Annotated in this window: 54 protein-coding genes and 1 tRNA gene (2 of these 55 cut by a window edge); 26 read left to right on the plus strand and 29 right to left on the minus strand. The window is 36.9% G+C overall.

The window, feature by feature from the left end; all coding sequences use genetic code 11:
• The 7 genes in view from L1I30_RS00345 to L1I30_RS00375 are tightly spaced (at most 33 nt apart) and all read left to right on the plus strand, a layout consistent with a single transcriptional unit that may run on beyond the window.
• A protein-coding gene (locus L1I30_RS00345) for a TraG family conjugative transposon ATPase (protein WP_236132262.1) crosses the window boundary here: on the plus strand, positions 1-1,227 show its 3' portion. It extends 1,176 nt beyond the left edge of the window; 1,227 of the gene's 2,403 nt are visible here — the last part of the coding sequence; its start codon lies beyond the left edge, outside the window; its stop codon occupies positions 1,225-1,227.
• 4 nt (positions 1,228-1,231) lie between these two features.
• On the plus strand, positions 1,232-1,807 hold the full coding sequence (locus L1I30_RS00350; RefSeq protein ID WP_008610935.1) for a hypothetical protein: 576 nt from the start codon (positions 1,232-1,234) through the stop codon (positions 1,805-1,807).
• Between the two features lie 2 nt (positions 1,808-1,809).
• Positions 1,810-2,652, plus strand: a complete 843-nt coding sequence (locus L1I30_RS00355) for a hypothetical protein (protein WP_236132263.1) — start codon at positions 1,810-1,812, stop codon at positions 2,650-2,652.
• 11 nt (positions 2,653-2,663) lie between these two features.
• Positions 2,664-3,278: a conjugal transfer protein TraK gene (locus L1I30_RS00360; protein WP_236132264.1), complete on the plus strand. Its 615-nt coding sequence runs from the start codon at positions 2,664-2,666 to the stop codon at positions 3,276-3,278.
• Between the two features lie 33 nt (positions 3,279-3,311).
• Entirely contained in the window at positions 3,312-4,241 is a 930-nt protein-coding gene (traM, locus tag L1I30_RS00365) for a conjugative transposon protein TraM (RefSeq protein WP_225597568.1), read from the plus strand.
• Entirely contained in the window at positions 4,238-5,095 is an 858-nt protein-coding gene (locus tag L1I30_RS00370; protein ID WP_236132265.1) for a DUF4138 domain-containing protein, read from the plus strand. The genes traM and L1I30_RS00370 overlap by 4 nt, the downstream gene beginning before the upstream one ends.
• Positions 5,096-5,102: 7 nt before the next feature.
• Entirely contained in the window at positions 5,103-5,465 is a 363-nt protein-coding gene (locus tag L1I30_RS00375) for a hypothetical protein (protein ID WP_236132266.1), read from the plus strand.
• Between the two features lie 10 nt (positions 5,466-5,475).
• Here L1I30_RS00375 and L1I30_RS00380 read toward each other — a convergent pair whose 3' ends face one another.
• The 12 genes from L1I30_RS00380 to L1I30_RS00435 form a co-directional block, all read right to left on the minus strand.
• Positions 5,476-6,801, minus strand: a complete 1,326-nt coding sequence (locus L1I30_RS00380) for an RNA-binding domain-containing protein (RefSeq protein ID WP_236133034.1) — start codon at positions 6,799-6,801, stop codon at positions 5,476-5,478.
• A 92-nt stretch (positions 6,802-6,893) separates the two neighbouring features.
• Positions 6,894-9,551 carry a TrlF family AAA-like ATPase gene (locus L1I30_RS00385; protein WP_236132267.1) on the minus strand — a complete coding sequence of 886 codons (2,658 nt, stop codon included), beginning with the start codon at positions 9,549-9,551 and terminating at the stop codon, positions 6,894-6,896.
• A gap of 111 nt (positions 9,552-9,662) precedes the next feature.
• Positions 9,663-11,243 (minus strand): type IV secretory system conjugative DNA transfer family protein, encoded by a 1,581-nt coding sequence (locus tag L1I30_RS00390; protein ID WP_236132268.1) that lies wholly within the window; start codon positions 11,241-11,243, stop codon positions 9,663-9,665.
• A 3-nt stretch (positions 11,244-11,246) separates the two neighbouring features.
• Positions 11,247-12,278 carry a MobB family relaxase gene (gene mobB, locus L1I30_RS00395; protein ID WP_236132269.1) on the minus strand — a complete coding sequence of 344 codons (1,032 nt, stop codon included), beginning with the start codon at positions 12,276-12,278 and terminating at the stop codon, positions 11,247-11,249.
• 11 nt (positions 12,279-12,289) lie between these two features.
• Positions 12,290-12,670, minus strand: coding sequence for a BfmA/BtgA family mobilization protein (locus L1I30_RS00400; protein WP_236132270.1), 381 nt, complete (start codon positions 12,668-12,670; stop codon positions 12,290-12,292).
• Positions 12,671-13,100: 430 nt separating this feature from the next.
• Positions 13,101-13,298, minus strand: coding sequence for a hypothetical protein (locus tag L1I30_RS00405; RefSeq protein ID WP_153267900.1), 198 nt, complete (start codon positions 13,296-13,298; stop codon positions 13,101-13,103).
• Between the two features lie 12 nt (positions 13,299-13,310).
• The gene (locus L1I30_RS00410) at positions 13,311-13,691 is read right to left on the minus strand and encodes a DUF6876 family protein (RefSeq protein WP_236132271.1); all 381 of its coding nucleotides are present in this window, start codon (positions 13,689-13,691) and stop codon (positions 13,311-13,313) included.
• Positions 13,692-13,769: 78 nt separating this feature from the next.
• The gene (locus L1I30_RS00415) at positions 13,770-14,114 is read right to left on the minus strand and encodes a single-stranded DNA-binding protein (protein ID WP_236132272.1); all 345 of its coding nucleotides are present in this window, start codon (positions 14,112-14,114) and stop codon (positions 13,770-13,772) included.
• A 1,303-nt stretch (positions 14,115-15,417) separates the two neighbouring features.
• Positions 15,418-15,490: transfer RNA gene (locus L1I30_RS00420), tRNA-Met, on the minus strand.
• A gap of 122 nt (positions 15,491-15,612) precedes the next feature.
• Positions 15,613-15,966, minus strand: coding sequence for a SpoIIAA family protein (locus tag L1I30_RS00425; protein ID WP_236132273.1), 354 nt, complete (start codon positions 15,964-15,966; stop codon positions 15,613-15,615).
• Between the two features lie 66 nt (positions 15,967-16,032).
• A complete protein-coding gene (locus L1I30_RS00430) occupies positions 16,033-16,215 on the minus strand; it encodes a CPXCG motif-containing cysteine-rich protein (protein ID WP_236132274.1) in 183 nt (60 codons plus the stop codon).
• 12 nt (positions 16,216-16,227) lie between these two features.
• Positions 16,228-18,141, minus strand: coding sequence for an ABC-F family ATP-binding cassette domain-containing protein (locus L1I30_RS00435; protein ID WP_236132275.1), 1,914 nt, complete (start codon positions 18,139-18,141; stop codon positions 16,228-16,230).
• Between the two features lie 58 nt (positions 18,142-18,199).
• Here L1I30_RS00435 and L1I30_RS00440 point away from each other — a divergent pair, with 58 nt between their 5' ends.
• Complete coding sequence (locus tag L1I30_RS00440; protein ID WP_236132276.1) at positions 18,200-18,574, plus strand: DUF983 domain-containing protein; 375 nt, start codon at positions 18,200-18,202, stop codon at positions 18,572-18,574.
• On the opposite strand, the gene L1I30_RS00445 is transcribed toward L1I30_RS00440, so the two are convergent.
• The 7 genes from L1I30_RS00445 to topA all read right to left on the minus strand — a co-directional run bounded on the left by L1I30_RS00445 (position 18,559) and on the right by topA (position 28,081).
• The gene (locus L1I30_RS00445; protein WP_236132277.1) at positions 18,559-19,617 is read right to left on the minus strand and encodes an NAD(P)/FAD-dependent oxidoreductase; all 1,059 of its coding nucleotides are present in this window, start codon (positions 19,615-19,617) and stop codon (positions 18,559-18,561) included. The genes L1I30_RS00440 and L1I30_RS00445 overlap by 16 nt on opposite strands.
• Before the next feature lie 68 nt (positions 19,618-19,685).
• Complete coding sequence (porN, locus tag L1I30_RS00450) at positions 19,686-20,579, minus strand: type IX secretion system ring subunit PorN/GldN (protein ID WP_236132278.1); 894 nt, start codon at positions 20,577-20,579, stop codon at positions 19,686-19,688.
• A gap of 13 nt (positions 20,580-20,592) precedes the next feature.
• Positions 20,593-22,134 carry a type IX secretion system motor protein PorM/GldM gene (gene porM, locus L1I30_RS00455; protein ID WP_236132279.1) on the minus strand — a complete coding sequence of 514 codons (1,542 nt, stop codon included), beginning with the start codon at positions 22,132-22,134 and terminating at the stop codon, positions 20,593-20,595.
• 53 nt (positions 22,135-22,187) lie between these two features.
• A complete protein-coding gene (gene porL / locus L1I30_RS00460) occupies positions 22,188-22,832 on the minus strand; it encodes a type IX secretion system motor protein PorL/GldL (protein WP_236132280.1) in 645 nt (214 codons plus the stop codon).
• A 56-nt stretch (positions 22,833-22,888) separates the two neighbouring features.
• Positions 22,889-24,250 carry a T9SS ring complex lipoprotein PorK/GldK gene (gene porK, locus L1I30_RS00465; RefSeq protein WP_236132281.1) on the minus strand — a complete coding sequence of 454 codons (1,362 nt, stop codon included), beginning with the start codon at positions 24,248-24,250 and terminating at the stop codon, positions 22,889-22,891.
• Positions 24,251-24,364: 114 nt separating this feature from the next.
• Positions 24,365-25,528 carry a formimidoylglutamase gene (locus L1I30_RS00470; RefSeq protein WP_236132282.1) on the minus strand — a complete coding sequence of 388 codons (1,164 nt, stop codon included), beginning with the start codon at positions 25,526-25,528 and terminating at the stop codon, positions 24,365-24,367.
• A gap of 3 nt (positions 25,529-25,531) precedes the next feature.
• Positions 25,532-28,081, minus strand: coding sequence for a type I DNA topoisomerase (gene topA, locus L1I30_RS00475; protein ID WP_236132283.1), 2,550 nt, complete (start codon positions 28,079-28,081; stop codon positions 25,532-25,534).
• 174 nt (positions 28,082-28,255) lie between these two features.
• On the opposite strand from topA, the gene miaB reads away from it, so the two are divergent.
• From miaB to groL, 7 genes are all read left to right on the plus strand, one after another.
• Complete coding sequence (miaB, locus tag L1I30_RS00480) at positions 28,256-29,701, plus strand: tRNA (N6-isopentenyl adenosine(37)-C2)-methylthiotransferase MiaB (RefSeq protein ID WP_236132284.1); 1,446 nt, start codon at positions 28,256-28,258, stop codon at positions 29,699-29,701.
• A 23-nt stretch (positions 29,702-29,724) separates the two neighbouring features.
• Positions 29,725-30,975 (plus strand): sigma-54 interaction domain-containing protein, encoded by a 1,251-nt coding sequence (locus tag L1I30_RS00485; RefSeq protein WP_236132285.1) that lies wholly within the window; start codon positions 29,725-29,727, stop codon positions 30,973-30,975.
• Between the two features lie 35 nt (positions 30,976-31,010).
• Complete coding sequence (locus L1I30_RS00490) at positions 31,011-31,514, plus strand: LptE family protein (protein ID WP_236132286.1); 504 nt, start codon at positions 31,011-31,013, stop codon at positions 31,512-31,514.
• The gene (locus L1I30_RS00495; protein ID WP_236132287.1) at positions 31,514-32,401 is read left to right on the plus strand and encodes a DUF8458 domain-containing protein; all 888 of its coding nucleotides are present in this window, start codon (positions 31,514-31,516) and stop codon (positions 32,399-32,401) included. Before L1I30_RS00490 ends, L1I30_RS00495 begins: the two co-directional genes overlap by 1 nt.
• Positions 32,398-32,742 carry a preprotein translocase subunit SecG gene (secG, locus tag L1I30_RS00500; protein WP_236132288.1) on the plus strand — a complete coding sequence of 115 codons (345 nt, stop codon included), beginning with the start codon at positions 32,398-32,400 and terminating at the stop codon, positions 32,740-32,742. The genes L1I30_RS00495 and secG overlap by 4 nt, the downstream gene beginning before the upstream one ends.
• A gap of 144 nt (positions 32,743-32,886) precedes the next feature.
• Positions 32,887-33,162, plus strand: a complete 276-nt coding sequence (locus L1I30_RS00505) for a co-chaperone GroES (RefSeq protein WP_236132289.1) — start codon at positions 32,887-32,889, stop codon at positions 33,160-33,162.
• A 102-nt stretch (positions 33,163-33,264) separates the two neighbouring features.
• Positions 33,265-34,902 (plus strand): chaperonin GroEL, encoded by a 1,638-nt coding sequence (gene groL / locus L1I30_RS00510; RefSeq protein ID WP_236132290.1) that lies wholly within the window; start codon positions 33,265-33,267, stop codon positions 34,900-34,902.
• Positions 34,903-35,208: 306 nt separating this feature from the next.
• Here groL and clpX read toward each other — a convergent pair whose 3' ends face one another.
• The 8 genes from clpX to L1I30_RS00550 form a co-directional block, all read right to left on the minus strand.
• Entirely contained in the window at positions 35,209-36,441 is a 1,233-nt protein-coding gene (gene clpX / locus L1I30_RS00515; protein ID WP_236132291.1) for an ATP-dependent Clp protease ATP-binding subunit ClpX, read from the minus strand.
• Between the two features lie 68 nt (positions 36,442-36,509).
• The gene (gene clpP, locus L1I30_RS00520; RefSeq protein WP_236132292.1) at positions 36,510-37,190 is read right to left on the minus strand and encodes an ATP-dependent Clp endopeptidase proteolytic subunit ClpP; all 681 of its coding nucleotides are present in this window, start codon (positions 37,188-37,190) and stop codon (positions 36,510-36,512) included.
• An 87-nt stretch (positions 37,191-37,277) separates the two neighbouring features.
• On the minus strand, positions 37,278-38,600 hold the full coding sequence (gene tig / locus L1I30_RS00525) for a trigger factor (protein ID WP_236132293.1): 1,323 nt from the start codon (positions 38,598-38,600) through the stop codon (positions 37,278-37,280).
• 86 nt (positions 38,601-38,686) lie between these two features.
• On the minus strand, positions 38,687-39,028 hold the full coding sequence (locus L1I30_RS00530; RefSeq protein ID WP_236132294.1) for a phage holin family protein: 342 nt from the start codon (positions 39,026-39,028) through the stop codon (positions 38,687-38,689).
• 129 nt (positions 39,029-39,157) lie between these two features.
• Positions 39,158-40,723 (minus strand): SGNH/GDSL hydrolase family protein, encoded by a 1,566-nt coding sequence (locus L1I30_RS00535; protein ID WP_236132295.1) that lies wholly within the window; start codon positions 40,721-40,723, stop codon positions 39,158-39,160.
• Positions 40,724-40,741: 18 nt separating this feature from the next.
• A complete protein-coding gene (locus L1I30_RS00540; RefSeq protein WP_236132296.1) occupies positions 40,742-41,992 on the minus strand; it encodes an OmpP1/FadL family transporter in 1,251 nt (416 codons plus the stop codon).
• A gap of 119 nt (positions 41,993-42,111) precedes the next feature.
• A complete protein-coding gene (locus L1I30_RS00545) occupies positions 42,112-42,876 on the minus strand; it encodes an alpha/beta fold hydrolase (protein ID WP_236132297.1) in 765 nt (254 codons plus the stop codon).
• Positions 42,873-43,589, minus strand: coding sequence for a pyridoxine 5'-phosphate synthase (locus L1I30_RS00550; protein WP_236132298.1), 717 nt, complete (start codon positions 43,587-43,589; stop codon positions 42,873-42,875). The genes L1I30_RS00545 and L1I30_RS00550 overlap by 4 nt, the downstream gene beginning before the upstream one ends.
• A gap of 92 nt (positions 43,590-43,681) precedes the next feature.
• Here L1I30_RS00550 and L1I30_RS00555 point away from each other — a divergent pair, with 92 nt between their 5' ends.
• The 8 genes from L1I30_RS00555 (at position 43,682) to murI (ending at position 51,678) form a co-directional block, all read left to right on the plus strand.
• Positions 43,682-44,338 carry a CBS domain-containing protein gene (locus tag L1I30_RS00555; RefSeq protein ID WP_236132299.1) on the plus strand — a complete coding sequence of 219 codons (657 nt, stop codon included), beginning with the start codon at positions 43,682-43,684 and terminating at the stop codon, positions 44,336-44,338.
• Positions 44,339-44,340: 2 nt separating this feature from the next.
• Positions 44,341-45,225, plus strand: coding sequence for an NAD kinase (locus tag L1I30_RS00560; RefSeq protein ID WP_236132300.1), 885 nt, complete (start codon positions 44,341-44,343; stop codon positions 45,223-45,225).
• Between the two features lie 100 nt (positions 45,226-45,325).
• Positions 45,326-46,033 (plus strand): type IX secretion system protein PorG, encoded by a 708-nt coding sequence (gene porG, locus L1I30_RS00565; RefSeq protein ID WP_236132301.1) that lies wholly within the window; start codon positions 45,326-45,328, stop codon positions 46,031-46,033.
• Between the two features lie 4 nt (positions 46,034-46,037).
• A complete protein-coding gene (gene uppS / locus L1I30_RS00570; protein ID WP_236132302.1) occupies positions 46,038-46,775 on the plus strand; it encodes an undecaprenyl pyrophosphate synthase in 738 nt (245 codons plus the stop codon).
• Positions 46,708-49,419, plus strand: a complete 2,712-nt coding sequence (bamA, locus tag L1I30_RS00575) for an outer membrane protein assembly factor BamA (RefSeq protein ID WP_236132303.1) — start codon at positions 46,708-46,710, stop codon at positions 49,417-49,419. The genes uppS and bamA overlap by 68 nt, the downstream gene beginning before the upstream one ends.
• Before the next feature lie 31 nt (positions 49,420-49,450).
• Positions 49,451-50,269: an OmpH/Skp family outer membrane protein gene (locus L1I30_RS00580; RefSeq protein ID WP_236132304.1), complete on the plus strand. Its 819-nt coding sequence runs from the start codon at positions 49,451-49,453 to the stop codon at positions 50,267-50,269.
• 44 nt (positions 50,270-50,313) lie between these two features.
• The gene (locus L1I30_RS00585) at positions 50,314-50,823 is read left to right on the plus strand and encodes an OmpH/Skp family outer membrane protein (protein ID WP_236132305.1); all 510 of its coding nucleotides are present in this window, start codon (positions 50,314-50,316) and stop codon (positions 50,821-50,823) included.
• A 66-nt stretch (positions 50,824-50,889) separates the two neighbouring features.
• The gene (gene murI / locus L1I30_RS00590) at positions 50,890-51,678 is read left to right on the plus strand and encodes a glutamate racemase (RefSeq protein WP_236132306.1); all 789 of its coding nucleotides are present in this window, start codon (positions 50,890-50,892) and stop codon (positions 51,676-51,678) included.
• Here the strand turns inward: murI and L1I30_RS00595 are convergent.
• Positions 51,675-52,673, minus strand: coding sequence for a PorP/SprF family type IX secretion system membrane protein (locus L1I30_RS00595; RefSeq protein ID WP_236132307.1), 999 nt, complete (start codon positions 52,671-52,673; stop codon positions 51,675-51,677). The two genes, murI and L1I30_RS00595, sit on opposite strands and share 4 nt — an antisense overlap.
• 154 nt (positions 52,674-52,827) lie before the next feature.
• Here L1I30_RS00595 and L1I30_RS00600 point away from each other — a divergent pair, with 154 nt between their 5' ends.
• Positions 52,828-53,754 carry a NifU family protein gene (locus L1I30_RS00600; RefSeq protein ID WP_236132308.1) on the plus strand — a complete coding sequence of 309 codons (927 nt, stop codon included), beginning with the start codon at positions 52,828-52,830 and terminating at the stop codon, positions 53,752-53,754.
• Between the two features lie 80 nt (positions 53,755-53,834).
• Here the strand turns inward: L1I30_RS00600 and L1I30_RS00605 are convergent, their stop codons facing one another.
• Positions 53,835-56,099, minus strand: a complete 2,265-nt coding sequence (locus L1I30_RS00605; RefSeq protein ID WP_236132309.1) for an inorganic phosphate transporter — start codon at positions 56,097-56,099, stop codon at positions 53,835-53,837.
• Between the two features lie 171 nt (positions 56,100-56,270).
• Here L1I30_RS00605 and L1I30_RS00610 point away from each other — a divergent pair, with 171 nt between their 5' ends.
• Both L1I30_RS00610 and L1I30_RS00615 read left to right on the plus strand, forming a co-directional pair.
• Entirely contained in the window at positions 56,271-56,471 is a 201-nt protein-coding gene (locus L1I30_RS00610; protein ID WP_236132310.1) for a dodecin family protein, read from the plus strand.
• A gap of 101 nt (positions 56,472-56,572) precedes the next feature.
• On the plus strand, positions 56,573-57,671 hold the 5' portion of the coding sequence (locus L1I30_RS00615) for a thioredoxin domain-containing protein (protein ID WP_236132311.1). Its footprint extends 950 nt past the window's final position; only the first 1,099 of its 2,049 coding nucleotides appear in the window; its start codon is at positions 56,573-56,575; its stop codon lies off the right edge, out of view.

Consider the following 57,671-nt stretch of genomic DNA (forward strand, 5'->3'; position numbering starts at 1 on the left):
GATCCTACCGGAATCATCTTCAACGACCGTGAGCATAACATTCCTGTTTTAAAGGATGTTTGGGATGAAAAAAAGAAACGAATTAAAGCAAGGAACTTTGCCATTTTTGCACCAACGGGCGAAGGCAAATCGTTTTTGGCCAATAACATATTACGTCAGTATTTTGAAAGTGGCGTTCGCTTGGTCATCATAGACCTCGGTGGATCCTACACCAAGTTTGCCAAACTCTACCCTGAAAAATATACGGTGCTTCGCTATGAAAGCGGAAAGAACTTGGGCATCAATCCTTTTTATATAAGTGATACAAATGACCTCACACCTGAGCGACTGGAAGACCTATCCGTCTTTCTGTTTGAATTGTTTGCTTCAGACTTAAAGGTTACCAAAGCACAATCGGTATCGGTCAAAAAGATACTGCGCCACTATTATGATAGTACTTCAGAAAATCACTCTTTAGATGGATTTTACAGTTTTATAGAAAGGAATCAGAAGGATCTTCTGGACACCTTAAAAATCCATCCCGACTACTTCAATGTCACGAGCTTCTTGCACGTAATGTCAGAATATGTCGGCGATGGTCTATATAGCTTTCTTTTTGAAGTAAGCGAAGACCAGACTTATAAAATCGAAGACAAACGCTTGATTGTCTTTGAACTCGATGAAGTTAAGGACAATAAGGAAATCCTGTCTGTGATGCTCAAGCTCATCAAGTCTGCCATTCAAAGAACTATTTGGAAGAACAGAGCTGAAAAGGGAATCATCCTTTTTGATGAGTTTGCCAAGCAATTGAAGTTTGAAAACGTGTTGGAAAGTGTAGAATTCTACTATCAAGCCATACGTAAACAAAACGGTGCTATTGGGATTATTCTTCAGTCGATAAATCAGCTTCCTAACAATTCAACATCGGCAAGCATACTGGAAAACACACAGGTCATTTATAGTCTGAACAATGAAAAAGGATATGACGAAGTGGTCAAAAGACTCAACCTATCCAGCCACGACCTTAACCAACTGAAATCCATCAAGAACAATCTTTCAGGACCACGGAAGTACACCGAAATGTTTATCAAGATAGGTAGGGAAAGTAACATCTTTCGGCTCGAAGTTCCGAAGGAAGTATATGCCGCTTATTTGACCGATGGACAGGAAAATGAAGAAATAATGAAGCTCTACAACGAGCATCACGATATGCAAAAAGCAATAATTCAATTCACATCTAAAACATAATATTATGAAGACAAAAATTTTAATTCTCGCAACGGCATTCATCTTTTTATTGCCCGCACGCGCTGCGTGCCAGGGAATGCCCACTTATGACAATACCAATTTTATCAGCTTGGTAAAACAGCTGATAGAATCTGGAAAACAGACAGCACAAATGATTAAGTCTGTAAAATTCCTAAAAGATGCAAAAGAGGCAATAGAGAAAGTATCAAGCGTTGTTGAGCAACTGAGAGCAGTTGAGGAAATTGGACAGAATAATCAGCGCCTTATCAACGTAATGCAAAATGATTTACAGGATATTTTGAATTCGCCCTACATCAAACCAGATGAAGTTTCAAGGGTTGTAGAATCATTTGACGCCATAGTACAAAACTCGTTGGACACAGTAGATTTTATTGATGAAGTCCTATCCAGCGATTACCTAAAAATGAGTGATGCCGAACGTGCTGAAATCCTGAAAGCAAAAGAACAGGAATCCAAGCAAATGGTTTCCAACATCACTACAAAAACAAAACGCTATCGTGACATTATTTCTTTTAGAAAAATGCAGGATAAAGTCAATAATAGAGAAACCGAATACTAAAAATGACTGCGACCATTCTCTTAGGAATTGGACTGGAATACATCGATACCGTCTTCCAGACCATACAGGCCAGCGACTTTTCGCAATACACGATTGCGGGAATGAAAACGCTCGCTGTCCTGTTCTTTCTGGTCAACATCCTCAAAAAATACAATGAAGGCATTGCAGATAAGGATGGCTACACTTGGGGATTGAGTCCAGGCGAACTCGCCAAGAATTTTGCCATTGTCATTTTGGTCATTTTCTCAACGCAAGTATTAGGCTTTTTCGATGGCATCTTAGTAGCCATTGAAGGACAATATCGAGGAACTGCACCAGCCTTATTGCCATTGCAAATGCAGGACATTCCCATTGAAGAGGACGTGAGTATCATCGAGGTTGCCCAAGCTGCTATGACGCTTTTATATGAAGCTTTGGTTACACCGCTTTACGGATTCAAAATATTTGCATTCATCATTAGCTTGTTCCTCTGGATATTAGATTTATTCATTTATCCATTGTTTTTGGCAGAACGCTTTTTTCTACTCGGAATAATGCAAACTTTTTTTCCCTTGGTCATTAGCCTTGCAGTCTTTGAAAAGTTCCGTTCGTTAGCTTACACATTCTTCAAGCTTTATGCTGCGGTCTATATGTTAGTACCTGCTTTCTTTTTAGTAAACGTCTTTGTGAATGCACTCTACACGGAAATCAACACCAATTTTTGGGTCAATTTGTTTGGAATCGATACAGGTCAAGCCTTTTTTGCACCTGTGGTTCAATTAGGTTCGGTAGGGTTTATTGTTTTCTTGAAGTTCAAACTGTATAAACGCGCCACATCTTTTACACTCAGACTATTTACCAACTAAATCCATTCAGAATGAAAACACCATATAAAAATATTTACAACGTCCTAAAGCTGAATCGATTTATCGTTTTGGCGGTTGTTGCCTGTGCCTTACTATCCAGCACATTTTCGGTTTGGATGGTATTCAACACCAATCAAAAAGCGCTCAATAGTGCTTTTGCCATCAATACCGATGGCAGTATCATTCCGTTAAAGCTCGTGACGCAAAAAGAGAATTTTAGAGTGGAAGCTTTGGCTCATTTGGATCTGTTCCATAATTACTTTTATAACATCGATGCCAGTAATTACGAACGAAACTTGGAAAAGGCATTGTGGTTGGGCAATAGTTCCGTGGACAATCTCTACCGCCAGAAAAAAGCAGATGGTGTTTACAATAGATTGCTTCAGTATTCCTTGGTTCAAAAAGTACTGAGTATCGATTCGCGGATAACCGAAAATAACGGCTCGTACAGTTTTACAACGACGACCATTTTTGAAATCAATAGAGGTTCGATTATCGACACTTACGAATTGGTTTCCACCGGAAACTTGATTATGGTTGACCGAAACTTTCCCAACAATCCACACGGACTTTTGATTACCAACTATTTCGAGAACACTCTAAAAAAACTAAACGATGAAAGTTGAAAGCCGATAATCGGCACTTAAAAACTCACTCTTATGAAAGTAGAAAAAAACAAGATAGTATTTGCAGCGGTATTGGCCGTGATTTTCATATTCCTTATTTCCTATTCGGGAATGGTAATGGGCGATGATGAAAGTGAAACTGAAAATCTTAAGCAGACCTTAGTGCCAGATTTGGAAGAAGACCAAAAAGAGTACGATTCCAAACTGGATGCGATTAACGATTTGAAAAAAGTACGTGAAAACAATGCGCCCAGCATCTATGATGAAAAGTTGATTGATTCCTTGGGATTTTACGACCCAGATCTTCCGGAACGCGAAAAAGAGCGTATCGTAGATAGCATCTATGAAGCGGGTAAGATTCAATATTCAGAAAAGCGATACCAAAATTTGGGACAGAGAAGAACAGTTCGCCAAGTGGCATCAACAATCGATTCTGCTGAAGTAAAAAGGGAACAAAAAATCCAAGCGAAAGAACTGGGCCTGGAACATCAACTGTTCTTCGCTGCTGCGCCTAAACCCAATGAGGTATCCATCATCGGCAATACAGATGAAACAATTTACGTGGTGGTAGATGGCGACCAAGTAGTAAAAGCGAATACCAGATTGCGAATGCGCCTGACCAAAACTGCTACAATCAACGGTAAAGAAATGCCTAAGAACACACCCATTTTCGGTTTTATAAGTTTTCAGCCTAATCGAGCTTTAATTGAAATTGAAAACATAAAGCACCATCCTACAAAACTTAAAGCTTTTGATTTATCTGATGGCAGCGAAGGTATCTACGTACAGAACAATTTTCGGGCAGAAGCCACTACTGAAGTGTTGGACGATATTATTGGCGATATCAACATACCTACAGTTCCGCAAGTTGGTGGTGTAACCAAAGTGCTAAGACGTAGTAACCGAAACGTGAAAGTTACGGTATTGAACAATTACAGATTAATTCTAAAACCTAAATTATGAGAACATTTATCCTAATATTGGCGGTGTTGATTTCCGCTTTCGCACCTCGACTTTGCTCGGCACAGGCTACAGAACAACAGCAACCCATACCACTCGACACCATTTATGCCAACGACACCAAAAACGTTGCGCTATTCTTCCCAGAACCCATACGGCAAGGCATAACCGGTTCAGATAATTTTATATTTACCTACAACCGTGAAAAAGAACAGTATTTTGGACTGCTTCAGGCAAAGCCTGGGAAGGAAAGTAATTTGCTGGTAATCAACAGAAATGGTTCAATTTTTTCGTATATTGTAAGGTATAAAAAACAGCTTTCTAAGCTCAATTATTTCATTCCGCTATCCAATAGTATCGGTAATGAAAAACCGATTGTAAAGGATTCGGTTCTTGTTGAATCTTCTGAAGAACTTGTAGATAACAGCACTTATTATTACCAAAAATTCTGCTCATATCTTCTCAATAGAAAACAGCGCATAGGGCGCATCAAGAAACGAAGCGAAGGTATTATCTTGAATGTAGAGAATATTGTTTTTGATAAAGATAAGCTCTATTTTGTTATCGAGATTGAAAATAATTCTACGTTGGATTACGATTTGAATTTCTTGAACCTTTCGATTGAAACTCGGCAAAAAGGGAAAAGGAAATCGTTGCAACGACTCTATAAAGAACCGATATACAAACATAATCTACCGTCTAAAATCAAGGAAAGTGAAACGGTACGATTTGTTTATGTGATGCCTAAAATTTCATTGTCCAACGACCGCAGGGCAATTTTAGAATTGAATGAAAAGAATGGCGAGCGAAACATAGAACTGAAATTATCACATAGATATATCAATAACCCAAATTAATACTGTTATGAAAAGATTAGTCATTTGCTCGCTTGTATTGTTGTTCCTTTCTTGTTCAGGAAGCACAACAAAATCCCCTTCTGAAACTGCCAAAGTTGTTGCGTCAAGCTTTTTTTCAAAAGATGAATCAGCCTTAAAAAAGCACACCACTTCTGAAGGCTATGCCAGTTTGATTACCGTACAGAATATGATGCCAGATTCTGATAAAGATATCAAGGTAGAAATTTTAGACGAATCTATTGATGGCGAACTTGCCTGGGTAAAATACAGCACGACCTACGATGGAAAAACAGGCATTTTTAAACTGACTAAGGAAAACGGTCAATGGAAAGTGACCAGTAAAGGACCAAGAGAAAAAGGGCCTTTTTAAAAGTTTTTTTTTAATTTTTATCGAGATTGATTTCCCAATAACCTCTCGTACCACCTACACGCTCTATAAAACCAGCATTCTTTAAATTGTTTAGATGCTTTTGGATTGCAGATTCGTTTATGTGTAAAACCTCTGCAATTCCTGAACGGCTTATTCGGTTATCTGAAGTAATTAATTTTAGAACCTCCTTTTGTCTATGCGTTAATTTTTTAATATCATCAATTTCAGCATCCTTTTGACCACCTATTTGACCACCTATTTGACCACCTTCTTCAACAGCAGTTTCTTTAGCGTTAAAAGTCATTCTAAGGAAGTTATCTGAAAAGCCAAAACTCTCTTTGCCATAGTGTTCCAAAATACGAGGGATGCCAGAACCCAACTGTTCCACAAGTTCCAAATCCTTAAAAATCCGCATCAGTTCTTTATTCCGTGGAACTGAAAAGCCCTCGAAAAATTCCTGTTTGCTCAATCCTTCCGGAAGACCGCCTGCCGATGTGATTTCAATTCTATCCGCAAAGATTTCAAACTTTGGGGTAATTTCATTGGTATAATCGTTATGCACAAAGGCATTGATAATGGCCTCGCGCAATGCGATGGGATTCCAAAGGTTGGCTTGCTGTCTTTCTTTGGCGGTTATTTTTGTGTTGGTTCTGTTTTCAACTGCAATTTTATCAATCACTTGCTTGGTGGCTTTCAAAAGGCATTCGTAACCATACTCGTTGCTTTCTATCAAGTCTGTTCGGGTTTTGCCCGAATACTTGGCTACTTTAATAGAAGTATTGTTCTTATCTGCCAAAAGATAGCCAGCGTAATTGAATGTGCCATCTTCGGTCAATAGTTCCAAGTTCTTTGCAAAAGCTTTTCCGAGGGTATGTCCTGATTCTTCGTAGTATATTTTCAGCTGTCCGAAGCTTAAATCCTGCCGACCGGCTTTAATTTTGCTGATGGAATTTCGGGTACGTTTGGCAAAGAGCTCGTCAATCATTTTTTGTGGCATCGGTTCAGCTGCAGAACCCAGACGGATAAAACAACCCTTTTCGCTCATCCCATATTTTTTGAAATGATATGGTTTTTCAGGACCACTCGCCACAATGATTTTCAGGATATTCTTGCCATCTCGTTCTTCACTTACAATATCAAATAATCCCAAAGCTGAAGGGCGGATATTGTTCTTTAACCTGTCTTTAATTTTTAGTTGGTCGCCATCCGCATCAGCCAGACCGTAAGTGTTCCCTTCCTTATTAATACCAATATAAATAATGCCGCCTTCACGATAGTTTAAAAAAGCAATGACCTCTTTTTCAAGTCCATCGGACAGTTCTCGTTTGTATTCTATGCGGTTTGTTTAGGTCATTATTTAAATAAAAAAATCTGGTAGTAAAGATAATGATATTAAATTGTGGGAATAGATTTGGTTTCTCACTACGCCTACTTAATGCCATATATTAATTGTCGTTGTTTAAATGCAGATTTACCACCTTCGAGAATTTCGCAACTAATTTCCCTTGTTCCTTTCCTGTCAATAGAACCTGCTTCCAAAACGTGTGATTTTACGCTTGTGCTTTTTAATGGAATTATTAATTCTGCATCGCCAAGTACGGCAATGTTAGGGTTATGGGTAACAATGATTACCTGTCTTGATTCTTTGATTTTACGTAAATTCTTAACAATCGTTTTAAATATGAATTCACTATCTAAATTATCCTCTGGTTGGTCAATTATAAGCGGCGTAGTACTTTTTGAAAGCATTAAAATTCCAAGTAAAACCGACTGTTGTTGACCTAACGACAATTGCGATATCGACTTTGTATTTCTTAATGTTTTACCCGTTACATCATCTTTATATAATCGTGTAACGGAAATTGAAGGTCTATCTTCAAATGGCAAGGCTTCAAAATCTTCATAAGTATGGTCTTTAAGAAGTTTTTCCACGATAGTTTGAGCTTCATAATCCCCAATAAATCTTTTACCTTCATCATCTGTCAATGCTTTTAATGCATCATTGTTTTTGCGCATACAAATATCGACGAACTCAAATGGCGATAAATTTTTAGTGATTAAATATGCTCTTGGAACTTGGGATGTTCGCCAATCCATAGTCGTTTTTAATAACTGCTCAAATTCGTCAGAATAGTTTCCCTGGTCATATTTTACATTTATAAATAATCCATCGAGCGTATTCTTAAGATTGTCATTTATAGTTTGTCCAAATGCATTTCTGTAGTAGAAAATTCGTTGTTTTATGTCCTTTCTTTTTCCAATCAATTCTTTACGCACAGTTTGTAATTCATTTAAAAGTTTTTTGCTGTTTTCAAGTTTTTTTACCCTATTGGTTAAATCGATAATATCTTTCGATATTTGGTTGATTTTACCCAAATCAAAAGGAATACCTTGAGCTGCCAACTCTTGCTTTTTGGCGTCCATCTGTACCTGAATCGCTTTTTCCTTGGAAGCCCAATTTTTAAGTTCTGTTCTAAGCTCTTCTACTTTTGTTCCGAGGGCTTCATTTAATTCCCCTGCCTTGGATTTGACAATAGCTGAAAAATCACTAACAATATTCTTTACTTTCTGAAAATAATCCTTACCAACGACTATTTCTTCATCTGATAATTTTTCGAAATTTTCAAAGGTTTCTTCATCATTTAAAATATCCTTATAAGTCTGAATTAGTAGCTTAAGGTCGGCAATTAGATCTTGACGTATCTGTCTTTCCTTTATTAATGCGTTTTGGTATTTTACCAATTCCCCTGCTTTTTGCTTTTTTAAATTCTCTAATTTTTTCTGCTCGTTTTTAAGAGCTTTTCTTGTTTCATCAAGACTTAGTAATTCGAGTCTTAATTTTCTGGCATCGCTTTGGTTTTCGAGCAGATCTGTGATGATTTCTTTATCTTCGGAAATGAGGGGTTTTAAGTCTAAAAACCCATCAAGAAAATCTATCAAAACCGTTGGGTTTTCATCGCTGTGCTGTATAGTATCAGCTGTTTCGCCTTGACCATAACTTTCAATTTCAACACGTGATATTCCATTTATAGGGTCTGTTATATTCTGAGTACCATTATTCTTTTCTCTTGAAAATTCAATAGTTTGCCCAGCTTCATCAGTATATTGAAGTGTTATTTTCTGAGGCCACACATCGGAATCAACAACCTTTGAAGAAGATTGATTCCCTGATGTTTCTCGTAAAGTTTCTAATAAGGTTGACTTTCCCGCACCTCTACTGCCAATTATACAGGTTAAATTAGGACTTAGGTCTATATCCATTTCATCTAATAATCCACCTTCTATAAAAATCTTATTAAATACCGGTCGTTGCTCAGGTATAAAATCTTCCAGTCGAATTCTTGATTCGTGGCTCAACAGCGCAACCTTAAAGGCGTGGAAATTTAGTTCATCAACTTTTATCCTGGTCAACTTTTCATTTCCTTCGGCATTGGTTCCCAACTTATTTAAATTATGGGAATCTGAACCCATCAATTTAGGAAGGATTTGGTCATCATCCATTAATAAATTGTCGCGCCTCAGCCCCACAAGCCTCTTCCTATTCGCATCTTCATCGCTATTGGAATAAAAATGGAAATTTTCTTTTTTGGATATCTCAAGTCCTAAAAGGTTTGGGTGGCTAAAAATTTCTTCAATAGGCGGACCAAACCGCCCAATAGTTTTTTCAAAACCTGAATCAAGTTCGATGTGAGCTAATATGCCAACACCACTACATTGATGGGCAAAATCCAAACACTCTACGATTCCTTGTGTAGTGGTTTTCTTATCCTCACTTATATTTAATTTACCAGCGAATGACCTTAAATTTTGAAAAGTGTCGAAGTACAATAGCAAATGACCTTGCGTAGTGGTTACTTCAATTCCGGGAATGACCAAAATATCCTTATCTGCAGCGTAATTTATCGCTGTATTTGAATTAAATATCTCATTATGGTCAGTAATACTAATAATCTTCAATCCTTTCGCGATGGCGGTATCAACAATCGCCTCTGGTGTCATTGCGGTATCTTTAACATCGTAAGATCCAAATTCCCCGTATGAATGTATGTGTAAATCTGCTCTAAGAAATCTTGCCCCTTTAGTCATAAATTGCCGAATTTTTAAACTCTAATAATGCAATAAAATTAGCTTGATGCCAAAAGAAATCATTGTTTATTCTTAACAGATAAAATATTCTTTGAAAATTCACATCAAATTTCAATTAAATATCGACTTCGCCTCATCATAAATTCTATCAAAATTAGTAGATAAATCTGCCTGAGAATATTGCTTGGATTCTTCAGGAAGCTGCCGCTGTATTCTTGACAATTTAAACTGCACTTTCTTATCCTTACCATCAGCATAGGTTATAAATTCGCCCTGTTTTAATCGAAAGAAAACGTCTGCTCTTATCTTCGGTATCTCTTTTTCGCCCGTTGTGATTCGGGTATCAAAATCGAGATTATGGCCACGGCTTATGCTTTTAGTTGGGTCTTTGATGATTTCAAAAAAGCGTTCGTAATATTTGGCAGTATCTGGGTCGTTGACCTTGCCGAAAAATTGATAGGATAAATTGCTTAATATTGCTTTGCTTGCTTTGTCGCCATACATCATATCGTTCTGGATTTTGTCCTGCATTACGTAGATGGTAGCAATATCATAACTTCTTAAAGTTGCTGGAATACGATGCATATTTAATAGCCGAATTGTCGGCGCTTCTTCCATTAGTAAAAACGAGGGTCTGGAATTCCTAACGCTCATTTGCTTGGTAATGGTGTGAATGATTGTGGCAATTACTGGCGAATAGGATGTCTCATATTTTGGATTGTTCACTACAGAAATGATTGCAGGGTTTTCTTCGCTATTGATATTCAAGGGCACTTCGTCTGCGGACAATGCCATAAAAATGCGTTGTGTGCTAATTCGTTTCAGGGCGTTTGCCAATGTGCTTTTTACACCAGCGGTCTGTCTATCGGAATCCTTACCACTAATAAAAGCGTCTGCCATCGCTCTCGATGTGGTATTTGTTTCCAAAAACTGGATAAGGCTGTCGGTATCGAGTATTTGATAAATGGCTATTAGATGCGGTAACGTACAGTATTTGGGATAGTCCGTTTTCAGTTTCCAAATCAATCCTCCAATCAAGCCTTCAGCTGCATCGTTAAAGAATTTTGTCGTTCCGGTTGTTCCACTTTCCCTTTGTTCCAAAAGGTTTTCGATTAATACTCGTGACACCTCATTTACGCTTTCCTCGTTCTCTAAATAGCGTGGTGCAATAGGATTTACCCTATGGATGATTTTATCGAAGGAAATGACCTTAAACGGGATATCGCTATCCTTGAAAAGCGGATACGCCATTTCGGTTAATTCAAAATCCTTGTAGTCGTGAATGATTCCACAGAAGTGCTCTTTCCGGAAATGTTTTAAAAATCCATACACTACACTTTCGGTCTTTCCACTTCCTGCAGATCCGATGATGGATGCGCCACGTTTAATATTATCTAACTTGAAATTTCCTTTAGTCGTAGCAAAATTGACTTGATACTTTTTATCGCCATTTTGCAAGCTTTCAGTTTTATGCAAAAAAACATACAGTCCTATATTAATTAACATTAGAGGACACACCAGATAAAGTAATAGCGATACTAATTCGTTCTGTTCAGTTAAATAGAAAATTAAGCAGGAAAGCATTAAGAAATTCAAGAAAAGTGCATACTTGCTCACTCTAAATATCGCATAGAAAACAGTACTGGCCACACCAATAATTGAGAGTATCGTTATGAGATTGTCTATTTCCATACGCTAAATTCCTATTGAACTTGATTTAATGGCCACTTCAGCACCACGTCTTAATCGTTTGAAAACACGAAGTGCGATTTGTGCTTGACTGACTGGAATACTTGGAACAATTGGCAAGCCACTTTTGGTAATCATTTTGAAAGCCAAAGCTTTTTCATTGGCTGGTAATTTCATCAAGGCGGCGAAATACAGGTTGGGATTCTTTACAAAATCTTTTTTTGCTTTGTAGGTCTCGGCAAAGTTGCGTTTGTAGCCAAAAGTTTTGTCAAACGTTTTTTCCGCTTTGGCGAAAAAGGCATCCCTATCAAAACCACGCTTTACCTTTTTGCCGTGCATTTCAACTTCAGAAGCTTTGTGTTTACTTCCAGGCGAAAGACTGACCGTATTAGAAGCATCCTTTCTGCTCACGATGATATGGATATGACTTTGGTTTCCATCTTTCGCCATTCCCTGGACAATTCGTTTTCCATTTTGCTGATGTGGTGCTTGGCGTTCCAATTTGGCAATTTCCTTTCCCATCCTTTTAATATTCCCTTCAGCTCGTCCTTCTTTAATGTTTCTGATTTCGGTTTTCAGCTGAAGTATTTTTGTTGCGAACGGTTGGTTCTCTTTTATCTGAAAATCTGTTCCCTTGAATGTTCTTTGGTGTTCAATTTTCGCATAGTATTTTATGTCATCGATGGTTATAGGTCGCCCGTTTATTTCCCTATTGAAGCTGGCAACATAATCTTTCATCAGCTCACGGGTGTAGGTTTTTAAATCTTGACTATTGTTTTGAAGTTTTCGCAATTCATATTTTGAAGGACTAACCGTAATCGAATAAAACTTGGGTTCTTTCTTTTTTAATTTTGCGGTGTTTCCATCAATTTCTTTGACCACTTCTTCAGCGGAAATCTCATCGCCATATTGATTGAAAAAATGTTCCATTTCGTGCTGTTCCAAACCTTGATTTTCCTTTTCCAAATAGCCTACAAAATCTGCTGAACTTTGTGAATAATTGTTGCCTAATTTTTGAGGTGTTATCGTAATGTACATAGCTCTAAAATTTAGAGTTGGTTGCTTTGATTTTTCTTTTCTCGAAAACGGATTTCCTTCTTTTCTTCGGCATATTTCTTTTCTACAATCAGCGGTTTTTTGGTTGGCTCTTCGGTCTCAAAAAGGGACTGAATCATAGCCACCGTAGGTTTGGTTTGTGTCTTTTCTACGTCTCGCATTATTGCAATAACCGCATTGATTCTTTTGAGTAATTTAGCCTCAATAGTTCGTCCTGTTGGTCCTAATTTTTCCTTTGGCGATATTTCGTTGTAAAAGAAAAAATCGAGCATTGTGGACATTGCTTCAGTGTGCGATTTGAAGTAAGTACGCGAGAATGTTTGGAAACGTTTTGCGGTTTCCTTTTTAAATCTAATTCCAGTATATGAGTCCATATTTCGCCGATTTGTCGCAAAATCATCCCTAAAAGTGGGCGTTCTTAGCCCGTTTGTCGCAAATCGTTGATTGTTAAAAAATTAAAAGATATTTAAATTTTTGATAATCAGCTATTTAAAAACGAAAAGGAATCCAAAACATCGCGCAGCGTGTTACCCTCTTGCTATTCCTTTTCGTCCCGCTCGCGGGACAAAAATCCATACAATCCGGCTAAAAAGCCGATTGCCATTTTCAAGGAAAATGATTTTCCAGTATGTTATTTTTCGATGTGTAAGGGTATCGGCGAAAGTCGAAAAGTGGATAACCCTACGTAAATTTGAATGCTGAATTCTAGCGACATAAAGATACGCTTTTTTATTGACTTGGATTTGTTTCAAAATAAAAACACCCCTGGAATTTCAGAGGTGTTCCACATATAATCTTAATGAGTCAGATATTGAAAACATAATCGTAGGTGTATAGATTTTTAATCATTTCTTCATCTATTAACTTTTCATAATCTGCACCAGTTTCGTCAACATATTTTTGAATAGATTCCCCAAAAAGATGTGTAACGTGTTCTCTCGAAACCTGTAAGAGTTCCTCTTGTTTTTCCTCGCTCAAATCTTGAAATTTAATGTAAATCATAACTTCAAAATTTTAGTATTCGCTTGGTAACATCAGCGTATCATTTACAAAAAATAACCGCAGTTCATCGAGTGGAAAATCGGTTGATCGATAATCGTGTTTTTCTAAAATATTATCGTTGCCATCGCTGTAAATTATCTCGGCTTCATATCCCGAATAATCTTGTTTTTCTTCGGGCAATCTTTTAAAATCGATTGTGATAAATTCGCTTCGGTTCATCAGACTTTTTGCAATTACGGACGTGTCTGTAATGAGCCAAAAACATTCTGCTGCTTCCGATAAATATTTCAATCCGTCCGTAAAACGGGTTCGCAATAATGGGATTTGATAGAACATTTCCGTTCCCGTAAAATATTGCAATCGCTCTTTTATTTCGTTAACTTGTGCTTTCATTGTGAATATATTTAAATGTGTGAATAATGAAAAAGAGGGCGCAACTTTCGAGAGGAACGTCCTCTATAATTTTGAAGTTTACTTGTCGTTTTTGCTTCCAAGTAAAAGGATTTCATCGGCTACAACTTCCGTTACATAGCGTTGGTTGCCATCATCGGTGGTGTAGGTTCGGGTCTTTAGTTTCCCTGTAATTCCTACTTCTTTGCCTTTTTCAACAAATTTCTCAACGATTTCAGCAGTTTTACCCCAAGCTACTACGGTATGCCAATTAGTGTCCGTTTGCTTTTCGCCTTTGCTGTCTTTGTAATACTCGTTTGTGGCTAATGAAAAACGAGCTACTTTCTTACCGCTTTCAAGGTTCGTGATTGTTGGCTCTTGTCCAACGTTTCCAATCAATTGTACGTGATTTCTAATAGTAGTCATAATAAAATATTTAAGTGATTTGTATTTCCCCTATTGATTTAAAACAGATTAAATTTTAAGGGGTGTTTGTTCTTTTCTTCTGTGCATCGCACAATGGATAGAGTGGGTTTTGTCAAGACTTTTAGGGAATAAATCAGGTGTGTTTGCGACGTAGAAAAATCCTTGGATTTTCAAGGAAGTAGAAACCTTATTTTTCACTAAAACTTGTATAGTCTTGACAAGTTCCATAAGGGCATTAGCAATTCTTTTAAACGCAGTTGCGTTTGAGCGTACCGACAGTTAAGCGAAATAAGAGGCTGTGGTTAAATTAGAACTGGTTATGTCGTGCCTGTTTTTCGATGACCCGAAAAACAACAAAGGCTTTATCCATTATAAACCCCTTAAAATGTGTAAGACAGCGGTTTGGTTTTTAAGGACTTTCGAGTGAGGGCTCAAGAAGGCCGCGCCGAAAATCCTGTCAAGAAAATCAAGCCGATGGCTTTCCGATGTAAAAGCGGACTTAATACACAATTTTGGCTCTGGAATGAAGTGTTCCTTCCCAGAGAAGCGGGAAGGGTTAGCGGAATGGAAAGCTGAAATTGGGAATTGTGTCCAAGACTTGTGTAGTGAAGCTCTTTGCCCGAAGTGTAGTGGTTGCCTGCTTTTTCAGCAGGCGAGCGTGGAATGTAGGGGAATGTGCTGAGGGGATTTATTATTGCGATTTATTATGATTATGCAGGATTTAAAGCGGACTTGACTTTAAAGGTGTAGGTTGGAATGCAGTTTGCCCGCTTCCCGACTTTTCTCGGGAAGCGGGCAAGTGGAATGGAAAACGGAAGCTTTAGAGTTGTGTCCAAGATTATTATAGGGAAGCGCTATTCCCGAAATGAAGCTTTTTCGCGTAATGCAGGGGAATGTGCTTACCGAGTTATGAAACTATATTATCCATCAGAAGTATGATTTAAGGCGGACTTGACTTTAAAATTGTAGATTGAAATGGAGTTTGACCGCTTCCCGACTTTTTCGGGAATAAGCGGACAAGTGGAATGGGAATAGGAAGTTTTGGGGGTCGTGTCCAAGACCTCTATAATCAAGCGCTTTCCCCCCGTAATACAGTTTTTCACGGATCATAGGGGAATGGGCTGAGTGTTTACGAATACCAAATTTTATGAAAACAAAGCAAGGAAAATAGAATATATAGGCATTTGAGACCAAAATATAACAAACTAAAAGTATTCAAGAAAAACAGCAAAATGTTGTACCTATGTTGTACCTAGTCCATAAAAAAAGGCTTCACATTTCTGTGAAGCCTTGGTTTTACTAGTAGCGGGAACTGGACTCGAACCAGTGACCTTCGGGTTATGAGCCCGACGAGCTACCTACTGCTCTATCCCGCGATATATTGTTAATTCAAGATGTCAAATTTTGCGATTTCGCTGCTTTCAAATCAAGCTTACTGCGCTATCGGGTGGCAAATATACAACTGTTTTTTACTTCTCCAAAACATTTTTTAAAAAAATTATTGAATGATCCAGTTCATGGCATCCAGTCGTTTTTCTGAAGAAAATGGCTTCACTTCTGCCTTCATAAACAAGTCCTTGATAATCATTGCATTTCGCATGATAAGGTGATCAGAAACCACCGCTATTTTATAAAACTGTCCAGCATGATCAAATTTAAAAATTAGATCTTTCACCATCGCTGAGAGATGAATTCGACTTTCTTTTTTAATTTCAACTATCAAGCTGATCTTATCATGCTCCTGCAACCTTTCAAGAATCACTTCATGAACTTCATCTACCAACGCATTATCTACATCAGAACTTATTATAATTCCTACAACGTGATCGGCAAATTCGAATGTTGATACCATAATTCAAGTAATTATTCAACTAAATTTAGAAAGAATAATACTTAAACGTGTTAAACTCAACCTAAATTATTGCTCTATATTATTGGCTATAAACGAAATAAGTTCATTTTCTTCAAAAACTACAGTCAATTCTATAGGGTTACAACATATTTCACAATCCTCAATATAGGTTTGCTTACCTATAGAACTATCTAGGAGCATAGAGATATCTTCCCAACAATAAGGACATTGAAAATGATGTTCGTACATTTTTAAAAGGCTTTATGAAATTGCTTCTAACTCTTCCTGCAATTGCTCCCAAGTCTTCATAAGTGTTTCAAGCTCTTTCCTTTTCTTCTGATACGTTTCCATGAAGTTAGGTTTAGCAAAAGTCTTTACATAATTTAGAGCTAGCTCTTCGTCTTTTTGCTTCAACTCCTTCTCCAACTTACTTATTTTAGATTCGGTATTGCTAAGCTTATTATTTAGGGTTTTAAATTTCTTCTGATCGTTATAGCTTTGTTTGCTGTCGGTGTTCTTAGAAACGTCCTTTTGTACCTTATCTCTCTTTTCTATAGCCCTCATGTTCTCAACATTTCGTTGCTCTAGATAAAAATCGATATCGCCTAAGTATTCTTTTATATTCCTATTTTTGAATTCGTATACAGTATTTGTAAGTGTTTGTAAGAAATCTCTATCGTGAGAAACAATAATTAACGTTCCCTCAAAACTCTTCAAAGCTTCTTTTAAGACATTCTTAGATTTAATATCAAGGTGGTTGGTAGGCTCATCCATTATAAGAACGTTGAAAGGCTGGAGCATCAGCTTACATAAAGCAAGCCTGTTTCTTTCTCCCCCCGAAAGTACCTTTACCTTTTTACTCACTTCATCCCCACGAAAAAGGAATGACCCCAACATATCTCGTACCTTACTTCTGGTATTTTCATTGGCAGCATCTATCATGGTATCTAATACTGTCTTTTCCCCGTCCAACTCATCAGCTTGATTTTGGGCAAAATAACCTAACTGTACATTATGACCTAGTTTAAAATCTCCTTCATGAGAGATCTCACCTACAATTATCTTAGCCAAAGTTGTTTTCCCCTGACCGTTCTGACCCACAAAAGCAATTTTACTTCCACGTTCAATAAGAAGATCGATATCTTCTAAAATTTGAGAACTTCCATAAGCCTTACCTATCCTGTCGGTTTCAACAACAACTTTCCCCGGCTGTTGTGATATAGGAAAACGAAGATTCATTACAGCATTATCATCTTCATCTACTTCGATTCTGTCTATCTTATCAAGCTTTTTGATAAGCGATTGTGCCATGGAAGCTTTAGAGGCTTTAGCTCTAAATTTTTCGATTAACTTCTCTGTTTGCTCAATCTGCTTTTCCTGGTTTTTTTGAGATGCCATTTGCTGCTCTCTCAATTCCTTTCTAAGTACCAAGTATTCAGAATATGGTTTTTTATAATCGTATATCTTACCAAGAGAGATTTCAATGGTTCTGTTAGTTACATTATCAAGGAACATCTTATCGTGAGAAACAATAATCACACAACCTGAATAGTTATTCAAAAAGGATTCTAACCAAATAATGGACTCTATATCCAAGTGGTTGGTAGGTTCATCCAGCAACAGAATGTCGTTATCCTGAAGTAACAATTTAGCAAGCTCTATACGCATTCTCCATCCTCCGGAAAAAGTATCTGTAAGCTTGTCGAATTTATCTCTTTCAAACCCGAGCCCTATCAACACCTTTTCGGTATCACCTTGATAGTTATATCCTCCAATAATTTCATATTGATGGGTATATTCGCTCAAATCCTGAATTAACTGTGTATACGCCTCACTTTCATAATCGGTACGAGTGGCTAGCTGTTCATTAATAAAGTCTATCTTCTTTTCAATAGCTTTTATTTCCTCAAAGGCCTGTTGAGCCTCCTCTATAACGGTTCGTCCCTGAATAAAATCGATGTCCTGCTTTAAAAATCCAATCCTTAGCTCCTTGTCTTTTGCAATTTGCCCGGTATCAGCCTCCTGTTCACCAGATAAAATTTTAAGCATAGTAGATTTTCCCGCACCGTTCTTACCTATAAGTCCTACGCGGTCTCCCGCTCCAAGCCTGAAAGTAATTTCATCAAACAAGGTCTCCCCGCCAAATGATATCGATAAATTATGAATGTTAAGCATTAGTCTTGTCTATTATTTTTGCAAAGATGCCTATTTTTGTATTGCTAAAAAAATAGAAATGAAATTCCTCAAAGGCAAGAAGTTATATAGCATACTAACGGGTACTTGTCCCGTATGTCAAGAAGAAAGTATGTATGTAGAATCTAACCCCTATAAGCTGGGTAGAATTTTCGATATGCACGAGCGTTGCTCCCATTGCCAAACCAAATATAAAATAGAACCTTCCTTCTTCTTTGGTGCAATGTATGTTAGTTATGCCGTTGGAATTGCATTTGCCGTAGCTGCATTTATTATTTCTTATTTCTTTTTAGGAGGCGGGCTTGTAACCACTTTTATAGCAATTATTGGAACATTGATAATTTTTATGCCCATTATAATGCGTCTCTCCAGAAATATATGGATTAACATGTTTCTTCACTATAAACCCAAATAATGTTTTTTTTCAAATCTTTTTAAATTGATATCGCTGGGCAACGGAACTCCCCTTTCGATAAATTGGATTAGCTGTTTGGCTACAGTTGGACCAATAAGGACTCCCCTGCTGCCAAAGCCATTACAACAATAAAGCTGTGTATGTTTAGGATGCATTCCTACTAATGGTTTTCTATCATTAGTAGAGGGCCTTATTCCCGCAATTTGATCGACCACTTCAAATTTACAAGTTATCATGGTTTCTAATTTTTGTAACAGTTGTTCTCGGGCTTCTTGAGATGGCACAGATGATTTATCAAAATTATTATAAGTGGCTCCAACCTTATAAAGATCATCACCAAGAGGTAATATGAATACCGATGACTTTACAGCAACATTCAGCTTAAGCTCTTTAGAACGAATAACAAGATATTCTCCTTTGTTACCATTCATCGGCAAATAATTGAAAAAAGGATTATCCTTCAACCCGAAACCATCGCAAAAAATAATTTTCCCCGCACTAGTGCCTTTAAATTCAACTTTACCTTCCAGAAGTCTTACTTCCTCATATTTAAAATCGTGCTCATCCAATAAATTAACATTACGTAAATATTCACGATAGGCTTCTAATAGTAATTTCGTATTTACTGCTCCGGTACCCATCACCTGCCCGAATGAAAAATTGGAAGGCAGATTTTCATTTAGATCATTGTAAAGCTTAGGATTCAAAAAATTAACCAAATTCGTCTTATCCATAGCTGCGAACCAATTATTTTGCTCTTCAATAGAACTGAACTTTCTGAAGATAGGGAGATCATGTATAAGTTTTTCATTCAACTTATTTTCCAATGCCTTATAGAAAGGAAGCGCTATCTTCATTTGTTCATCGGCCTGCCATGCCAGTGTAAACCGTTTAAGGATAACAGGATTAAAAACACCCCCGGCAACTGTCGACGAAGATTGTGAGTTATTTTCAAATACTCTTACAGTTTTCCCCATGCTTAATAATTCCTCTGTAACAGCTATACCGCTAAGCCCGGCACCAACAATAATATAATCCACCATAAATAATCATAATTAAAAAACGCTCCCAAAGTAGGAGCGTTTTAATTTTATATTTTAAGAAGTGAGAATTAGTAATTCCACATATCTTGTTCAAAATTCCTGATACGCTCTTTAATACGCTCTGATTCCAATAGCTGCATAAAGGCATTTTCATTAATATAATCGTTAACCTCTCTATCGCCCTGCACGTTATCTTCTTTATAGATTACTGCATTAAATCTTCTGGAATTCAACAAATGATCAAAAGTGATAGATTGTGAGGTGTTTCCTCCGTTAAATGCTTCAGCCTCGTAAAGCACTTCCCTTGCATCTGGGAACCACACCCAAAACAATTCAACCATATCAGGATTCTCATCATCGATAAAGTTAACATCGGGAGCCACAGGAGCAATTCCTAATAATCTGTACTTAAGTTCTGCCTGACGTTTATCAAAATACCACATTCCACGAATATGATATTCAGCTATATCAGCCGAGGTAAGATCTCTTCTATCTATAAATTGCTGATCGATCTCTTCTCCGGCATTGTACTGTTCAATCCCCAAATCGGTAGTATCAACCTTAGAAATAGCTGCACTAATGTCATTTAAAGTACGCTTACCATTAAAGTAAGAATCTGCATAAATATTTTTAATCTTCCCACTTTTAATACCGTTCATAAGAACATCATATAAAGATCTTCTATTAGAACCAATATTATTAGTATCTATTGGATAGTACATTGGAAAATTAACTCTTTCATCAAGATCAACTATCTCCCACGTATTTTTAGACCACAATATATCCCTTTCATCCACATAGCCATATGCTAATGGCTTGCTTTCCTTTTTTACTTTTAACTCGGCATCAGATAATTTACCTATATCCTCTGGCGACTTAGCGTTCAATACGTTAGATTGCCCATAAGATGAGATAGTTAAAAGAAATCCGAATACACCGGTTAAAAATTGATTCCACTTCATTGTATTGAATTTATTAGTTTGTTAACTCCACAAATACAGGAGAAACTTTTTTAAGCTTATATCCTGAGTTTGTAGCTAATTGTGCTTCTATGTCATAAATTTGAACAGTTTCACCTCTTCCTGCACGCCTTAATGCTGCTTTAGCTGAAGCGTCAAGTCTTCTTCCATTAACTTTTACAGTTGGCTGTCCTGAAACTTTAAAGCTAAATCCAGTTACAGTTAAAGCCAAATCAAAATCAAAGTCTGGGAGTGCCGCACCTATATCAGAAACCTCAAGGCTATTACGTTGCATTTTAACTGCTCCATCTTCCCCACGAACCGTACCAACCGGTCTTGGAATATCTTTAACTCTAAAGGTTTTTCTATCTGAAACTGTTTCACCTCCCGGTAAATTTCCGCTTACATTAATAGTAACTTCACGTGCTTGCAAAGTTGTTACATCCATAACATATGCACCGGCACCACCAGCAGGAGAAAGTCCAGGAGCATTAGCTGAAACAGCTCCAACTCCGGGAATCGATATTGTCATCGGGTTTTTAACACCACGATACACTACGTTCATTTTATCTGCAGAAATTACAGCAGAATTAGGTTTAGGAATCACAGCGAAAGAACTTGCAATCGGGATTTTCACGATTGAATCCCCTTCTTTGAATTGGATCTCTCCGTTTATTTTTTGTTCTCCAACATTTCCTGCCGGGAAGTCCAATACAACCTGACCAGCCTCATTGCTTTCAACTTTTTTACCATTTACAACAACATTGTCAAATTTCAATGTCTTATCTACACGTCCTAAAACAACTTTTCCTTTGAAATTCTCTCCACTGAAGAAAGCCGTCTTATCCGGCACAACAATAGCTTCATAGTTAGTAAGTGAAACCTCACTTTGTAACTGACCTGATAACATTGCAGAAAGTATTTCACTCTCTGTAGTTTTAACATCTGCTTGAGTTTGTGTCAGTTTGGTTATAGAAGCTACTAAAGGATATCCTTCATAATGATATTTAAGCCATTCTATGTTAGCACCTTCTCTTTTAACCGGCTCAGTAGCAAATTCGCTCTTTACCTTATCAGAGATTGATTTAAAGTTAGGAGCATCACCCAAAACAGTAACTACACCGTCTCTATAGGCAGCCATCTTTCCTAAAAACTCTTCCCCCTTAGGACTTACTCTTCCACTCTGAAAAAACATTTCATCCAACTGGTTGGACTTATCCATCTCTTCATATTCTTCTTTATCCGAAACATCAGCTAATAATTCAGATTTAATACTTTCAAGATAAGCATTAAAATCAGAAGAAAGTTTGTCTATTTTTTCAGCTTTTTCCTTTAAAGGCGCATATTTAGCAGGCTGTTCACCTACTTTCTCATCCAAACCAGCCATAAAAGCCAAATTTCTTTGAGTAGTAGTTGCATTAGATTCGGTTAATTTTTCATTCATTAATCCAAAGGCAGTAAGTACTTCCTTGGACATATTTAAAGCCAACATTGCAATGAAAACCAAGTACATCAGGTTTATCATCTTCTGTCTTGGTGATTGTTTTCCAGACGCCATGTATAATTAGTTTAAGTTATATTAGTAAGTTCAATAGTCATTACAACTAATTATTATAGGGCTCTACCATTCATAGCAGTTAACATACCACCGTAAACTCCATTTAAAGATGAAAGATTAGCAGCAAGTGATCCCATTTGCTGGTTTAAACGACCGGCATTTTCAGCAACTTCACTATTGATCTCTGCCTGTTTTGCTGCAGATTCTACCTGAACTTTATATAAATTATTCAATGTTTCCATTTGAGCAGCAGCCATTGTAAGTTCTTCACTGTATTTTCTTTGTGAAGCCATTGCATCAACCGTAGGAGCAATTCCTTTTGCCGCCCCTTCGAAATTACGAATGCTGGTCCCTAAACTTTCCATCAAGTTAGCGTCTATCTTCGCTTCTTTCAACATAGTATCCAATTTCTTAGATAATGAGGCTTCTGTTTCCTTTGACTCCTCTAATACAGCTTGTCTCTGTGCTGCAGTGCCTCCTGCAAGTTCTGGGTATACTAAAGACCAATCCAACTCATCATCCACTGGTTCGAATGCAGAAATTGTAAATACCAGTGCCTCGGTACATAATCCAATAATTAACATCGCATTACCAAATGGCCAGTGCATAATTTTGAAAAGTGCCCCAAGTATAACTACTGCGGCTCCTAAACCATACACCATGTTCATGATCTTCATTCTATTCTTTGAGTTTGCCATAATTTTAAAATATTAGTTTGTTGGTTTGTTAAATAGGTTATTAAAAAATGGGATAATTATTTAGGAGGTTGATTTAGAGTAACATCTGTTCCAAGATAATCCTGAACTGTTCTGAAACCTATATAACTTCTTGCTGTATCTGCATATTCATAATCTCTGGTACTCACTTGTAAGAAATAAGCAACATCTTTCCAGGATCCGCCACGAACCACTTTACGAAGGTCATCTTCGTTATTAACAGTTGGGTTCATAGAAGACATATATTCATATGATGAAGGATCGTAAGATGAATTCACCCATTCTGCTACATTCCCTGCCATATTATACAAATTATAATCATTAGGATCATAAGATTTTGCTTCAACGGTATATAAAGCCTGATCTGCCGCGTAATCTCCTCTTAAAGGCTTAAAGTTGGCCATAAAACAACCTCGATCGTTCTTTGCATATGGTCCTCCCCAAGGATAGGTAGCAGACTGTAAACCTCCACGAGCAGCATACTCCCATTCTGCCTCGGTTGGCAATCTATAAGAAGGAACGTTTTCATCACCTTTAGATTTTCTAAAAGAATTTTGATAAAGAGTTCTCCACTGTGTAAAAGCTTTAGCTTGTTTCCAACTTACTCCAACTACCGGATAATCATCAAAGGCAGTATGCCAGTAATAATCATTATGCATTGGTTCATTATAAGAATAATTAAAATCCTTAATCCAAACAGCAGTATCTGGGTAAACAGAAACCTCTTCGGTTACGATAAAATCGCTACGCTTTTGCGCTTTTGAACGAGCTGCCTTCTGAATGTCCATCCAACGGTATTTGAACTTTAACTTTTTCACGTCTATAGTTCGCTGACCGTTATATGATTCTTCCAAAGGAATGTACATACTATCCATAACACGCGCGTAGGCTTCGTCTGGATAATCTCTTGTATCCCAAATGATATCTATATCCTTATTAAGTTTTCTACCTTGATAATCTTCAGAGAATTGGGTATAATTATCATACATATATTTCTCATAAACCGTCATGTTTTCCGGATCGGAATCTAAAAAGGCATACTCACCAATTCCATCATCACCTGCTGTAGCGCCTTCAAAATCTGCCTCAATAGCGAGTCTGGTTCTAACTATAGAATCGCGTACCCAGTTGGTAAATTGGCGATATTCAGCATTGGTGATTTCAGTTTCATCCATATAAAACGAACGAACTGTTACAGTTTTGGGAGGTGCATTTTTTGAATCGGCTAAATCATCATCAGCTTTTCCCATTATAAAAGCGCCACCCGGAATTAACGTCATCCCATATGGTTTCTCAGGATTCCACTTCTTTCCTTTTGCACCTACTAACTGCCCACGATCTCCACTACTACAACTAACAAGCATCGTAAGAACTGCAATAAGCGAAATAAATTTCTTCATAATATCTCTCGGGTTATGACATTTTGATTTAGGCGGTAAACCTATCTAAATATTTTATAAAAAACAATAGTTTGCGTAAAAATAAGGCAAATCAAGCTTATGTCAATATTATTTTTAAAGTTCGTTCTTTCTCTTTGTTTTATACCAACGTTCCGGAATAATTTGATTACACGCATCAATATAATCCTCTTCTCTGCAAGGTAATAACGTATGCCTCTTTAATTTATTATTCGCGGATGAGATAAAAGGAATTTCTATCCACCACCTCCCGCTAACCGGGCTTTTAAAAAACACCAAGACCTCATCTTCTATAGGAACTTGATATTTTATAAAATGTTTTTTGGCACTTTTTGTATTCTCATCAGTCCTGTAATTAACCCCTTCAATAAAATACCATATCATCTGGGCAATAAGCATATTACCTGCTTTAGGGTAGGAAGAGGTGTATTCGTAAATCCCAAAAGACGACACTTTATCGCTTATACCGGCATATCTGGCCAAAGCGCAAATCTCCTTTCCATCAAAACCGTTAGGAGAAAAATAATGGTCTCCTCCAATAGCTGCCGCATTGATAGCACCCAAATCGATTCCTACCAAATTTGCGTCTCGCATTACAGGTTCTATATGGCTTATATTACCAGAAACCCCCCCCAATCTGTAAGCATCAAAGAATAAACGCTCCATCAACTCAATTTCATCCTGTGAATTAAAATATGTTTGATAGCCTACACTGGAATAATTAAAAAGATTATATGGTTTATTCACCACAATCTTCCCAATATACGACCTATTATTAATTGGCTTTTCTGCATCCCCCAGGTCAAACTTACTATCCACGTTTACAAGATTAACCATTTGTTCAATCCTATCGTAAGCTCGGTATTGTGCATAGATCAAATCCTGACTTCCCCCTAATATAACTGGTATTACTTTCTTCTTAAGCAAAGAAGCAATCAAAGTTTGCAAAGCGAAATAGGTATCTTCTACACTCGCCCCTTTTTCAATACTGCCCAAATCTGCAATATTGAGATGCCAATTTCCCGGAAATAAACTATAAAATGCCTTTCTAATCTTGTTGAAATGCAAAAATTCATCCTTTCCATCCTTCGCTAATCGGTTCTCATTTACAGAAACCAAAGCGACCTGTACATTTTCAAGATCGGGTATCCCTGAAGCCAAAGAATGAAATGCAACCTGCCCCGCAAGACTATGCGAGTTATCTGATTTAATCTCCTCAATTAGCTCTGAATCTAAAGGGCTTAAAAATTCAAAATCCATCAATTACTTCTTTTTTGGGGTAGTTTTCTTTGAAGTTGTTTTCTTAGCAGGTGTTTTCTTTTTAGCTGCAGGTTTTTTCGCCGCAGTTTTTTTCTTAGCTGGTTTTTTCTTGGTATTTTTTTCCAGTATATCCTGTACCTCACCTAAGGTTAGCTTAGTAGCATCAACGGTTTTAGGAAGTTCTATCTTCGTCTTCCCTTTTATAATATTAGACCTTCCCCATCGAGCTTTTTCTACTCTAATTCCTTCTTCTTCCCAGTTATGCAGAACTTTTTCTTTCTCTTTCCTGATCTTATCTTCAATAAGCTCTTCTATATCGGTATCTGAAAGATTATCGAAATCGTATTTTTTATTTACATTAATGAAAATAGAATTCCATTTCAAGTAAGGCCCAAATCGACCAACGCCCTTTTGAACCGGCTTTCCGTCAAACTCATAAATGGGAGCATCAGCTTTCTCTTTAGCTTCAATAAGTTCTAAAGCACGCTCAAAATCTACACTTAATGGATCTTCACCCTTATCTAAGGAAACATATTTCTTCCCATAACGAACATAAGGGCCAAACCTTCCATTATTTACCTCAACTTTTTCACCTTCCCACTCGCCAATTTCCTTAGGCAGCTGGAATAGATCCATCGCTTCTTCATATGTAATAGAATCTAGGGTTTGATCTGGACTTAAACCAGCAAATCGTGGCTTTTCATCATCTTCAACAGAACCAATTTGCACCATTGGCCCAAATTTCCCAAGTCGTACACTTACCGGTTTTCCCGTTTCCGGATCTTCACCCAAGATACGCTCCCCTACTTCTCTTTCTGCATTTTTTGCCACATCCAACACCTGAGGATGAAAATCTGAATAAAAATCTTTCATCATTTTTGTCCACTCCTCATTCCCTTCTGCTATATCATCAAAACTTTGCTCCACCTTGGCAGTAAAGTTGTAATCTAAAATATTAGCAAAATGCATTACCAAGAAGTCATTCACCACCTGACCTACCGCCGTAGGAACCAATTTCCCTTTATCGCTTCCCACTGTTTCGGTAAGAGCTTTTTCTGAAACTTTATCCTTCTTTAAAGTAAGTTGGGCATACTTCCTTTCAATCCCGTCTACAGAACCTTTTTCTATATAATTTCTATTTTGAATAGTAGAAATTGTTGGCGCATAGGTAGAAGGTCTACCAATACCAAGCTCTTCAAGTTTTTTAACCAAAGAAGCTTCTGTATACCTGTAAGGAGGTCGTGTAAATCGCTCTGTTGCGGTGATATATTTATTCTCAAGAGCTTCGTTCACTCTTAATGCAGGCAACATTCCTTCCTGTTCTTCTTCTTCATCGTCACTTCCTTCAAGATACACTTTTAAGAACCCATCAAATTTTAAAACCTCTCCATTTGCAGTAAACTGCTTATCATGATTATTGGCTTCAATTTTAACATTGGTTCGCTCCAACTGCGCATCACTCATTTGCGAAGCAATAGCCCGCTTCCAAATTAACTCATATAAGCGTTGCTCATCTCTATCGGCATTTACAGTATGGTTCTCAAAATTAGTAGGACGAATAGCTTCGTGAGCTTCCTGTGCACCTTTTGCTTTCCCCTTAAACTGTCTAGATTTAGCATATTTATCACCATAAGCTTTCAGAATTTCATCTTTCGCGCCTTTTCTGGCATCATCCGACAGGTTTACACTATCGGTTCTCATATAAGTAATATGACCGGCTTCGTATAAACGCTGAGCCATAGTCATGGTCTTACTTACCGAAAAATACAATTTTCTTGATGCCTCTTGTTGTAAGGTAGATGTAGTAAATGGTGGTGCAGGCGATTTTTTAGCGGGCTTGGTTGCCAAATCTGTCACTTTGAAATTTGCTCCTATATTTTGCTGGAGAAATTTCTCTGCTTCTTCTTTCGTATCAAAATTCTTTGGCAGTTTCGCCTTAAATGATTTCCCTTCTTCATTGGTAAATTCAGCATCTATTCTAAAAGAGGCATCCGACACAAAATCTTGAATCTCGCGCTCACGTTCCACAATTAATCTAACCGAAACCGATTGTACGCGTCCCGCAGAAAGCCCGCCTTTAACCTTTCTCCATAACACAGGAGAAAGTTCATACCCAACAAGCCTGTCTAAAACTCTTCTAGCCTGTTGCGCATTCACCAAATTATAATTGATATCCCTTGGATTCTCTATAGCTTTTAAAATGGCTGATTTTGTAATCTCATGAAAAACGATACGCTTCGTTTTATCTTTATCAAGATGTAATTCTTCAGCAAGATGCCATGCAATTGCTTCTCCCTCCCGGTCCTCATCACTCGCTAACCAAACCATCTCTGCTCCTTTCGCTTGACGTTTCAGTTTACTTACTACATCTTTTTTATCTTTAGAAACGATATATTTAGGCGTAAAATCCCCCTCGGTATCCACTCCTAATTCCTTGGTAGGAAGATCTGCAATGTGCCCAAAACTGGACATTACCGTATAATCTTTACCTAAAAATTTTTCGATGGTTTTTGCTTTGGCCGGGGACTCTACAATCACTAAATTCTTTGCCATAAATCTTTTTTTTCTTCCTGCAAAAGTATAGCAATTTTTAAATATGCTGTAGAAATAAGGAAAAATCCCCTTTCTTGTAGTAAAATGTCTTTAAATATTTAAGCTGTCACTTTGTCACAATTTCATTAAAAGCTATCTTTGCAAGCTAAACTACCCTTAGGTATAAAATGTATTATGGAGAAGATAATAGAAGAAAAATTACAAGGAAATACATTAGAATTAGAGCCTAAAGCAGGCAATAGCAAAAAGTTATTCATTGAAAGTTATGGTTGCCAAATGAACTTTAGCGATAGTGAAGTTGTTGCTTCCATACTTCAAAATCAAGGTTACGATACCACCAATAATTTAGAAGATGCCGATCTTGTTTTAGTGAACACCTGCTCTATTAGAGATAAAGCTGAACAAACGGTTCGTAAGCGTCTTGAAAAGTATAACGCCGTAAAACGCCTGAACCCAAAAATGAAGGTTGGTGTATTGGGATGTATGGCCGAACGCCTTAAAAGCAAATTCCTAGAAGAAGAAAAAATAGTAGATCTAGTAGTAGGCCCCGATGCTTATAAAGATCTTCCTAATTTAATAAGTGAAGTTGAAGAAGGCCGAAATGCCGTAAATGTCATTTTATCTAAAGAAGAGACCTACGGAGATATTTCTCCAGTGCGACTTCAAAGCAACGGCATCTCGGCTTTTGTGTCCATTACTCGCGGTTGTGACAACATGTGTACTTTTTGCGTAGTACCTTTTACAAGAGGGCGCGAACGCAGTAGAGACCCTCAAAGTATCCTGGAGGAAGTGAACGATCTGGCTGTAAAAGGCTACAAAGAGATTACGCTACTAGGGCAAAATGTAGATAGCTATTTATGGTATGGTGGCGGACTCAAGAAAGATTTTAGCAAAGCTTCAGAAATGCAAAAAGCTACTGCAACCTCGTTTACCGATTTACTTAAAATGGTTGCTGAAGCTAATCCAAAAATGCGAATTCGTTTCTCTACTTCCAATCCACAAGATATGACGCTGGAAGTTATAGAGGTTATGGCTGCACATAACAATATTTGTAACCATATTCATTTACCCGTTCAAAGTGGAAGTAATAGAATCCTGAAAAAGATGAACAGGTTGCACACCAGAGAAGAGTATTTTGAGCTGATAGATAATATCAGAAAGTTAATTCCAGACTGCTCTATCTCTCAAGACATGATTACCGGATTTTGTAGCGAAACTGAAGAAGATCATGAGGACACACTTTCTTTGATGGAGTATGTGAAATATGATTTTGGGTTCATGTATGCCTACTCTACCAGACCGGGAACTTTGGCTGGTAATAAATATGAAGATGACATTCCATTAGAGGTAAAAAAGCGCCGCTTAGCAGAGGTGGTGAGCCTACAGCGCAAACATAGTTTATATAGAACTCAACAATTCATTGGAAAAACCGTAGAGGTTCTTGTAGAAAGAGAATCTAAAAAATCTCCAGAGGAATGGAGTGGCAGAATTTCGCAAAACACCGTAGCTGTTTTCCCTAAAGGAGATTACAAGATTGGAGATTTTGTAAATGTTAAAATAGAAGATTGTACCAGTGCAACCCTTAGAGGAAAAGCATTGGGTTACAGTGAAAATAATTAATACCACTTGATAAATACTATATCATGGAATCAGTTCAGGCAATAAAACAACGCTTTGGAATTATTGGGAATGACCCCAAACTCAATCGAGCGGTAGAAAAAGCAATTCAAGTTGCTCCAACAGATATTTCTGTTTTAGTTACAGGAGAAAGTGGAGTGGGAAAAGAAAGTATTCCAAAGATCATTCATGCACTTTCCCATAGAAAACATGGAAAGTATATAGCCGTAAACTGTGGTGCAATCCCTGAAGGAACTATAGACAGTGAACTTTTTGGTCATGAAAAGGGCGCTTTTACAGGTGCTACGCAAACACGAAGCGGGTATTTTGAAGTTGCCGATGGCGGTACCATCTTTTTAGATGAAGTAGGAGAATTACCTTTAACTACACAAGTACGATTACTTCGGGTATTAGAAAACGGAGAATTTATAAAAGTAGGTTCTTCAAAAGTTCAAAAAACCAATGTGCGTATTGTAGCGGCAACCAACATAAATATGTTTGAAGCTATAAAGAAGAATAAATTTCGGGAAGATCTTTATTACCGATTAAGCACTATCGATATTAACTTACCTCCATTGAGAGAACGAAAGGATGACATTCATCTCCTTTTTAGAAAGTTTGCAGCCGATTTTGCCTTGAAATATAAAATGCCTACTATTCGATTAGAAGATGATGCGGTCGAAGCACTTCAAAACTACAGATGGAGTGGAAATATTCGTCAGCTTAGAAATATTGCTGAACAAATCTCGGTTTTAGAACAGGAGCGGGTTATCAATGCAAAAGGTTTAAAAGTGTACCTTCCGGATATGGGAAGCAACCTTCCTGCTGTAATTTCTGAAAAGAAAAAAGAAGGAGACTTCAGCAATGAAAGAGAAATTTTATATAAAGTTCTGTTTGATATGAAGAGTGATCTTAATGACCTTAAGAAGCTCACTATGGAACTGATGGAAAGTGGAAATCATCAAAAAGTTCAGGAAGAGCATGAAAGCCTTATTCAAAAAATATATGGCGATGAAGATAGTGAGGATGCTGAAGATATTGAAGAAGAAAAATTAGAAGTGCTTCAAATAGCTCAAAATCAGCAGCAAGAAAAAGAAGACAAGTATTATTTTGCAGAAGAAATTGAAGAAGAGGAAACACTCTCGTTACAAGACAAGGAACTAGAGCTTATCAAAAAATCTTTAGAACGCCATAATGGGAAACGAAAGAATGCTGCAGAAGAACTTGGTATAAGCGAACGTACACTGTATCGAAAAATAAAGCAATACAATCTTTAATTAAATAATATCGCACTTATAAAAAGTGTTAGCTTATGAAAAAACTGCACCTTCTATTATTAAGCATTATTATATTGAGTTTTCAATCCTGCGGAATTTACTCGTTTACAGGAGCCGATACCGGAGGCGCATCTACCTTTCAGGTAAATTATTTTCAAAACACTGCCGATATTGTAGAACCCGGAATAGACCGAACATTTACCTTGCAATTGCAGGACCTTATTCAAAATCAAACCAATTTAAGTCTAACGAATTCTGGAGGTGACTTAATATATGAGGGCGAGATAGTAGATTATTACGTTTCCCCTATTACAGCAACTGCCGATAATACCGCTGCTCAAAACAGGCTTACTATAAGAATAAATGTGCGTTATTACGACACCTTGAATACAGAAAAGGATTTTGAAAAGATATTCTCCTTTTACTATGACTATCCGGCTACCGCTCAACTTGTGGGTCCTGTACTTGACACGGCTTTGGAAGAAATATTTACCAGAATCACTCAAGATATTTTTAATGCTTCTCTTACAAATTGGTAATGACATCACAAGAACTTATACAACTGTTTGAAAGTTCCAACCCAATTGGTTATAAGGAAACCCAGCAACTGGAAAACATCCTTCAAAAGCATCCTTATTTTCAAGCAGCACGGGCGATGTTCCTAAAAGGATTACACAATGAAAGTAGTTCCCGTTATAATTCAGAGTTAAAAAAGACAGCTGCCTACACACAAGACCGTAGTGTGTTATTTGATTTTATTACTTCTGCCGATTTCAACCAGGATAAAGTAGCACTTCAAATTAAAAAACAGGAGGAATTATTAAGAAACATTACCGTTTTTGAGCCCGAGGAAGTCTTTGGAAGAAGAAGCATCGCTATAGATGATGCTATTAAAATGAAGAAAACCGAATCTGATCAAGTGATGGATCCGGACTTATTTGAACGCCCTATTTCCAATAAGCCTGAGGAAAAAGAAGAAATTCAAGCCGAAAGAAGACTGGAAGAACCTGAATTTAAAGAAATTGGCACCCCACTCGAATTCGACGCTTCTGAAGCTCATTCCTTTTCTCAATGGTTAAAACTTACCAAGGCAAAACCCATAGAAAGAACACCTGAAGAAGATCTAAACCCCAACCCGGAGAAAGTCCGCAAATTTGAGCTTATTGACGACTTTATTTCAAAAAGTCCGAAAATAAAACCGGGAAAATCCTCGGGTACCGTCAACATAGCAAAAGACCGTACTACCCCACCCGAAGCCCTTATGACAGAGACTTTAGCCAGGGTTTATTTAGAGCAGAACAACTATAAAAAAGCAATACAAGCTTATAAAATTTTAATTTTGAAAAATCCCGAAAAAAGTGGTTTCTTTGCAGACCAAATTCGGGCAATTAAGAAATTACAAGAAAATAACACAGGACAAGAATGAGCACGTTCACAATTTTTTTAGCATTGATAGTAATTGTAGCATTTTTACTAATTGTAGTAATTATGGTACAAAACCCTAAAGGTGGAGGACTTTCATCCTCTTTCGGCGGAGGTGGTGGTCAACAATTAGGAGGAGTTAAAAAAACTACCGACTTTTTAGACAAAAGTACCTGGACGCTAGCAACCCTTTTATTAGTATTGATATTATTATCTAACGTTACTATTATGGGTGGAGGATCTGCTGCAGAATCTAGAGTTATAGATAACTCTATTGAAACTGCTGTTCCTGAAGCTACTCAAACACCAGCACAACCACAGAGCGAAACTCCGGACAACCAGTAGTTTTTTTCTTAAAACATATTCAAATGCCAGCTTATGACAAGCTGGCATTTTCTATTTAAATATGTCAGTAATTAGCGAGTGGCATACTTTTGGTCACTTAGCCAACATACTTATTAAATTAATTAACTAAAATACATTACACAAATGGCTTTAAACATTAAACCTCTATCAGACAGGGTACTCATTGAGCCTGCTGCAGCCGAGACAAAAACTGCCTCAGGTATTTACATTCCTGAAACTGCTAAAGAAAAACCTCAAAAAGGGAGCGTAGTAGCCGTAGGAAAAGGAACTAAAGATCACGACATGACCGTAAAGGTTGGTGACGAAGTACTTTATGGTAAATATGCAGGTACCGAACTTAAACTGGACGGGAAAGACTATCTTATCATGAGAGAAGACGATATTTTAGCGATTGTATAAATAATTCAAGTTGTTTCACACAGCTTAAAATTATTCTTATTTAAAATTAATAATTATTCTTCAGCAAAGCCTTTTAGCTAAGCTGAATTTAAAAAAATAAACATGGCAAAAGACATAAAATTCAATCTTGAAGCTCGCGACGGAATTAAGCGCGGAGTAGATGCATTGGCAAATGCTGTAAAAGTTACTTTAGGACCTAAAGGAAGAAATGTAATTATAAGCAAATCATTTGGTGCACCAACAGTTACTAAAGATGGTGTGAGTGTAGCGAAAGAAATAGAATTGGAAGATCCATTAGAAAATATGGGAGCTCAAATGGTAAAAGAAGTTGCTTCTAAAACCAATGATCTTGCCGGAGATGGAACTACTACTGCAACAGTTTTAGCTCAAGCAATTGTAAAAGAAGGATTAAAGAACGTTGCTGCGGGAGCAAATCCTATGGATTTGAAACGTGGTATCGATAGAGCTGTGGAAGCTATCACTGAAAATCTTGCGAAGCAAAGTACAGAAGTTGGAAACTCTTCAGAAAAAATAAAACAAGTAGCTTCAATTTCTGCCAATAATGATGACCATATTGGTGAATTGATAGCACAAGCTTTCCAAAAAGTTGGAAAAGATGGTGTAATTACTGTTGAAGAAGCTAAAGGAACTGAAACTCATGTTGATGTAGTGGAAGGAATGCAGTTTGACCGTGGATATCTTTCTCCTTACTTCGTAACTAATAGTGAGAAAATGACTTCAGATCTTGAAGATCCGTATATCTTACTTTTCGACAAGAAGATTTCTTCTATGAAAGATTTACTTCCAGTATTAGAGCCTGTTGCTCAATCAGGAAAACCTCTTTTAATTATTGCTGAAGATGTAGATGGAGAAGCACTTGCCACTCTTGTAGTGAACAAACTTCGTGGTTCTCTTAAAATTGCAGCTGTAAAAGCTCCAGGTTTTGGAGACAGAAGAAAAGCAATGTTAGAAGATATTGCAATCTTAACTGGTGGTACTGTAATTTCTGAAGAAAGAGGTTTCTCTCTTGAAAATGCTACTATCGATATGTTAGGTACTGCCGAGAAAGTGGCTATCGATAAAGACAATACGACTATTGTGAACGGAGCTGGGGATAACGAAGCTATTAAAGACCGCGTTAATCAAATTAAAGCTCAAATAGAATCTACTACTTCAGATTACGATAAAGAAAAACTTCAGGAAAGACTTGCTAAGTTAGCAGGTGGAGTTGCCGTACTTTATGTTGGTGCTGCTTCAGAAGTTGAAATGAAAGAGAAGAAGGATAGAGTTGATGATGCTTTAAACGCAACCAGAGCTGCAATTGAAGAAGGTATTGTTGCCGGAGGTGGTGTTGCACTTGTAAGAGCTAAAAAAGTTCTTGAAAGCCTTAAAGCTGAAAATGCCGACCAAGCAACCGGAATTCAAATAGTGAATAAAGCTATTGAGTCTCCATTACGTACCATTGTTGAAAATGCAGGCGGTGAAGGTTCGGTAGTAATCAATAAAGTATTAGAGGGCAAAAATGACTTTGGTTATGATGCTAAATCAGATACTTATGTAGATATGTTGAAAGCAGGGATCATCGATCCTAAAAAAGTAACAAGAATCGCTCTTGAGAATGCAGCTTCTGTATCAGGGATGATCCTTACTACTGAATGTGCTTTAATCGACATTAAAGAAGATAATGCCGGAGGTGGAATGCCAGCCGGAATGGGCGGAGGTATGCCAGGAATGATGTAATGGATAAACCATTATAAATATACTGATGAACCCGTTTCATTAAATTAATAAAAACCCGCTTCATTAGAAGCGGGTTTTTTATTTATACATCACTTTAATCCCTTCTAATAATTATAATGTTCCCATAAGGCGATTAATTCACTAATTAGAATGAAGATAACCACAAATACTACAATCATAATAAAGGCTTTTTTCTTATTCACTTGCTTTAATTTTTTATAGAATTGCAATTTCATAATCCATTAAAAAAAGCCACTCAAAATAAATTTGAATGGCTTTAATAGTTTATTTATATATGAACAGTATTTAAGAAACTGCTTTCAATTTGCTTATTATAGATTTATCAAGCTGATGCTCTACATATTCTCTCGTTACCTTCAATTTTGTTTCTTCACTCTCTGGCAATTCAAACATAGCATCGGTTAAAATAGCTTCACATAGAGACCTTAACCCCCTTGCTCCTAATTTATACTCGATTGCACGATCTACAATGAAATTAAGCGCTTCATCGGTAATTTCAAAAGAGATATCATCCATTTCAAACAACTTTTGGTACTGTTTGATAATAGCATTCTTAGGCTCTGTTAAAATAGCTCTTAGAGTTTCTCTATCCAAAGGATTCATATAAGTAAGCGCAGGGAGCCTTCCAATTATTTCCGGAATTAATCCATAGTCTTTTAAATCCTTCGGAATAACATATTTTAATAAGTTATTTCGTTCTACCTCATCATCACTTTTAGAAGCACTAAAACCAACTGCCTGCATGTTTAAACGCTTGCTGATGTTTCTTTCTATACCATCAAAAGCACCTCCGGCAATAAAAAGGATATTTTCAGTATCAACCTCAATAAACTTTTGATCTGGATGTTTACGTCCTCCTTTTGGGGGAACGTTCACGGTAGTCCCTTCCAATAATTTAAGCAAAGCTTGTTGAACACCCTCTCCAGAGACATCTCTTGTAATAGATGGATTATCACTTTTACGAGCTATCTTATCTATTTCATCAATAAAAACAATACCGCGTTGTGCTTTTTCAACATTATAATCTGCTGCCTGCAAAAGTTTAGTTAGTATCCCTTCTACGTCTTCTCCTACATAACCAGCTTCAGTAAGTACTGTGGCATCCACAATTGCTAAAGGAACATTCAACATTTTAGAGATAGTTTTAGCCATTAAGGTTTTACCTGTCCCTGTTTCTCCCACCATGATAATATTACTCTTTTGGATCTCAATATCATCTTCACTTTTAGGTTGCAACAAACGCTTATAGTGGTTATAAACCGCTACAGACATTACTTTCTTGGTTGCTTCCTGTCCAATAATATATTCATCCAAAAAGGTTTTAATTGCCTTGGGCTTACTTAACATAAGATCTGCCGACAATTCCCTGGCTTCTCCTTGCTTAGATTCTTCCAGAACAATTCCATGAGCTTGCTCTATACATTTATCACAAATATGTGCATCTAATCCAGCAATTAACAGGTCTGTTTCTGGTTTTTTCCTTCCGCAAAAGGAACATTCTAAATCATCTTTCGCCATTACTATTCTTTCAAATTCAATTAATCAGTTCTAATAATAGGGTATAAAATCTGAATACCAAATTGTAATTATTTTCCTTCTCTTGTAAGCACTTCATCGATCATTCCATACTCTTTTGCTCTATCAGCCTTCATCCAGAAATCACGATCGCTATCTTCTTCAATCTTCTCATAGGTTTGCCCCGAGTGTTTTGCCAAAATATCGTATAATTCTTTCTTAAGACTTAGTATTTCACGAGCAGTGATCTCGATATCACTCGCCTGTCCTTGAGCCCCTCCCATAGGTTGGTGAATCATCACTCTAGAATGTGGCAAACCGCTTCTTTTTCCTTTTGCTCCTGCACACAATAACACAGCCCCCATAGAAGCAGCCATTCCTGTACAAATAGTGGCTACGTCAGGCTTAATAAATTGCATAGTATCATAGATCCCTAACCCGGCATAAACACTTCCTCCGGGAGAATTAATATAGATCTGGATATCTTTTGAAGCATCGGTACTTTCTAGAAAAAGCAACTGCGCTTGTATAATATTTGCTATCTGGTCATTAATTCCAGTTCCTAAAAAGATGATTCTGTCCATCATTAAACGCGAAAACACGTCCATTGCAACAGCATTCATTTGGCGCTCCTCAATAATATTAGGAGTCATTCCCATAGGCGTCATACTACTAATAATCTTATCGTAGTAATTGCTATTTATCCCGTGATGCTGAGTTGCATATTTTTCAAATTCTTTTCCGTAATCCATAGCTTTATAAATTCTCTATTTTAAGTAAATAAGGCGTTATTCCAAATGGTTTAACGCCTTAAAGATATATATAAAATTTAAGAAAGACTACTTGTAGATCTCTTTAACAAAGTCTTCGTAAGTAACTTCTTTCTCTTCTAATTTAATGTTCTCTTTGTAGAATCCTAGAAGTTTTTCGTTCATCATTTGTTCAGACAAACGCTTAACTTCATCTTGGTTAGATAGCACGCGTGCAGCGATATCGTCTAATTCTTTTTGTGAAGGATCCATTTGGCCAAATTGAGCCATTTGCTCTTTAATTCTATCGGTTGAAAAAGATTTCAATTCTTCAAATTTAACCTGAAGATCATTTTCAGAGATCAATTTCCCTTCAATTAATTGAAAACGTAAACCTTTTTCGCTTTTGTCATATTCTTCTTTTGCCTCATCTTCAGTTAACGGCTTCTCACCCACTGTTTGAATCCATTTTTGAAGAAATTCCTTTGGAAGGTCAAACTCGTTGTTTTCTATTAAAGCTTCAGTAACATCATTTAACAACTGCTGATCGCTTTGTTGTTTAAATTGTTTAGCTGCATCTTCTTTGATCTTTTCTTTAAGATCATCAACAGATTTCACTTCTTGATTAGGGAAAAGTTTATCAAACAACTCCTGATTCAATTCAGCCAATTCCTGAGTATTAATTTCAGAGATAATGAATTCAACCTCAACGTCAAGACCATGAGCTTTATCGTGTTCTACTTTTAACAATTCCATTAATTGATGATCATCTTCAAACAAACCTTTTGTATTAAGACTTACAGTATCTCCTACTTTAGCACCAACAAATTTGTTCAAATTCTTCTTTCCTTTCAATTTGTCTAAAGAAAAAGAAGTTTGATTTTCAATTTCTTCTTCTTCATTTTTGAAAGTTCCTGCTACCACATCACCTTCTTCAGCTACATCTTTAGAAACCAGCTTTCCGTATTGCTTTTGAATATGCTTCACTTGGTCGTCGATCATTTTTTCACCAGCAACAATATTATAATGAGTAATTGGCTTTTTAGTTTCTAAATTCACATCGAATTGTGGAGAAAGACCCAATTCAAATTCAAAACTGTAATTCTCTTGATTCCAATCGAAATTTTCCTGCTCTTTTGGAAGTGGATTTCCAAGCACGTCCAATTTCTCTTCGGTCAAATATTTATTAAGAGCATCCTGCAACAATTTATTCACCTCGTCTACCAGGACAGCTTTCCCGTACTGTTTTTGCACCATTCCCATAGGAACATGTCCTTTTCTAAATCCTGGGATATTTGCATTCTTACGGTAATCTTTTAATATCTTATCAACGTTTCCGCTATAATCATCCTTTGCGATATCGACTTTAACTATCGCATTCAATTCATCAATATTCTCTCTGGTAATATTCATCTTAACGTGTTATAAAAATTGGTGTGCAAAAGTACACATTTTTTGATTGTTGGCAAAGTTTCAAAACCCTGAATTTCAGCAACCTCCTAATCTGAATCGAGAAGCGAAAATAAAATCGCCTGAAACAGAGAAAGCAATAAGCTAAAAATTAGAGCTACCCAAAAACCATCTACCGCAAAGCCGGCTATAAAGGCATCAGCCAATAAAATTATTACAGCGTTTATCACCAAAAGAAATAAGCCTAAGGTGAGAATTGTGACCGGTAAAGTAAACAGGACTAAAATAGGTTTTACAATTAAGTTCAAAATTGCCAGAACAATTGCAACAATTATGGCAGTTACATATCCGGCAACGGTAACACCTGGTAAAAATTTGGCTAGTAACACTACTGCCAAAGCGGTTAAAAGGATGCGTACAATAAATTTCATACTCCTGGTTTTTTGATTGGTTAGTCCACAAAAATGCAAAAAAAACACCGGAATAAATCCGGCGTTTTACATTTTATGATATAATTAATAATGCAATTTAATCTAACACAAGCCTAATTGCAGTATTAATTATTGCACTTCATTATTAAGTGTTACGGTACCATATGTTCCAATGTTAACCTTTGGAACTGTGGCGTTATATGTTTGATTAATAGATTCAATTAAAGCATTAGCCAGTAATGCATAACCTCTAGGTGTTGGATGCACTCCATCTAAAGAAAAAGCTCCACCAGTTACGAACTGAGAAGTTAAAGTTCCACCATCAAAAACAACTCCACCTGTAGCCACTTGCTTAAGTACAGCCTGAGCATCTACAAAAGCCAAACCATTAGCAGTAGCTAATGCTTTAATTGTAGCATTGTAACTAGCCTGAGCTGTTGAAATAGCTGTAAGTTCCTGAGTATCTAACGCATCTTTATCGTCTATCCCACTAACCGCACCAAGTACTAACTGACCTTGTTCTGGTGTAATTGATTGTCCTGCTTGAAGCAAACCTATTACCTGCATAACTTCTGGCGTTAACACAACAGAGCCATACCCCTGAGCTAAATTAGTTTGATTGATTGTGAGCACCAATAATTCCTGCTCTGTCATTTGTCTAAACCCAAGAGGATTTGTTGGACTTACAGGAACATCTATTAAAAATCTGTTTGGTCCAGCATTAAAAGTAATTGCATACTGAGCCGCTAATGCCTGTGCTTGTTCAGGAGAAGCTCCTTGCTGAATAGCTCCCTGAGCAAAAATACCTGCTACTGCTTGGAAAAAACCTGTTAAACTTGCTGCTGTTGGAGCATCCAGAACCAAGGCATTATTTGGCACCGTTGTAAAAAATGGAATAGAAGTCACATCTGGAAGATTAACCAAAGCTCCATCGGCGCCTGTTCCAACTAAAGCAGTAACCATTTGAGAATATGCACCAGCAAAAACCTGTGGATCGGTAATATCATTTGGTCCGTATGAAGCAGGATTCATATTTCCTGTTTGGTCTACCCCTACACCACCAGAAGTAGCGTAGGAAAGTACATCGTTATTACCTATGAACAAAGAAAAGAAGGTTGGATTTTGCGCTACGGCATCTGCAAGAACAGTAGTTCCTGGTGATGAAGCAAATCGAACAAAATATGGATTAGCCGATCCTGCGGCAACCCCACTAATATCTCCATAATTTGGAGTCACCAAATGAAAACTTTTTGCACCAGGCACTCCCATATTTCCGAATGGTCCTGAAAGAACGTTGGTAATATCGGTTGTAGGTTGCATTCCGGTATAAATCATTGGAGCAGGACTTCCGTTTGTTCCTACAGCCAGAACTCTACGATTATCGGTTATTTGAGTTCCTCCCGCTAAAAGACCTCCAGCATTATCGGCCATAAGAGGTTGATTGAACATTTGAGTTTCTTGCACTTTAGCAAATTGCTGCGCCATGATATTTGGATAAGAGTTTACTTGTCCTGTAATATATAGAGCCCCATCAGCATACCCGGCTGTTAATGAATTTCCTAAGGCAACGTAGTTTGAGAAATCGGCTTCTCCATTTGTGTAAAAACCAGACTCATCAATTGGGGTATCTAATTCAGGCTCACAGGATACAATTCCTAATGCCAGAAGTGGTAATAGTTTTAAATAATTTTTCATATTATAAGCTGGGTTATATTATAATTTATAAGTTAATCCTAGACCAGGCACAAAGGCACTAGACTTGTAAGTTCCTTCGAAAGGCACTGCCTGCCCATTTTCCTGGTAATAATCGTATGAAGCGTCAACCTCTTCAAATCTAGAATAAAGGAACGCAGCATCGATAGCAAGGTTATCGGTTATATTGAATGAAAGTCCACCGGTAAAATTGTTAGAATCGTTACGAGGTGTTTCTGGAGCGAAATAGCCTTCCTGAACTGGTGATTCATCAAAATAATATCCAGCTCTCAAAGTAAATCTGCTGGTAGCTTCATATTGTAAACCAAATCTATAGATAGAAGAATCTTTATAATTTCTAGGGTTTGTAGAATCAGGAATATTCGGATCTGCGAAATCTAAATCTAAAGATTCATAAACGCTCCAGAAGGTTTGATTATAATCGAATGCAAACAACCATTTATCTAAGAATCTATAAGATAATCCAACAGTTAGTTCTGCAGGCATTGGTAAAGAAGCATTGAACTTAGTATCGGCGAAAGGAGTTAATGGTGAATTAGGGATGTTTTGAAAATCTGCTTCTCCACCTTCTGCATCCAAAATAATTTCTGAACGATAGTTGAATCCTACTCTTAGGTCTTCTGTTGGAGAGAACAATGCACTTGCAGACCATCCCCAGTTAGTTACTCCTGAAGCGTCTACTGTTACATTACTTCTATTCCCATCAATATCAGAAAGAGTTCGGTTCAAATTTCTATTGAAATTAACGCTTCCAGTTACAAATATTGGCCCACCACCTACGCTTAGGTATTTAGATAATTTAACAGATACTAAAGGCTGTACATATATAGCAGCAAGATCTATATTGTTTACTAGGTGAGATCCAGACCAGTCGTCTTCCCACTTCACTGCGCTACCATAAGGAGTGTAAACACTCAAACCTAGCGCTAACCAATCGTTTACTTTATAAGAAGCATATAAATATAGAGGAGTTCCCACAGGGTTATCTGTTCTATAACTATTACCAAACTCATCATTTTGGTATATTACATCTGAAAACACTCCACTCACACCTGCAGACACATTTAATCTGTTTTCAAGATAAACAAGACCGGCCGGGTTAAAGAAGCCAAGCTCAGCACTATTTACAACCGCAACTCCGGTATGCCCCATAGCTAGCGCACGCTGCCCCTGCAAACTCACACGATATCCACCGGCGTAGGTAACAACAGTTGCCAAAGTGAACACCATCAACAATAATAGTTTTTTCATAATTAAATTTGGTTTAAATTTCTTTTATATAAAATATGGTGCTAAAATTAGCATAAAATACATATTATGCAAGAATCTTCGTGTTTTTATTATGCGTACATAATATAACAAGCGGTTACCTAAAGAAACTGTATTACATTGTCATAAAAATTGCTCATTTTTTCAGCATGTAGCCAATGACCTGCTCCTGAGATAGTAAGTATTTCGGAATTTGGGAAGTGAAGTTGAATAAGAGGTTCGTCCTCCTTATTTATATAATTGGAATTTCCTCCTTTAATAAAGAGGACAGGTTTATCAAATCGGATGTCTTCGCTAAGCGCCTCTCCTATATTTTCTGAAGCTTCTTTTAAAACTTCCAAATTTAAACGTAAGGCAAGTTGCCCTTTAGATTTCCAATAAAGGTTTTTAAGTAGGAACATTCTTGTTCCTACATCCGAAACAAATTGAGCAAGAAAATCTTCCGCTTCTCCACGAGAAGAAAGGGATTGTTTATCCAGTTTGGTTAAACCGTCCAGAATCTCATGATGATGAGGCGAGTAATATCTAGGTCCTATATCAACAATTATAAGTTTGGAGATAAGCTCTGGAAAACTGCCCGCCACCTGCATAGCAACCTTACCACCCATAGAATGACCAAGAAGAATGACATCTTCGAGCTTGTTTTCCAAGCAGTAATCTTGAATATCCTGAGCCATCAACTCATATGTCATTTCTGAAGTATGAGGACTCCTACCATGATTGCGCTGATCTAGCAAATGAACCTGATAGCCGGCTTCAGAAAATTTATTCCCTAAGGTTTTCCAGTTATCACTCATTCCCAAAAAACCATGTAGAATCAAAAATGGTTTTCCCTCACCCAACACCGTTGCGTGTAATTTTATCATGCTTGTAATAATTTCAAATATTTTTTAATAGTTGTTTCCAGTCCTAAATATAAGGCTTCCGATATAAGAGCATGCCCAATGGAGACTTCCAACAAATCTGGCACCTGTTCCTTAAAATATTGTATGTTATCTAATGATAGATCATGCCCTGCATTAACCCCTATACCAAACTTGGTAGCCAGTTTAGCACAATCAGCATAAATCTTCACAGCCTCTTTATTCCCTTTGGCAAATTCTTCAGCATATGCTTCGGTATAAAGCTCTATCCTGTCTGTTCCTGTATGAACAGCATTTTCGATCATCTTAAGACTAGGGTCCACAAAAATAGAGGTTCTAATTCCATTATTCTTAAACTCGGTTATCACCTCTTGTAAAAACCCTCTATTTTTCACAGTATCCCATCCTGCATTAGAGGTTATAGCATCTACTGCATCTGGCACTAAAGTAACCTGATCTGGCTTAGACTTTAATACCAAATCAATGAATTTGGGAATTGGATTTCCCTCTATATTGAATTCGGTCGTAATTATAGGTTTCAAATCAAAAACATCCTGATAGCGTATATGGCGCTCATCCGGGCGGGGATGCACTGTAATTCCTTGAGCTCCAAAAGATTCTATATCTTTAGTAACCTGTACTAAATTTGGCACATCTCCCCCTCGGGCATTTCTTAAAGTGGCTATTTTATTGATGTTAACACTTAACTTAGTCATATTTATTTGGCTTTGAATTAACAAAAATACAAAGATGAGGAAGCCTTATTGAATTTTATTTTGATTAATTTGCATAAAAATGAAGAGGACTTATGAGTATTGAAAGTTATATAATTAATGATATTAAAATATGCAGCCTAGACACCCGTATCGAGGAGCTGCAACAGCTTTTCAATAAGCTTACCTATTCCCACCTACCAGTAGAGAATAATGGGGTTTATTTAGGGTGTATTTCAGAAAATGATGTTCGTTCCTTTGAAAAGGATAAAAAGCTACTGGACTACCAATATGCGCTTGAAGGTTTTTTTGCCCGAGAGCATGACTATTGGCTGGATATTTTAGAGAGTTTTGCTCAGAACCACAGTAACATTCTACCGGTACTGAACGATGAAAATCAATATTTGGGCTATCTTGAATTAACCGATATTATAACTTTATTCAACGAAACTCCATTTTTAAATGAACCGGGTGGAATTATTGTGGTAGAAAAAGGTTTCAGAGATTATTCCTTTTCAGAAATTGGACAAATTGTAGAATCCCATAATGCGGGTGTTCTTGGAATTTTCGTTTCTTCGAAATCTAACGATCTAACCCGAATTACAATTAAACTTAGCACCACGGGGCTCAATGAAATCCTTCAAACATTCAGAAGATATGGATACACCATTATATCTGAACACCAGGAAGACAGCTTCAATAAAAAACTTAGTGACCGGTCTCAATACTTAGACAGGTACCTTAATATTTAAGAATGAAAGTAGGCATTTACGGTCAATTTTATCATAAGGATTCGGGCAAATGCATCGAAGAATTATTGCAGATTTTACACAAGGAGAATATAGAAGTAGTTATAGAGAAGAAATTCCTGGAACTCATTCAGCACAACGAAACGGTGGTTCGGGAATACGACTATCTTCATACTTTTAAAGAATTAGATAGCAGCTACGATCTTTTTTTCAGTATTGGAGGTGATGGAACAATACTAAAATCTATTAGTTATATTAGAGATCTAAACATTCCAATTCTAGGGATCAATACTGGAAGACTGGGGTTTTTAGCTACCATCCAGAAAGATGAGATAAGAAAAAGTATTTCTGATATTCTTTTGAAGAAATATTCTATTTCAGAAAGAACAGTTCTTTGTATCGAAACAAGTCCTGAAAATACAGATATAGGCGAAAATAATTTTGCCCTTAATGAAATTGCAGTGAGCCGAAAAAACACCACTTCCATGATCACCGTGGAAACATGGCTGGATGATAAATACTTAACATCCTATTGGGCAGACGGTTTAATTGTCTCTACCCCCACCGGTTCTACAGGTTATTCATTAAGTTGTGGCGGCCCTGTTATAGTACCTAATACCAACGCCATGGTTATTACCCCTATTGCACCTCACAATTTAAACGCAAGACCTTTAGTTATTAAAGACGACACTAAAATAACCTTAAAGGTCTCGGGAAGGGAAGATTTCTTTTTAGCGTCTATGGATTCTAGAATTGCATCTTTACACAACACTACGGAAATAACGATTAAAATTGCACCTTTTAAAATTAGCATGGTAGAACTTCAGGAAGACAGCTTTTTACAAACCCTAAGAAAAAAGCTATTATGGGGAGAAGACCGCAGAAATTAAACAATATATCTTCATAAAACCAGTTAATAATCATACACAAAACCTCTCAAATTATTGAAAGGCAAACATTATTGTTATATTCGCAAACTTTTAGAATCTTATGAAGCACCATTTTTTACTAATTTTTATGTTTGTTTGCTTTTCCACCACCTATGGCCAAACATTTGAAGTAGGCCCATTTATTGGGGGTGCAAATTATATTGGAGATGTTGGTAGTACAGCTTTTATCAACCCAAACGGACTGGTAGCAGGAGGGATTGTAAAATGGAATAGAAGCGAGCGACACAGCTTACGACTTTCTTTATTATATGGAGAAATCACTGCAGATGACGCCAAATCTAACGAAACAAGAAGACAACAACGAGGTTACAGTTTTACCAATCATGTAGCCGAAGCCTCGTTAGGTATAGAGTTCAATTTTTGGTCTTTCGATCTTCATGATGCTACTCCTCAAAGCACTCCTTATCTATATACAGGAATCACCTATTTCAACTCTAAACATCAGCTATTAAGCTCGGGCCTCCCCAATGTTGGACAACTAGAGGCACAGGGTGATAACTGGGAGTTCTCCATACCTATGGTAATGGGCTATAAGCAAACACTTACCAAAAATATTATTGCTGGTTTTGAAGTTGGTGCAAGATATACTTTCACCGATAATTTAGATGGAAGCAATCCTGAAGAAGTTCTTGGGAGAAGAGATCCACCAAGAGAATTTGGAAGTACAAATACCAAAGATTGGTATGTTTTTTCCGGGATTAGTCTTACGTTTACTTTTGGAAAAAAACCTTGCTACTGTAATTTATAATAAAATGTTCAAAGAAAAAATTAACCTCAAAGCACTTCCCAAACATATTGCCATTATTATGGATGGAAATGGCAGGTGGGCGAAACAAAAAGGCCTATTGAGAGCATTTGGACATGAAGAGGGCACAAAGGCGGTACGCGACGTAGTTGAAGCCAGTGCAGAATTAGGAGTTGAAAACCTCACTTTATATGCGTTTTCTACAGAAAACTGGAATCGCCCGAAGCTGGAGGTAGACACTCTTATGCGTTTATTGGTCTCTTCTCTAAAAAAGGAAATCAAAACTCTTTCAGAAAATAACATTAAGTTAAATGCAATAGGCAACATACATAACCTGCCTAAAAAAGCACAGAAAGAACTTGCTGAGGTTATCAAGAAAACAGAGACCAATTCCAGAATGACCCTCACATTAGCGCTTAGTTACGGCTCTCGAGAAGAAATTGTGCAAGCCGTTAAGAATATTAGCGAAAAAGTAAAAAATAACGAAATAAGTGTTGATGCGGTTGATGAATCAATTATAAATCAGCATCTTTACACCCAAAATTTACCCGATGTAGATTTGCTTATCCGAACTAGTGGCGAACAGCGGATAAGCAATTTTTTGCTTTGGCAAATAGCCTATTCGGAATTATATTTTACCAATATTTTATGGCCGGATTTCCGAAAAGAAAATCTATTTGAAGCCATTTATAATTATCAAACCAGAGAAAGAAGATTTGGAAAAACCAGTGAACAAATTAGTTAGTGCAGGATTGTCGTTAAAGTGTTTCACGCTTTTGGCATGTTGTTTATTGTATAGCGCAGCATTTCAGGCGCAAGATTTACCCATTGGTAATGGGCAAAAATATACTATCGGAAAAATAGAAGTTACAGGTACGGTTAGCTATAATGAGCAAACTGTAATTGCATATACCGGGTTAAAAACCGGAGAAGAAGTTTTTATCCCGGGTGACCGCATTAGTAAAGTACTTAAGAAATTATGGGATCTAGGCCTGTTTAGTGATATCAATTTTTACATCACTAATATTGATGGAAATGTTGCCGACCTAGAACTTGAAATCCAAGAAGTACCGCAACTCGCAGAGATTCGTATTCAGGGTATCAAGAAAAAAAGCGCTCAGGAAGAACTTATCAAGGAAAACAACCTGACTCCCGGTACTAAAGTTACCGAAAACCTTATTACCACTACTAAAAACTATATTCAAAACAAATATAGAAAAGATGGATATTTTAACACCAAAGTAGCCATTAACACTACCGCTGTGGTAGATACTGCCAACACCAATAAAGTGAATATGGTGGTAAATATCGATCGTGGTGAAAAGGTTAAAATCGAGGAGATCGATTTTGTAGGCAATGAACAATTTAGCGACTCAAAGCTTAAAAAAGCTATGAGCAGCACTAAGGAAAAGAACTTCTTTAGATTCTGGAAACGTTCCAAATATATAGCTGCTGAATATGACGAGGACAAGGTAAAACTTATCGACAAATACAAAGAAAAAGGATTTAGAGATGCCCGTATTATTTCGGACACTTTGATCAAAAAAGAAAACAATGAAATTGCACTTCGCATAAATGTTGAAGAAGGAAGAAAGCATTATATAGGAAATATAGATTTTATAGGAAATACTGTTTATAGCGATGAACAACTTAAAAGAGTTGTAGGAATTAATAAAGGCGCTGTATATAATGGAGTTTTACTCGAAAAAAGAATTGCCGATGCTTCAGATCCCGATGCACAAGACCTTTCTAACCTATATAAAAATAACGGATATTTATTTGCTCAGGTTAATACGGTTGAAACCAAAGTTTATAATGACACTATTGATTTTGAAATAAGAATTATTGAGGGAAAAGAGGCTTATTTCAATACTATTAGTGTTGTGGGCAACGACAAGACAAAAGATCATGTTATCTACCGAGAACTAAGAACCAAACCAGGGCAGAAGTACAGTCAGACCAACGTTATTAGAACCATTAGAGAATTAGGGCAATTAGGATTTTTTGATGCTGAGCAAATCTCTCCAAATTTTAAAAACGTAAACCCTGATGCCGGAACACTAGATATGGAATATAGTGTTGCTGAAGCCGGGGCTAGTCAAATAGAGCTGCAAGGAGGTTACGGTGGTGGAGGTTTTATTGGAACCTTGGGACTATCTTTCAACAATTTCTCATTGGCAGGGATCTTTGATAAGGATGCATACAAACCCTTACCTATGGGTGACGGACAAAAGCTTTCTTTAAGAGCTCAGGCAAGTACCTATTACCAAACCTATAGCTTATCGTTCGTAGAGCCATGGTTAGGAGGCGTTAAACCAGTTAGTCTATCTACTTCCTTCTCGTACACCAGACAATTTTTATACGATTACCAATCCAGAAGACCTGATAAATCTAAGAGCTTTGATATATTAGGAGTAAATGTAGGTCTAGCAAAAAGGTTGAACTGGCCTGATGACTTTTTCACCTTATCACAAGCAGTTGGATTCCAACGTTATGATTTAAACAATTACACCACCGGATTATTTACATTTGGAAATGGATTTTCTAATAATTTAACTTACACCATTGGCTTAAGCAGAAACAGTTTAAGAATTAATCCTATTTTCCCTACTGGAGGATCAGAATTCAATGTGATCGCTAAATTCACCCCTCCTTATTCCCTGTGGAATGGAGTGGATTATAATGATCTTGAGAATCAAAATGAATTTCAATTAAAAGATGATAGTGGAAACCTTATAAATCGTGATGGTACCAGATTAAGAACAGGCGACGAACCAGTTGGGGATCAATCTAAAATAGATCAGGAAAAGTTTAAGTGGTTAGAATTTTACAAAGTGAAATTTGATGCTTCTTGGTATAATACACTTTTCAACTTTGGTCCAAAAAGTCCTTTAGTTTTGAAAACTCACATGGAATACGGTTTCCTTGGAGCTTATAATAGCGACAGAGGAATCCCTCCTTTCGAGCGTTTTTATGTGGGTGGAGATGGACTAGGATCTTACAGCCTAGATGGTCGTGAAAGCATCGCCTTAAGAGGTTATCCTAATCAATCAATTGTACCGCTGGACAGAAGTGGTTTAAGTCAGGCTTCTAACGAAGATGGAGCAGTTATTTATAATAAATACTCTTTAGAACTTAGATATCCAATCACACTTAAACCAATGGCATCTATTTATGCCCTGACGTTCTTAGAAGCAGGAGCATCTTACGATAACTTCAGAGATTTCAACCCATTCCAATTAAACCGATCAGCAGGTGCGGGTATCCGTATTTACATGCCGCAGTTTGGATTATTAGGAATTGATTTTGGATATGGTTTCGATCCAGTTCCAGGACAATCTACACCTAACGGCTGGGAAACTCACTTTATAATCGGACAGCAATTTTAGATTTGGCACGATTATTTCTAATAGCAAACATATGAAACGCCGACTTCCTTTTTTACTGGTATTTTTTATAGGTCTTGGATTATCAGTTCAAGCCCAGAAACCTAATAGAATTGCATATATAGATATGGAATATATATTAGCTAATGTACCGGAATATCAGGAAGCCTCAGCTCAATTAGAAGAACGCGTTCAGTCATGGAAGAACGAATTAGAAAGTGATCTAAAAAAGGTTGCTTCCATGAAATTAGAATTAGACCAGGAACGTCCTCTTCTTACTAAAGAGCTTATTGAAGAAAGAGAAGCAACTATCGCTTTTGAAGAATCAAAGATATCAGAATACCAGCAGAAAAGATTTGGTCCTAATGGTGATTTAATCCTTCAGAAAAAGCAATTGATAAAGCCTATACAAGACCAGGTTTTCAATGCGATTCAGGAAATAGGTGTTCAAAGAAATTATGATTTCATTTTCGATAGAACCTCAGATGTAGCTATGGTTTTTTCCGCAGAAAGGCATAATATTAGCGAGCAGGTTTTAAGAAGTATTACACGAGCTTCCAAAAGAGAGCAACTTTCTTCCCGAGGAGAGATTAAAGAAATGGAGATAGAAGAAAGCCGAAGTGTAGAAGAGGATAAAGAAATAAGTGAGAAAAAGCAGGCGGCTGAAGCTGCTCAAAATGAAAGAGAAGCATTTATTGAAGCTCGCAAGGCAGAAAGAGATTCTATTAGAGCTGCAAAACAGCAAGCATTTGATGAACGCCGTGCAAAGATACTTGCCGATAGACAACGCAAAAAAGACTCTATCGACGAGGTTAAAAGACTTAAAAGAGAAGAGAATAACAACCCTAATTAATAATAATTCAAACGTTTAACACTTTAACATTAAATACAATTAAAATGAAACAATTCAGAACACTACTTATAGCCGTAGCTTTAACTTTAGGAGCAACTGCTTTTACAAATGCGCAATCAAAGATCGCTCACATTGCATCTCAGGAGTTAGTGGAAACTATGCCTGCTTATAAAGAAGCTATGACACAATTAGAAAAACTTCAGAAGACATATGACGCAGAGATTAGAGATATGATGACTGAAGCTCAAAAAACAATGCAACGTTACGAATCTGAAGCTCCTACAAAAACAGAAGAAGAAAACGCTAAGAGAGCTCAAGAATTACAGAGTACTCAGAGAAGAATTCAGGAACACGGACAAAAAGCTCAACAAGATCTTCAAAAGAAAGAACTTGATCTTTTAAAGCCGGTTTACGAAAAAGCTCGTGTATCTATTCAAAAAGTAGCAAGAGCTAAAGGATATGATTATGTATTAGATTCTTCAAACGGATCTGGTGTAATCATGGCTGATGGGTTTAACCTTATGGCTGATGTAAAGAAAGATCTAGGAATGTAATAATTCCTTAAAATAATATTTAAAAAACTGCGCTCTAATTAGGGCGCAGTTTTTATTTTTACATATATGAATAACTTAGATCCCATCGGTTTTTTTGATTCTGGAATTGGCGGCACTTCCATATGGAAAGAAGTAATAAGCCTTTTACCTCATGAAAACAGTATCTATCTTGCTGATAGCAAGAATGCTCCTTATGGAGAAAAACCCATTGAAGAGATTATAGCTCTAAGCAATAAAAACACAGACAAGTTGCTTGAAATGGGTTGTAAGATGGTGGTAGTAGCCTGCAATACCGCCACAACGAATGCAATTAAAGTGTTACGCTCCAGTTATACTATTCCATTTATTGGAATAGAGCCGGCAATTAAACCCGCAGCGCTGAATTCTAAAACTAAATCAATAGGTATACTTGCTACAAAAGGCACTTTATCTAGCAAATTATTCCATAAAACCTCTGAACTATATTCCGGGGAGATTACCATTACCGAAGTAGTGGGAAATGGTTTGGTCACTTTAATAGAACAGGGCAAGCAGGACTCTGAAGAAATTAAGTATTTATTAATAAAGTTGCTGCAACCTATGATCGATGCTAAAATAGATTACCTGGTATTAGGATGCAGTCATTACCCCTATTTATTAACTGTTCTCAAAAGAATACTGCCCGACAATGTTCAAATTATAGACTCTGGAGAAGCTGTGGCCAGACAAACTAAGAAAGTGCTGGAAGACTTACACTTACTAAACACCTCATCTGCCAAAGGCAGCCATAAACTTTTTAGCAACTCGAATCCCGAAGTGCTTCGGAAATTACTAGATACTGCCGGGAACTGCCTTATAGAGCACCTCGACTTCTAATTGATGGCCGGGCATTCACACTCGTACCTTTCCCTATTCTCTCCAAAGTTATAGCCAAGTGTAATTTGATGAAACCCACTATTGCTTAAAACCAAAGAATTCATTTGGTAGGAATATGTATAAGCAAATAAAAATTTATTATACTCAAAACCTACAAAGGGTGTTAAATATTGAAGTTTCTGATTTTTAATCTCGGTTCCATCTGTTGTATATTCTGCGCCTTCAAAGCTTCTTCTATAAGATAATCCGCCCCAAAGATCTCCTAACTCCATATTTTTATAAACCTTAATATTGGCATCAATAGATTTTTCCCCTGTTTGCTCTCTTAACTGGAACATTACCGAAGGCTCAAAACTGTAGGAACTTTTCAATTTATGAATAGTGTAACCTGTAGAAAACAGGTACTTACGCTGATTACTAGGTACAGCATCTGAATAAAATAATTCTCTGTTAACCGAAAGTATATTTTTTGCTGTTATATGAGCAAAGAAATCAAGGTAGTAGTAAGACATTCCCAAATCGATATTCCCATAATAATCTGTTACATCGTCACCGTTAATTACGGGATCAAAGCCAGTGAAACCGCTTTCATCTAAACTATGCTGAATTATGCCTGCACTTACTCCGAAGGAAAACTGATTTAAATCTAATTCGCTTCTAGAAAGCAATAAATGATATGCAAACGTACCATACAAACCTCTTTTCGAATAATTCCCATTTTGATCGTTAAACATTATAACGCCCAAACCTATCTTCTCTCCCATCCTTGCATTCACACTTAAGGTTTGTAAGCTAGGCGCATCTTCTACGTCAAACCACTGCTGTCTAGCTGTAATCCTAATTTTATTAAAGTTTGCGGCTCCGGCCATTGAAGGATGGAGTAAATATAAATTATCGGTTAGGTAATCGCTATAAGTGGGGATAACCTCTTGGGCATTAGAAGAAAAAGAATTCAATAAGCCCAATAACAATATTCCTATAACACCTACTCTCATGGAAATTATATACTTTATAAAAAGGGAAACAATCCCGATAGCCCCAAAAAACATTTGAAAGATAGAAAAAACTGATCATTAAACCTTTAAGATCAATTACAAATATATAGATTAGCCTAGTTTGTTTTAGTAATTTTGCACAAAATAAGAAAAGATGAATTCCTTTACAGTAAACATACAACTAACCAGCAATCCTGCCATAGTTAAGTTTGAAACCAATCAGTTTCTAACAAGACATGAAAGCTTTGAGTTTAAAAATATCGAGGAGGCTGCAAAATCGCCTATTGCTCAACAATTGTTTTATCTCCCATTTGTTAAGACTGTTTTTATTGCTCAAAATTTTATAGCCATTGAAAAATATAATATTGTTGAATGGCCCGATGTACAGGAAGAAGTAGCGGAGCAATTAAGTGCAGCTCTTAATAAAGGAATAGAGATTCTAAAAGAAACTGAAGTAACCACATCTTCAAAAAAGGTACCGGTAACTGTATACGCCGAGAGCACACCTAATCCTTCGGTAATGAAATTTGTGGCCAATAAAAAATTGGTGATCGCTGCTGCCGAATTTAAAAATATTGATGCAACTGCTAATGCTCCATTAGCTAGAAAGTTATTCAACTTCCCCTTTATTAAAGAGATCTTTATTGACGAAAACTATATTTCAATTAATAAATATGAAGTGGCTCAATGGGAAGAGATCACATTAGAATTACGAGAATTTATAACACAATATCTTCAGGAAGGAAATGAAGTGCTTATAAATGAAACCATTGAAGAGAAAAAGGCTGATCAAGTTCCACAATCAAATGGGATCGAAGTAAAAAGGCCTGAAAATCTGGATGATGTATCCAATCAGGTTATAGATATATTAGAAGAATATATAAAACCTGCCGTTGCTAGCGATGGAGGTAATATTATGTTCGATTCCTATAATGCCGAAACCAAAACAGTAAAAGTTATCCTGCAAGGAGCCTGCAGTGGCTGCCCTTCCTCAACCGCCACTCTTAAGAATGGCATAGAGACCATGATGCGTGACATGCTTCATGGAAAAGTAAATTACGTTGAAGCTGTAAATGGATAATTAACCTGGTATAATTACATAAAAAACCCGCTGTGAACAAATTGTTTACAGCGGGTTTTTTTTATGGTACGTACTGAACTTTAAAATGTTTGTTTTGCTTCTTTATTAAATTCCTGAAATAACTGTAGCAAACTCATTGTAGAAGAAATAAGATCCTTTATTTCCAAAAGAAGTCCAAAGTAGAGCTTGGTATTCTTAGGGCTAGTTTCAGAGGTTCTAATACGATTTATTTGCTTTTGTATCAAATCGGAAACATGATCCTGAAGCTGCTGCTTATCAGCGATAATACCATCTATGGTACTAAAACTATGAGTATCAAAAATTGATTTTATCTCATCGAACAGAATTTGCATTTTATCATCGATGCCTTTTAAATCACGGATCTGATTGAATTTTAGATTTTTATGATTATTATGGACGTGATTGTAACTGTTTCGTGTAATAAAGGCTATAGACTGTACCATATCCTGTAAATGATCTAGAATTAAAATATAGAATTTACTGGCTTCTACAGAATCATCATCCAAAGATTTAATAAAATAGAAGATATTTCCTTTTAATTCATCGATATCGGCCTCCAGTTTATCTATTGCTTTGCTGTTCTTCTTAAGTTTATTTAGATCGTGATATCCAAGATTATCTACTGTCTTCGTAAACATCTTATTTATACCGCTTATTACGTTGGAGATATTCTGGGAAGTTTCAACCGTGATCTCATTAATGGTAATGATATCGCTTCTATTATAACGTTTCTGCTTCTTCTCCTCCTTTATTTTTCTGGAATGTACGATGGCGCTTCTTACAATTAATATTACAGCCAGAAGAACCAATGCTCCTACCGCTATTATTCCACCGTAATAAATAATAACAGCAAACAAGGCAGCTGCGAAAAATGCCACCAAAGCAGTAACAAACCATCCTCCTACTACATTAAGCACCCCTGCAACCCTATAAACCGCACTATCTCTATCCCACGCCCTATCGGCCAGAGATGTTCCCATAGCCACCATAAAGGTTACATACGTAGTAGATAATGGTAATTTAAGGTTTGTTGCGATAGATATAAGAATACTGGCAACCACTAGATTAACCGATGCTCGCACCATATCAAATGAGGGGGCATCCAATCTCTTACTTTCTACGGTTATTTCCTGCTTTTCAAATTTCCTATCTATTTTTCTAGCAAGAGAATTTGGTATAATAGAGTCGAATATACCGCTTACAACTATTGAATATCTTACAAGACTTCGCGAGATGAAATTTGGTTCAAATCGCTCGTCCCCTCCTCTTTGTCTTCCTAAGTTGATCTCAGTATCGGTAACCTTCATAGCCTTACTGGAAAACCATAAAGTAATCACCATTATCAATCCTGCTATAATAAGCAGAAAAACTGGTGTTTTAACTTCCTGGCCTAAACCTACCATCAGTAATTCTGAGGGAAGAACCCCCGTAGCCTGATGTGCTGTCTGCCAAATTTCAAAAGACTGCCATGCGGCAATAGGAACCCCTATAAAATTCACCAGGTCGTTCCCTGCAAAGGCCAGTGCCAGAGCAAAAGTTCCAATTACAATAATAATTTTTAGGATGTTCACTTTAAAGAAACTTATAAGCAACTGTGATAATGCCGCAAACACCACAAGGCTTATTATAACGATCAGGAAAGAATTATTAGATACATAGTCTGAAAATCCTTCCGGAATTATCGAGATACTTTTCAAGCCTTTCAAAAGAATAAAATATAAGATAGCGGTTAGGGAGATCCCTCCAAAAATAGCTCCTACATATTTTAATTTCTTTTCATACTTAAAAGTGAAGATAAGCCTGGAAAAATATTGAATTATCGCTCCTAAAGTAAATGCTATTACCACCGAAAGCAGGATACCAATAATAATTTCTGTGGCTTTGGACGTGTTGATATATTGAAAAATAGTACCATAATCTCCGGAACCATGATAGATCTTAAGTAGAGACATGCACACGGCTGCACCTAAAAGCTCGAAAACAATAGAGACGGTGGTAGATGTGGGCAGGCCTATAGAGTTAAAGAAATCTAACAAGAGAATATCGGCTATCATCACCGCCATGAAAATAATCATGATCTCTTCAAAATAGAATTTTCCAGGAACAAATATTCCTTCCCGCGCAACTTCCATTAAACCACTTGAAAAAATTGCACCTACTGCTACACCTAAACTGGCAACTATTAAAATTGTTCTAACCGGCACTGCCTTAGAACCAATTGCTGAATTCAAGAAATTTACTGCATCATTACTAACTCCTACTACCAAATCGGTTATAGCCAAAGCGAATAATGCAACAAGCATTAACGTATAAACATCTTCCATACGGGATAAAATCTGACTTGCAAAAGTGAGTTATTTTTCTCTAAAAAGTTCATTCGTAAGGTTATCAAAACTTTAAGAACTTTTGATTTAACATCTGTTTATTATTCTTGGAATATATTTTTCGTAATTTAAGATGATTAAATGCATATTAACTAACAAACCTAAAAAATTATGTCTGTAATTAAAGTTATTGAAGTAATGGCTAATTCCAGCAAAAGCTGGGAGGAAGCTACTCAAAATGCCGTAAAACATGCTGCAAGATCTGTAAAAAACATCAAATCGGTATATGTCAATGAACAATCGGCCTTGGTAACCGGTGAAAATGTCACAGAATACCGTGTGAATGTAAAGATTTCTTTTGTAGTCGACTAACTTCCACCTCATTTGATCCGGCTGAATTATTCGTTTATCAACAAATAATTCAGCCGTTTTATTTTTATTAATCCTATTATAGCCCTACTAAAAAACGTATAATGGAAACCCCAGTCAATAAACTCATACACGAAACCAGTCCGTATCTTCTTCAGCATGCTAATAACCCCGTGCAATGGTATGCATGGAATGACGAAAGCCTAAATGAAGCAAAAAAAAGTGGAAAGCTTATAGTGATAAGTATTGGATACGCGGCTTGCCATTGGTGCCATGTTATGGAACATGAAAGTTTTGAAAACGAAGAGGTGGCAGAAGTGATGAATACGCATTTCATAAACATTAAAGTAGACAGAGAAGAACGCCCCGATGTAGATCAGGCTTATATGAATGCGGTGCAAATAATGACTGGAAGTGGCGGTTGGCCTATGAATGTTATTGCATTACCCGACGGACGACCTGTCTGGGGCGGAACCTACTTTAAAAAAGACCAATGGATAAAATCCCTGAATCAGGTTGCGAATCTCTATAAAACCGACCCTGATACTTTATATGAATACGCCAATAAACTGGAAGCGGGTTTAAAGCAAATGCAGTTAATTCCAGAAAATGAAAGTGAACAGGATTTTTCAAAAAATGATTTTAAGCCTATTCTTAAAAAATGGAAAACCCGTTTTGATTTGGAATACGGAGGAGACAGAAGAGCTCCAAAATTTGTGATCCCGTCTAATTTTGAATTTCTTTTAAGGTATGCTACTCAGAAAAATGACACTGACCTCTTTGACTATGTGCAACATAGCCTGACAAAGATTTCGTTTGGCGGAATTTACGATCATGTGGAAGGCGGATTTTCGAGATATGCTGTAGACGACATATGGCATGTGCCCCATTTTGAAAAAATGCTATATGATAACGGGCAGTTAATGAGCCTTTATAGCAATGCGTACGCCTCAACAAATAATTCGTGGTTTAAAGAACTTATCCTTCAAAGTTTGAATTTCATAGAGAATAAGCTTACAAATAAAACTACCGGAGCCTTTTATGCCTCACTTGATGCCGACAGTTTGAATAAAGATCATCAATTGGAAGAAGGCGCTTTCTACGTTTGGAGCATTGGAGAATTGAAAGGTCACCTTAAGGAAGATTTCAACGTATTCTCATCATATTATAACATCAATCCCTTTGGGAAATGGGAACACGATA

The organism is Gillisia lutea, from assembly GCF_021568705.1.
Classification (GTDB): Bacteria; Bacteroidota; Bacteroidia; order Flavobacteriales; family Flavobacteriaceae; genus Gillisia; species Gillisia lutea.

Bases quoted from the DNA above. Each gene is read 5' to 3' on its own strand.
- L1I30_RS00350 (WP_008610935.1), top strand. From the start codon at position 1,232: ATGAAGACAAAAATTTTAATTCTCGCAACGGCATTCATCTTTTTATTG.
- L1I30_RS00355 (WP_236132263.1), top strand. From the start codon at position 1,810: ATGACTGCGACCATTCTCTTAGGAATTGGACTGGAATACATCGATACC.
- L1I30_RS00360 (WP_236132264.1), top strand. From the start codon at position 2,664: ATGAAAACACCATATAAAAATATTTACAACGTCCTAAAGCTGAATCGA.
- traM (WP_225597568.1), top strand. From the start codon at position 3,312: ATGAAAGTAGAAAAAAACAAGATAGTATTTGCAGCGGTATTGGCCGTG.
- L1I30_RS00370 (WP_236132265.1), top strand. From the start codon at position 4,238: ATGAGAACATTTATCCTAATATTGGCGGTGTTGATTTCCGCTTTCGCA.
- L1I30_RS00375 (WP_236132266.1), top strand. From the start codon at position 5,103: ATGAAAAGATTAGTCATTTGCTCGCTTGTATTGTTGTTCCTTTCTTGT.
- L1I30_RS00385 (WP_236132267.1), bottom strand. From the start codon at position 9,551: ATGACTAAAGGGGCAAGATTTCTTAGAGCAGATTTACACATACATTCA.
- L1I30_RS00390 (WP_236132268.1), bottom strand. From the start codon at position 11,243: ATGGAAATAGACAATCTCATAACGATACTCTCAATTATTGGTGTGGCC.
- mobB (WP_236132269.1), bottom strand. From the start codon at position 12,278: ATGTACATTACGATAACACCTCAAAAATTAGGCAACAATTATTCACAA.
- L1I30_RS00400 (WP_236132270.1), bottom strand. From the start codon at position 12,670: ATGGACTCATATACTGGAATTAGATTTAAAAAGGAAACCGCAAAACGT.
- L1I30_RS00405 (WP_153267900.1), bottom strand. From the start codon at position 13,298: ATGATTTACATTAAATTTCAAGATTTGAGCGAGGAAAAACAAGAGGAA.
- L1I30_RS00410 (WP_236132271.1), bottom strand. From the start codon at position 13,691: ATGAAAGCACAAGTTAACGAAATAAAAGAGCGATTGCAATATTTTACG.
- L1I30_RS00415 (WP_236132272.1), bottom strand. From the start codon at position 14,114: ATGACTACTATTAGAAATCACGTACAATTGATTGGAAACGTTGGACAA.
- L1I30_RS00425 (WP_236132273.1), bottom strand. From the start codon at position 15,966: ATGGTATCAACATTCGAATTTGCCGATCACGTTGTAGGAATTATAATA.
- L1I30_RS00430 (WP_236132274.1), bottom strand. From the start codon at position 16,215: ATGTACGAACATCATTTTCAATGTCCTTATTGTTGGGAAGATATCTCT.
- L1I30_RS00435 (WP_236132275.1), bottom strand. From the start codon at position 18,141: ATGCTTAACATTCATAATTTATCGATATCATTTGGCGGGGAGACCTTG.
- L1I30_RS00440 (WP_236132276.1), top strand. From the start codon at position 18,200: ATGAAATTCCTCAAAGGCAAGAAGTTATATAGCATACTAACGGGTACT.
- L1I30_RS00445 (WP_236132277.1), bottom strand. From the start codon at position 19,617: ATGGTGGATTATATTATTGTTGGTGCCGGGCTTAGCGGTATAGCTGTT.
- porN (WP_236132278.1), bottom strand. From the start codon at position 20,579: ATGAAGTGGAATCAATTTTTAACCGGTGTATTCGGATTTCTTTTAACT.
- porM (WP_236132279.1), bottom strand. From the start codon at position 22,134: ATGGCGTCTGGAAAACAATCACCAAGACAGAAGATGATAAACCTGATG.
- porL (WP_236132280.1), bottom strand. From the start codon at position 22,832: ATGGCAAACTCAAAGAATAGAATGAAGATCATGAACATGGTGTATGGT.
- porK (WP_236132281.1), bottom strand. From the start codon at position 24,250: ATGAAGAAATTTATTTCGCTTATTGCAGTTCTTACGATGCTTGTTAGT.
- L1I30_RS00470 (WP_236132282.1), bottom strand. From the start codon at position 25,528: ATGGATTTTGAATTTTTAAGCCCTTTAGATTCAGAGCTAATTGAGGAG.
- topA (WP_236132283.1), bottom strand. From the start codon at position 28,081: ATGGCAAAGAATTTAGTGATTGTAGAGTCCCCGGCCAAAGCAAAAACC.
- miaB (WP_236132284.1), top strand. From the start codon at position 28,256: ATGGAGAAGATAATAGAAGAAAAATTACAAGGAAATACATTAGAATTA.
- L1I30_RS00485 (WP_236132285.1), top strand. From the start codon at position 29,725: ATGGAATCAGTTCAGGCAATAAAACAACGCTTTGGAATTATTGGGAAT.
- L1I30_RS00490 (WP_236132286.1), top strand. From the start codon at position 31,011: ATGAAAAAACTGCACCTTCTATTATTAAGCATTATTATATTGAGTTTT.
- L1I30_RS00495 (WP_236132287.1), top strand. From the start codon at position 31,514: ATGACATCACAAGAACTTATACAACTGTTTGAAAGTTCCAACCCAATT.
- secG (WP_236132288.1), top strand. From the start codon at position 32,398: ATGAGCACGTTCACAATTTTTTTAGCATTGATAGTAATTGTAGCATTT.
- L1I30_RS00505 (WP_236132289.1), top strand. From the start codon at position 32,887: ATGGCTTTAAACATTAAACCTCTATCAGACAGGGTACTCATTGAGCCT.
- groL (WP_236132290.1), top strand. From the start codon at position 33,265: ATGGCAAAAGACATAAAATTCAATCTTGAAGCTCGCGACGGAATTAAG.
- clpX (WP_236132291.1), bottom strand. From the start codon at position 36,441: ATGGCGAAAGATGATTTAGAATGTTCCTTTTGCGGAAGGAAAAAACCA.
- clpP (WP_236132292.1), bottom strand. From the start codon at position 37,190: ATGGATTACGGAAAAGAATTTGAAAAATATGCAACTCAGCATCACGGG.
- tig (WP_236132293.1), bottom strand. From the start codon at position 38,600: ATGAATATTACCAGAGAGAATATTGATGAATTGAATGCGATAGTTAAA.
- L1I30_RS00530 (WP_236132294.1), bottom strand. From the start codon at position 39,028: ATGAAATTTATTGTACGCATCCTTTTAACCGCTTTGGCAGTAGTGTTA.
- L1I30_RS00535 (WP_236132295.1), bottom strand. From the start codon at position 40,723: ATGAAAAATTATTTAAAACTATTACCACTTCTGGCATTAGGAATTGTA.
- L1I30_RS00540 (WP_236132296.1), bottom strand. From the start codon at position 41,992: ATGAAAAAACTATTATTGTTGATGGTGTTCACTTTGGCAACTGTTGTT.
- L1I30_RS00545 (WP_236132297.1), bottom strand. From the start codon at position 42,876: ATGATAAAATTACACGCAACGGTGTTGGGTGAGGGAAAACCATTTTTG.
- L1I30_RS00550 (WP_236132298.1), bottom strand. From the start codon at position 43,589: ATGACTAAGTTAAGTGTTAACATCAATAAAATAGCCACTTTAAGAAAT.
- L1I30_RS00555 (WP_236132299.1), top strand. From the start codon at position 43,682: ATGAGTATTGAAAGTTATATAATTAATGATATTAAAATATGCAGCCTA.
- L1I30_RS00560 (WP_236132300.1), top strand. From the start codon at position 44,341: ATGAAAGTAGGCATTTACGGTCAATTTTATCATAAGGATTCGGGCAAA.
- porG (WP_236132301.1), top strand. From the start codon at position 45,326: ATGAAGCACCATTTTTTACTAATTTTTATGTTTGTTTGCTTTTCCACC.
- uppS (WP_236132302.1), top strand. From the start codon at position 46,038: ATGTTCAAAGAAAAAATTAACCTCAAAGCACTTCCCAAACATATTGCC.
- L1I30_RS00580 (WP_236132304.1), top strand. From the start codon at position 49,451: ATGAAACGCCGACTTCCTTTTTTACTGGTATTTTTTATAGGTCTTGGA.
- L1I30_RS00585 (WP_236132305.1), top strand. From the start codon at position 50,314: ATGAAACAATTCAGAACACTACTTATAGCCGTAGCTTTAACTTTAGGA.
- murI (WP_236132306.1), top strand. From the start codon at position 50,890: ATGAATAACTTAGATCCCATCGGTTTTTTTGATTCTGGAATTGGCGGC.
- L1I30_RS00595 (WP_236132307.1), bottom strand. From the start codon at position 52,673: ATGAGAGTAGGTGTTATAGGAATATTGTTATTGGGCTTATTGAATTCT.
- L1I30_RS00600 (WP_236132308.1), top strand. From the start codon at position 52,828: ATGAATTCCTTTACAGTAAACATACAACTAACCAGCAATCCTGCCATA.
- L1I30_RS00605 (WP_236132309.1), bottom strand. From the start codon at position 56,099: ATGGAAGATGTTTATACGTTAATGCTTGTTGCATTATTCGCTTTGGCT.
- L1I30_RS00610 (WP_236132310.1), top strand. From the start codon at position 56,271: ATGTCTGTAATTAAAGTTATTGAAGTAATGGCTAATTCCAGCAAAAGC.